Consider the following 43,351-nt stretch of genomic DNA (forward strand, 5'->3'; position numbering starts at 1 on the left):
AAATGGATTCTAAAAAACACCTTGCCAAATAGGAGCGTCAGGACGCAAAGAGGCTCCGCAGCGCGAAGCGCGATGCGGAGCCTCTTTGCATGTCCGAGGACGTTCCGGAGAGAAACCCCCGTCACGCCCCCGGATCCCCGGTGGGAGTTCTAGACCTTGTCGGCCTTAGTACATACCGCCGCCCTGCTGGCCAGCGGTGGCAGCAGCGATAGCGTCCTCAAGCTGAGTGTTTTTGGGGACATCGGAGACGGTAGCCTCGGTGATGAGGATCAGGCTGGCGACAGAAGCAGCGTTCTGCAGGGTGACGCGGCTGACCTTGACGGGGTCGAGGACGCCCATCTCGATCATGTCGCCCCACTCGCCGTTGGCAGAGTTGAGACCCTGGCCAGCAGGCAGCTCGGCAACCTTGTCGACCACGACAGCGCCCTCAAAGCCAGCGTTCTTGGCGATGGTGGCGACCGGAGCGGTCAGAGCCTTCTTGACGATGTCGACGCCGATCTTCTCCTCGGGGTCGTCGATCTCGACAGCATCGAGCGCAGGAGCAGCGTCCATGAAGGCGACGCCACCGCCGGCGACGATGCCCTCCTCGACAGCAGCGCGGGTAGCCTGCAGGGCATCCTCAACGCGGTGCTTGATCTCCTTGAGCTCGGACTCGGTAGCAGCGCCGACCTTGATGACGGCAACGCCACCGGAGAGCTTGGCCAGGCGCTCCTGGAGCTTCTCACGGTCGAAGTCAGAGGTGGTGTTCTCCATCTCGCCCTTAATCTGAGCGATACGGGCGTCAATGGCCTCCTTGGAGCCAGCGCCGCCGACGACAACGGTGTTGTCCTTGGAAATGGTGACGGACTTAGCGGTGCCGAGCATATCGGCGGTGATGTCAGCGACCTTCACGCCCAGCTCGTCCAGAGCAGCCTGACCACCGGTGAGGACGGCGATGTCCTCGAGGATGCGCTTGCGGCGATCGCCGTAGCCCGGGGCCTTGACGGCGCAGACGTTGAGAGCGCCACGGATCTTGTTGAGGACCAGGGTCGGCAGAGCCTCGCCGTCGATGTCCTCAGCGATGATGAGCAGGCCACGGCCGGCGCGCTGGACAGCCTCGAGAACAGGCATGATGTCCTGAACGCTGGAGATCTTCTGGTCGGTGATGAGGATGTACGGATCCTTCATCACGGCCTCCATGCGGTCGTTGTCCGTGACGAAGTAAGCGGAAACATAGCCCTTGTCGAACTGCATGCCCTCGACAGTGTCGATGGTGATGTCGAACGTCTGGGAATCCTCGACGGTGATGACGCCGTCCTTGCCCACGACCTCCATGGCCTCGGCGATCTTCTCGCCGACCTCGGGGTCACCAGCGGAGATGGTGCCGACAGAAGCGATCTGCTCCTTGGTCTCGACCGGCTTGGCCTGCTTCTTCATCTCGGCGACGGCGGCGTTGACGGCCTTGTCGATGCCGCGACGGATAGCCAGCGGGTTGGCGCCGGCGGCGACGTTGCGCAGACCGTCGTTGACGATAGCCTGAGCGAGCAGGGTTGCGGTGGTGGTGCCGTCACCCACGGTGTCGTTGGTCTTGGTGGCGACCTCCTTCACCAGCTGAGCGCCCATGTTCTCGATGTTGTCCTCGAGCTCAATCTCCTTAGCGACGGAAACGCCGTCGTTGGTGATGGTCGGGGCACCGAACGTGCGCTGCAGAGCGACGTAACGGCCCTTGGGGCCCATGGTGACGGTAACGGCGTCGGCCAGAGTGTTGACGCCCTTGGCGAGCTTGGCGCGGGCATCGGTGTTGAACGTAATGTTCTTTGCCATGGTAGGTAATCCTCCAAAAGAAATGTGACTCGCGTCGCCGCTTCCGAGTCCTATGCGGCGGGCGCGTTCAAAGACGAATCAGAGATTCTGACGAGACTAGGCCTCGACGACGGCGTAGATGTCGTCGGCGCGCATCAGCAGATACTTCTCGCCGTCGACCTTGACCTCGTTGCCGCCGAACTTACCGTAGATGACAACGTCGCCGACCTGAACGTCCATAGGGATGCGCTCACCCTTGTCGTTGACCTTACCGGCGCCAACGGCAACGATGGTGCCGCGCTGCGGCTTCTCCTGAGCGTTGCTGGCGATATACAGACCAGAAGCGGTCTTCTGCTCGGCCTCGTCGGGCTTGACCAGGACGCGATCTGCAAGCGGCTTCAAAGACGACATGCTTGTTTCCTCCTTTGTGGGCCGCGCGGTCATGCCGCGCGGGTTAACCCTTTTTGTTTGCGTACGCGTTGAATGGTACCCACGAATGGCGGGTTATACAACACGGAGTCAAAAAATCTTATTTTTTGGCACTTAGATTTTCTGAATGCCGGGGGATAACTTATGCTCGGCCCCAAGGCGGACCGGAAAGCATGAAGTTTGCTGCTCTACAGTCCTGCGCAAGACGGAAAGCACATTAAGTGCTTTCCTTTGCGTGCGGAACTCGCGACAAACTTCATGCCCTCCGGTCCGCCCCGGGAGGCAGGTTAACTAATTCGGGCCCGGCATTCAGAAAAGTCAGTACAGCAAAATGGCGATGCGGATGGTGCGAACAAGAAAGGGGCACGTTGCTGAAACGCGCCCCTTGTGGGTGGGGTATGGGGCTAGCGCTCGTAGATTAAGTTGCCTGCCAGGTAGGTGGCTTGGACTTTGGTGGCTTGGAGTTCTTGGGGGTCGATGGTGAGCAGGTTTTGGTCCAGGACTACCAGGTCGGCGTATTTGCCGGGTTCTAGGCTGCCGAGGTTTTGCTCGTCGCCCGCTGCATAGGCGCTGCCCAGGGTGTAGTTGCGCAGGGCTGTTGCTGCATCGATGCGCTCGCTCGGCAGCCAGCCGCCCTCGGGCCAGTGGCTTTTGGGGTCTTGGCGCGTGATAGCCGTGTAGAGCACGTTCATGCTGGTAACGGGCGTGATAGGGCTGTCAGTACCGAAGGCTTGGCGAATGCCGCGCTGCTTATAGGTTGCAAACGGCCACATGATGCGGCTGCGCTCCATGCCCAAATCGCGCTCGGGGCCGCCCGGGTCGAGCGTAATGTGACAGGGCTGACTCGAGGCAATCACGTTGAGCTTGCGCAGGCGGTCGATGTCCTCGGGCAGGAGGTTCTCCAGATGCTCGAGTGTGTTATGGCCGTGCTGGGGCAGGCCGTACAGGTCGGCGGCCTCCTCGAAGATATCCAGCGCGGCATGAATCGCACCGTCGCCGATGACGTGGATACGCACAGTGTGGCCGCGCTCCGCAGCCGCCAGAACCAGCTTACGCATGCGCTCGGCAGGAACTGTCAGACGGCCCTGGTCGCCCGGGAAGCGCGGATTGGTATAGGGCTCGGTGAGATATGCCGTGTGTTCGCTCGACACGCCGTCGAAGAACTGCTTAAAGCCTGGCGCCGAGAGCAGCGCATTGTTCGCGTAGCGGGTCTGAAGTTCTTCCAAGCGCGATTGGTCATCCAACAGCGTGGGGAACAGGTGGGCGCGAATGCCCAGCTTGCCAATCGCCTGAAGCTTGTCGTAGACGTCATCGCGAATAAAGTCGCAGCCCGGCATGGGCATGAGCGACATATCGCAGATTGAGGTAATGCCTTGCTCGGCCATACGCTTCATCTGGTCGGCGTATGCGCTCGCGATGCGGTCCTCGCCCAGCCACTCCAGGCAGCGCGGCAGCAGCTGCATGGCCGCAGCCTCGTGAGCGATACCCGTAAGCTCACCGTTTGAGTCTTTGTCGTAACTGCCACCCGCCGGAGGCTCGCTGTCGCGCGTAACGCCGAGCGCCTCGAGTGCGCGGCTGTTGAGCCACAGCGTGTGCCCGTCGCCCGAGTACATAACGCAGGGACGATCGGGAAATGCCGCATCGAGGGAGGCCTTGGTAGGGTGCTCGGGCGGATCCCAGCGGTAATCGCGCCAACCCTGGGTCACGACCCAGGCGTCATCTGGCAAGCCTTGGGAAAACTCGAGCGCATGCTGCACCAATGCTGCCTCGGACGTGCCCATATCCATGAGCATGTACGGCGAGGAGCCAACCGAAGTATGGAAGAAATGCAGGTGCGCATCGTGGAAACCGGGGCAGACAAACTGCTCGCCGTAATCGACCACCGGCGTGGCGGCAGGTGCGGCGTCAATCACGTCATCGGGCGCGCCGACTGCGACGATGCGATCACCCGCGATGGCGATCGCCAGCTCGCGGGCGGTATCGATGCCGTCTTGCGCGGTAAAGACGTTCTTGGAGCGGATAATCCGATCGATATGCTGCATGAGCATCCCCATCTCTGGCAGGTAATTCAACACCCCCGAGTGTACTCCCCCGCCCTTGCAACAAAACCCCAAGCGGCAAACGGCAACTTTACCAGCCCTAGCGGCAGGTGGCATACTGGAGAGAGCCTGTACGATTTTGCGATCGAGCCAGCAAGGAGCAAATCGACCATGACGAAGACCAAGGCACAGCAGATTATGGCGGCAACCGAGGTTCGCGCGGCAGACGACGTCACCGCGGCCATCCATGATATCGCCGCCGAGTTTGAACCCTACATCATCAAGCAGCGCCGGCACTTCCATAAGCACCCGGAGCTGAGCCTTGCCGAGGAGCGCACGACTTCCGACATCGCCAACCAGCTGGACGCCATGAATATCCCCTACGAGCGTCCCCTTAAGACGGGCCTTGTGGCGACCCTTCGCGGCACCGCGCCCGACGCCTATCGCGAGGACGGCACACCACGCCGCCGCATCCTGCTGCGCGCCGACATCGACGCCCTGCCCGTCACCGAGCAGACCGGCGAGGAGTTCGCCAGCGTCAACGAGGGCTGCATGCACGCCTGCGGCCACGACTGCCATATCGCCATGATGCTCGGCACGTTGCAGATTCTGCGCCACATGACCGATGACATCCACGGCGAGATTCGCATCGTTTTCCAGCCCAGCGAGGAAAACGGCCAGGGCGCCAAGCTCATGATCGGCACGGGCGTACTCGATGGCGTCGACGGTGCCTATGCCGCGCACATCTGGAGCGAGGTCGATGCCGGCACCGTGAGCTGCGAGCCCGGTCCGCGCATGGCAAACACCGACTGGTTCCGCATTGATGTCCGCGGCACCTCGTGCCATGGCGCCATGCCCCAGCGCGGCCACGACGCCGTTATGGTTGCCGCCGAAATCGTCAACGCCCTGCAGACCATCGTCTCGCGCGAGATTAGCCCCTACGAACCCGCCGTCATCACCGTCGGCGAACTGCACGGCGGCACCGCGCGCAACGTTATCGCCGGCACGGCATACCTCGCCGGCACAGTGCGCACCTATGGCGACAAGACGCATGAGGAAATGCCCGAGCTTATGCGCCGCATCGTGGAGCACACCGCAGCAGCACTAGGCGCCGAGGCCGAACTCACCGACTACACCATCGCCAACTACAAGGTCGAAAACGATGCCGCCTCGAGCGAGCGCTGCCGCCAAGCTGTGCTCAAGTGCCTGGGCCCCGCAGGCGAGGGCCATTACCGCGGCACGCTTTCGGGCGAGGATTTCTCGGAGTACCTGCGCCGTGTGCCGGGCGTGCTCGCCTTTGTTGGCACGCGCAACCCTCAGATCGGCGCCACCTATGCCCAGCACTCCTGCTTCTACAAGATCGACGAGAGCGTGCTCGCCAAGGGATCCATGGTAGCCGCCCAGTATGCCATCGACTTTTTGGCCGAGCCCACGCAAGAAGAGCTCGACGGCCCCACGATCGCCGCGGTTGCCGAGACCAATCCCGACCTGGCCGCCAAGCTGCGCTCTGCCAAGGCAACGGCCGCCGAGGCCCGCGACGCCATGCACGACGCCCGCACCGCCCGCCATGCTGCCATCAAGGGCATCCACGATGCGCGGGCTGCCGCTCGCCACGAGGAGAAGCGCGACGAGTAGCCGTCACGCCTACCCATAACAACCTGGCTAGAGCAAAGCGGGGGCGAACGTTATCTCAACGTTCGCCCCCGCTTATGTGTCGACCGCTTTTCTAGCGCGTCCTCCGTCACGACAGGTAAGAGCGAAGGATGGTGAGCCAGCGTGGGGTTTCGAGGTGGATGATATCGGTGGGAACTCCGGCGGGAGCGTGCCCACCAAAGAGCAGGCCCGCGTCTGCCGGGTTGATAAGGCGCACGATCCATACGGCAACGACCAGCACACACAGAACAATAACCGCAATGTCGATGCCACGCTTTAGCCTGCTCGATGCCACCTCCTCGCGCACGAACGCGAGCGCAAACGCAATCGGCACCACCCAAAACAGCGGATGGTAGGCAAAGGCCGCCGAAAAATCGAGGCGCAGCGCCGCCAGCCAGGCCCTCGTCATGCCACATCCCGGACAGGGAATGCCCGTCATCAGGCGAAACACGCAGCCGATATCGAGCAGGTAAAGTGCGAGCCAGGCGACAAAGAGCGCGCCGATGCAAGAAAGGGCGCGGCGAATGAGCTCCGCCGCGCCCTTATGTCCCTGAGAGCTGTTCACGCCGCTCTTGTCGTTAGGCACGAGCGCCAAGACGGGCGTTGTAAGCCGTTGCCATGGCATTGGTGTTCTTGATGATGATGTTCATGGCAAAGATGGGGCCAAGGCCGCACAGCAGCGCGCCGACAATCTGCCACATAAGAACGGTGGTGCCGTTCTCCTGGAACATCAGGCCATAGCGAGGGGCATTAGCCTGCAGGCGGTTACCAATCTTGTAGTACCAGTAGAGTCCGTAGAAGCCGCAGGTCACGAACGACAGCAAGATGAATGCTGCCAGACCCGGCGTGGAATCGCCGTCATCCTGGCACATGACATTGATGTCGCGGGCAAGGCAATAGAGGAAGTAATACGAATAGATGCCGCAGGTCACGATGGAAAGCAGGAGCCAACCGATCACGCCACGGTCGGTCTTAATCGGAGCATAGCCCATCGGGGCAGGCGCAGGCTGCTGAGCATACTGCTGCTGGCCGGCGTACTGCTGCTGCCCGGTGTACTGCTGCTGAGGCTGGGGCTGAACTGCCTGAACCGGAGTGGGCTGAATCTGCGTGGGCTGCGGAGCAGGCTGGGGCTGAGGTGCGGGCTGCGGAGCAGGCTGCGGAGTAGGAGCAGCGGAAGCGGCACCGATGGCAGAACCGCAGACAGGGCAGAATTTGGCATCATCCGAAATGGGAGAACCACAAGTGGGACAGAACATAAGCTTCTCCTTTTCCTAAGGCGTCGCACGCCTTCAAACCTTACACGTCTATGTTCTCAACAATAGCCGCGACGTTGTTGCGCAACATTGACCAATTTCCGAGAAATTTTGCTGCAACCGTTTTCCCAGGCATTTTCTTGCTTTCGCAGTAGAAAAAGGCACCCCGGGCTCAGTTGCCCAGGGCGCCTCGACCGACTATTCGGTTTGATTGTTTTCGGCAGCAGGATTATCGCCCGGCTCATCCGCCGGCGTGGCAACGGCATTCCAATCGGGTTCTGCAGGCGTCGCCTCGGGCGCGGGGGCCGGTGCCGGGGCAGACGTCGGCGCGGGCGACGTTGCAGGCGCAGGTGCGGGTGCCGGCTCAGGCACAGGCGCCGGCTCGGGTGCAGGCTCAGGCGCAGACTCGGGCGCGGGCTCGGGCTCGGGCGCAGGTGCCGGCGAAGCATCCGGAGCGCTGTAACCCGAAGGAGCGGACTTCTTCTCAAACGGCAACACAAAAGTCAGGACGTCATCCTTGTCCTCGTCGGCCCACTCGCTTGCATAACGCGCAACCCAATAGCCAACGGCACGATGCTTGAGCATGTTGCCAAAGACCGTGAGGAATACCGTGACAAACGCCGTCAGCACCAAGAACAATACGAGCGTAATGCCACCGCCGGTAACAAGCGCCTCAATAGCCGTAGGACGGTAGTAGTAGCTATACATACCGACAGAGGCAATGGTGCCAAAGACGAGCGTCAGGATCCATGTGATAACGTTGGCGACCAGACCCGTCAAAAACTCGGGAAGGAACGATGCGCAGAACAGCTTGGTCTTATTGTTCTTAAAGGCCGCCCAGACCTTATCGAGCGAAAACGCGCTCTCGACGCGACCGGTCACCGCAAAGTGCATCACGGCGATGTCGGCGAACATAGTAAAGAAGACACCCAGGACCGCCGTGGCAATCATAGCCAGAACAAACAGGCCCAGCGAGCCAAATAGAGCGGCCTCAAGCGCATAGGAGCCGAAATAAGAGTACGCACCCGCGGCACCAATTACCACGCTCTCCACCAGCGAAAGCGCTACACCAATAACGGGAATAGCCGCGATAACCTTGAGCACGCTCGAAATAACGCCCGAAAAGACGCCAAGGCCAAACGACGTGGAACGCATCAACGGACGATCCATGCCGTCATCGACCTTGAGCGACAGGTCGCGACCCCATTCGATGCCAAAGCCAGAACCGCACGCGCTTGCCACACAGGCAGCCAAAAAGCCGAAGGCAGCCGCGATACCGCCGATAACGGGAATGAAGAGCACGAGCACCGACACGACACAGATGAGCGCCGGCAAAAAGGCAACCTGGCACACGCGCTGCAGCACGCCCGGCGTCTTGGTCATGTCTTCAAACGCCTGAGCTACACAGCCCTTGGGCACGTTCACGTTAGGCTGAGGAACAAACTGCTGAGGCTGAGACTGCCCCTGAGGAGCAGAGGTTGCAGCACCGGTATTAGGAGCGCCACACGCGCCACAGAACTTGTCGTTATCGGCCATGGGGGCGCCACACTGCGAACAGAACATCGAAATCATCCCTTCGTATCTAGAGCGAATCACCTGGATCGCAAACGATGTCTTTGGCAACATTATCGCCCAATGTGGGGACAAATACTCCAAGATGGCCGATTTGCAACGTAGGCGGCCTTATTCAATGATTCGAAGGGTGCGTCCGCGCTAGTTCGTGCCGCGGAAGCCCTTGCCCACGATCTCGGAGCTATCGACGATGGTGATGAAGGCGTCGGGGTCAATCTCGCGGGTATAGCGGCGCAGCTGCACTGCCTCGCGACGGCTCAGCACGCTCATGATCACCGTGACGCACTTGCCCGAGAAGGCGCCGTAGCCACGGCTGATCGTTGCCGTGCGGTTGAGATGCTTGACGATAAACTCCTCGACTTTGCGCGGTTCGGCACAAATAATCGTACAGACCTTGCGCAGGTGGATGCTCTCGATGGCCTTGTCGACCACAAGCGTCTTGGCAAACAGACCGAGCACACAGTACAGACCGACACGCGGGCCATACAAAAAGGCCGCGATGGTCACGATGCCGATATCGACCAGCAACAGGGCACGGCCGATCTCAAGCGTCGTGCGACGCTTGAGGATCATGGCAAGAATGTCCGTGCCGCCCGTCGAGGCGCCAATGTCAAAGACAATGGCACTGCCCAGCGCCGGCAAGATGACGGCAAAACACAGGTCGAGCCACATATCGCCCGTCATCGAAACATCCGTCGGAATGAAGAGCTCAAACAGCGAGACGTAGGCCGAAAGCGCAAACGAGGCAAAGACACTCCAAAGGATTGCCTTGCGCTCCAAAAAGATAAAACCCAGGATGACCAGGATCGCGTTGATAATCCACATAAAGACGCCGACGGGCAGAGTCGGGAACAGCGTAGAAAGAATGACCGACACACCCGAGGTGCCACCGAAGGCAAAGTGATTGGGCGTTTTGAAAGCCACGATGGCAAAGGCCGTGAGGATCAGGCCCAGGTTGAGCTCGGCAAAAAAGCGCGGAAATCCTGGTTCCTGGCTGCGCTTGCGGCCGGCGCGCTCGCCTTGCTCAATAACATCGCGATCGACAACGCGCTCCATCGGCACCACGGGAGGACGATGCACCTCCTCGGCAGCACGCGATGCCGCCTCTACCGCAGCGGCCTCAATCGCCCATGCCTTGCTTTCTGTTTCGTGCTCGTCGGCCATTACGGCAACTCCTCGTTAACAATTTGGAAACAATGCGCCCATTAGGGTAACGCGGAACGCGGCAATTGCAACCCTTAGTTAGACGAGCGGCGTGCCCGCATCGGGGGCATACAAAGAACGGCCGGCCGCGCATGTGCCTGCGCGGTCGGCCGTTTGACGTTATCGCAGATAAAACCTGCCAAAATAAACATCCCTTTTTGGCAGGTTACTCGTGCTGGTTGGTGCGGTGTTCGTACTCCTCGGGGGTGATGACGTCCTCGATGCGTAGGTTGACGCCCGCCACCTCAAGGCCGGTCATCGCGGCGAGGCGCTCGGTCACGCGCGCCTTAACGTCGTCGAAAATCGCGGGCGCGTAGGCGCCGTACTCGATGATGACCGAGATGTTGACGACCACGCGGTTGTCGTCGGTGACCTCGACCGTCACGCCCTTGGTCAGGTTCTCGGCACCAAACTGCTCCTGAACAAAGTGCATGAGGTTACCTTTCATGCCCAGAACGTGCGGCACCTCGCGGGTGGCCATGGCGACGATCTTCTCAATCACGCCGTTGGAATAGGTCAGCGAGTCCTCGGACTCGTCCGCCTCCTCGTCATCCTCGTCCGCCTCGTCTTCGGACTCTGCCTCGACGAGCGCCTCGTCCTCGAGCGTTACGTCCTCCGCCTCGGCGGCGACGGCCTCGTTCGTCTCGAGCTCGGTATCGGCCACATCGACCTTCGTGTTAAAAGCCATGGTTCCTCCTTATGCCTGCCACGGATGCGACAGTCGAATACATATTAGCGGCCGCTAAACAGACGGCCGAAGAAGTTGACGATCCCGTTCTCGCCGTCGCGGATCTGACCAATTACGGCGCCGATCAGCACGAAGAATGCAATGACGAGCGTGTCCCACAGGCCCAACGTGAGCACCAACACGGCGAGGATAAAGCCGGCGACGGCGCCGAGCGTGGTGTTGGGATGACGCACAGCATAGCTCCAGATGGCAGCGCCCGTACCCTTGATGAGACCCATAGCCTCGTCAAAATCCGCGGCTGCCGCGTCTTGTAACTCGGTTGCCTCTGCTTTGGAATCAACAGGTTCGCTCGCCGACGTGGCGCTCTGGTCAATCGTCAGGCGCGGCGTACGAGCGGTCTTATCTTGATTGGTATCACTCACCGGAAACCTCCACGGTCTGGACGGTAGTCTTGGACGGCAAAAAACGGACACGCGCGGTCGTACCCGGCGTGCCGAGCATGGTGTCGCAAGCTTCCTCGATGCGCTGCTGCATCGCGGTAGCCAGAGATGCCACGTCCTTATCGTCAAGCGCGATAGCCTCGACCTTAAAACGGACGTGCGACTCGTCGGAGCCCTGGACGCGCGCCTCGATATACTCGACCATCACGCGGTCGTCGCGCTCAGCCGCAGCACGGGCGCACGAGGAGAGAGCCGCAAGGGTGACCTCGATATTGCGCTCCCCCGCCGGATGCACGCAGGACGGCTCGCGGCGAGCAAACATCAGGCGGAAGAAGACCGCCAGCACGCCAAGCGCCACGACACCGCCGCACACTGTAACGACAATGCGCGGCATGGGGTCACGCATCAGCAGCATAAAGCGGTAGGTATATGGCCCCCAAAACTGGCAGACCAACGTGCCCAGCGCCACGACGGCGGCGGCAAGATATACGATCGCTAGGGCTCGTTTGAGCACGCGCATGCGGCGCTCCCTTCAAATCTCGATCCACAGAATGCAAAACAATTCGCATCATTATAAAAGAGCCGGGTCCGGTGCTGTACGCACGCGGATCCGGCTCATCTATTCCACGAGGCTTGCATGCTCGTTTCATTATGCCCAGATATGCGCGGCTTAACCCGCGCGGGCGCTACTCCTCCTCGAGGGCAGCGATGACCTCGTCGGTCATATCCATGGTGCTGTAGACGTCCTGGACGTCGTCGAGCTCCTCGAGACGGTCGATGAGGCGCTGAACCTTCTTGGCGTCGGTACCGGAGACCTCGGTCGGGGTGGTCGGAACCATGGTGGTCTCGGAGCCCTTGACCTGGATGCCCTGCTCCTCGAGTGCCTTGGAGACAGCCATGACGTCGTTAGCAGCGGTCCAGACGATCCACTCCTCGCCGGCGTCCTCGTAGTCCTCGCCACCGGCCTCGGCGATTGCCATCATGAACTCATCCTCGTCACCGGCAGCACCGTTGGCGATCATGGTCTCCTTCTTGGCGTTCTCGTCCAGGATCTCCTTGGCGACGACGATCTGGCCCTTGCGCTCAAACTGGAAGGCGACGGAGCCGGAGGTGCCCAGGTTGCCACCAGCGTGGGAGAAGGCGGAACGGACATCGGCGGCAGTACGGTTGCGGTTGTCGGTCAGGCAGTCAACATAGACGGCGACACCGGCGGGACCATAGCCCTCGTACACGATGTTCTCGTAGACGGCGGCATCGGCACCCGAACCAAAGGCCTTGTCGATAGCGGACTTGATCTTGTCCTTGGGCATGGACTGAGCCTTGGCCTTAGCAACGGCAGCGGCGAGGCTGGCGTTGTTCTCGGGCAGCGGGTCACCGCCGAGACGGGCAGCAACGGTGATGTTGCGGCTCAGCTTGGAGAAGAGGGCGGAACGCTTGGCGTCCTGCGCGCCCTTACGATGCTTGGTTGTGGCCCACTTAGAGTGTCCGGACATACGTGTCTCCTATCGGTTTCGACCTAAAGCCCAGCGCAGATGCTCGGGCAATATAAACAAACGTCGTTATGATATACCTACTGGCCTGCGAGATAAACCCCAAAATGAAGGCGTCGTGATGATGCCATCCTTTGGTGCAAAGCGACCTGTCCCCTTTGCACCAAATTAGGACCAGAGGAGGTCGCTGCGAGTGATGGTGGCGCCGATGGCAAAGGGCATGCAGGCGATAACCGGATACAGGTAGCGCATGTAGGTCGAGCCGTTGCAGGGACCGATCAGGCACACGGCAAGCACGCCCAGCAGCGGCAACCAAATGGCCAGACCGCGCCATGAATGACGACGTAGCAGATAGACCACCACGGCGATCATGATCCACACATAGGTGGCCGAGCTCATGGTGAGCGAGATAAACGGGATGCGCTGCACCGCCACGCGATACAGGTTGATCAGGTGGTCGCACCAGCACACAACCTTGCTATCGACCGGATGGAAGTCAAAGTACTTGAGGTTATCGGGCTTCGCCATAATCTCGGCACTGCGCGCCGTGCTGTAGACCCACACATCGCGGGCACTCGGATAAAAGTAGCCGTAGTAGTTATTGATGAGCGCCGAGATATAGCACTCGGGATCCTTTTTGAACATCTGCGCCCAGACCTCAAAATAGGCCTTGATATCCTCCTGCGAGGCGTACTCGTTAAAGCAATTTTTGACGGCGTCCGACTTATCCGGGTTGTAGCGGCGGCCCAGATTGTCGTACTTGAGCACACGGTCGATCACGGCACGCTCATCGTCGGTCACCAAGCCGTCGCAAGGAGCCTCCACGATAGTGCCGTCCTCCTTAACCGTAGGGTTGACACCCGAGTTGAGGCCGTCGTGCTTTTGGACGAAACGAGCCGTCTGCTGGAACGGAATCGAGAGGATTTCGCGCTTGGAACTAGGCGTAATGTCGTGCGCCGGCATAAACACCTTGGTGAAGTACATATTAGAGGCAAGGCAGAGTCCAAGCACCGCGAGGACGCCAACCCAGCGGAAGCGCGGCGTGGCGCATGAGACCGCGGTGCCCGTCTGCTTAGCCGCACGACGGGCGACATGTACATCCCATGCGCAAAACGCCGCCGCAATCACGCAGGCCGCCAACGGAAAGACCAGACCGCCATTGCGCAAAAACGTGGAACCCATGGCAGCCAGCGCAAGCAACAGCCAGTCATGGCGCGCAAAGAGCACGGGCCTCTGTTCGCCCGCACGCTCGGCATTGGCATCGCGACGGGGCAGGCCGCAGGCCACGAGCTTCACGGTCTGCACCAACAGCACCAAAAACGCGTCGGCAAAGAGCACGTCTTTGGTGAGCAGGGCCGCGTAGTTGGAGAACATGGGCATAAACGCAAAGAACAGCAGGATCGCACCGCGAACCGGCAGGCTCACGCCCAGTTTGCGCAGCGACGAAATGGAATAGGCCATGCAGGCAGCCGTGATGACAAATTGAGCGCAGGTATAGATGATGAGGCCCGCGCCAGCGCTGTTGAACAGCGAAAGCCCCAGCTGAACGCACGAGCCGATAATGGCCGTGTGCACTACGGGATGATGCCCGTTGAGCAGCACGTTGGGGTTGAGTAGGCGCAGGTAGTCGCTCGTGCCGTTGGGATAGTTGAACCACTGGCGAATCTGCGCGCCCGTATCTCCCATAAAAAGGCCAGGCAGCGAAGCGATGAGCGTGGGCGCCCAGGCGATCATAAGCACCAGGAAGGGCCCGGCAAAGGGATGGACCGAGAGCACGGCGTGAGCCACGCGCCATATACGGCCAAAGTGCGCCTCGGAAAACGGGATGCGCCGAGAGCTCAGCCAATCTAGACACTCAAAAGCCAGATAGAAGGCCACGATCGCTAGGAGCATCCAGCCCGCGCCGCCAATCCAGGCGCAGATGATGCGGGCCTTGTCGCCAAGAACAATCTCGGCCGAGTCGGTGAGGTCGTAGCTGCGGCCGAACACCATGCAGATGGCGAAGAACAGCGACGGCAGAATGATCGACGGACGCCAGGTGTCGCCACGGCCAAAGAACACGTAGCGAAACGGCAAGGTGAGCAAGCAGGCAAGCGCAAGCAGCATGACCGCGTCGGTGTGGCCGGCAAACGAGAGAAGCACCTCGTAGCACACGTACAGCATGCCAGAGGCTTTGGGGTCAATCGCCAAGACTGCGTTGCTCGACACCGGGGCGGGATCGATGGAAAACGCCGTGGTCGCCAACAACGCGAGCAAAAAAGCGATGAGCGTCTGCTTGACGGGGTAGCGCTTAAACCAAACGATACGGGCGGCATCGCGCGCAGCCGTTGTGGAGAGTTCGGAATCCTTCACAGTCCAAAGAGCCTTTCTAGAAACCTGCCAAAAAGGGACAGGTTTATTTTGGCAGGTTTTATCTGGAAAACGTTACGGTTCTGTCATCGTTGCCCAGCAAACCACCACAAAGGTGCCTGTCCCCTTTGTGGTGGTTAGACGTCGAGGTAGATGCGCTGGGAGCGATTGCGGTGTCGGGCGAAGATGATGAGCACCAGGCCGGCAATCACGAGCGGCAAACTCAGCAGCTGGCCCATGGTGATAACGCCTCCCAGCAGATAGCCCAGCTGCGCATCGGGCACGCGCACAAACTCAATCAAAAAGCGAACGATGCCGTAGCCCATCACAAAGACGCCCATAAACGTACCCTGGGGCAGCAGCGGTTTTTTGCGACTGAGCACCTGCAGGATGCAAAAGAGCACAATGCCCTCTAGAAACGCCTCGTAGAGCTGGGAGGGATGGCGTGGCATATCGCCCGCGGTGCCGCCAAAGACCACACCCCAGGGCAGATCGGTCGGCTTACCCCACAGCTCGCCGTTGACAAAGTTGGCGCAACGTCCCAGGCACAGGGCCAGCGGAGCGCCAATGACGGCAAGATCGGCCAACGTCCACGCATCGAGCTTGTACATACGGCACACGAGCACGCCGCCGACGATGCCGCCCACCAGGCCGCCGTGGAAACTCATGCCGCCTTCGTTGGTGGCAAAGATCTCGAGCGGGTGCGCCCAGTAGTAGCCATCACCATAAAAGACGACGTAGAACAGGCGCGCACCGATAATGAGGCCAAAGACCACGCCGACCACGACACTCGTCAGGTCGTCAATCGTGATGTTAAAGCCCCAGCGACGCTGCGTGCGGTACATGACGACCGCCGTGAGCAGAGCGCCGACCACGTAGGCCAGGCCGTACCAGTAGATGGTGATGGGGCCCGCCGAGATCGCGACAGGATCAAGCATATGGTAGAAGTCGTTGAGCATGTCGACCCTCCTACTCCCTACATACAAATGCGGCCGCGGGCCTTGCGCTCGCAGCCGCATATTTGGGCGTAACGTCTATGCGGAGTATGCCGTCCGCGGCTTTCGCATCTTAGAACGGCGCGTACTCGTCGTACAGGTCGTCGGTCTCGCCGGAGGCATTAACCTGCTCAACACGAGTAACGCCGGGCACATGCTCCTTCAGGATGCGCTCAATACCCATGGACAGGGTCAGCGAGCTCATGGGGCAGCCGGCGCAAGCGCCCTGCAGCTCCAGTTTGACGACGCCCTCGTCGTCAACACCCACATACTCCATATCGCCGCCGTCGGCCTGCAGGTTGGGGCGAATCTCTTCAAGAACCTTCTTAAGCAGCTCTTCGTTAACAGCCACAGGGGCTCCTTTCTCACAATAACGCGGGCACGCCCGCGGACAGGGGCTATGTTACTACAGCCATGTACCCGCTCACGAGCCATCCATGCGCGCGGACACGACTTTCACGAGCAGTCAATTTGGGACGGGGATCTTTTAGCTGCCTGTTGTTACCAGCTGGCATTGTCACGCGCTACTGCTGAGCCTGCCCCTCGGTACCGATGTGAACATCGACGATAACCTGGCGGTAGCTAATACCGCAGGAGTCGAGAATGCGGCGGCTGATGCGGCCGTCGTCGGTGTCGGCGTACTTGTTGTCCAGGTAGACAACCTCGCCCACAGCCACCTGCGCCAAAATCTTGGCGCAGTCGTGGCACGGGAACAGCGTGACGTAGACCGTGGAACCCTCGAGGTCCTTGAGCGAGCCACGGTAGTTGAGCACGGCGTTGGCCTCGGCATGGACCACGTAGTTGTGCTTGTCCTGCAGCGGGTCGTCGCTCGTACCCCACGGGAAAAAGTCGTCGTTGAGCGCCGAGGGCGTACCGTTGTAGCCCACCGAAAGGATACGGTGGTTGGTGCTGGCGATGCACGCACCCACCTGCGTGTTGGGGTCCTTGCTGCGGCGCTGTGCGGCGATGGCCACGCTCATAAAGAACTCGTCCCAGCTAATGACGTCCAGGCGCTTGCCTGACGAAGTTTGATGAAGATCGTCCGACATGGCAGACACCTCCGTAATCGCAATAGTTTGGCCCATTGTAGCAGGTGAAAGGTAGGGGCGCTTATCCCACCAGCCCCTCGCCCTACGCGCGGCGGGGCTTTTGGTTGATGCGGTAGAGCTCGGCGAGACCCCGCAACGTCAGCGCGTCGTCTACCGTCAGGCTATGGCCGACCAGCGCCGCAAGTGCCTCGGCATCGTCGCCGGTAATGACGATGGGCACATCGCCCTCCCCCGCGGCCTTGGTCGCGCGCATCTCGGCAAGCACCATGTCGAGCATTCCGTCGATGCGGGCTACCTCGCCCAAAACCACACCCGAGCGCATGGCCTCACGCGTGTTGCGTCCGATGACGTGCGTTGGCGCCGAGGGCTCAACCTGGGGTAGGCGCGCTGCTGCCGCCGAAAGCGAACGGGCGCCGAGGGCCAGGCCTGGCGCGATAACGCCGCCCACAAAGGTACCGTGCGCGTCGATGACCTCGATATTGGTCGTCGTGCCCAGGTCGATCACGATGCACGGAGAGCCGTAGACGGCACGGGCCGCCACGGCGTCGGCGATGCGGTCGGGACCGATCTCGGCCGGGTCATCGTAGTGCACAGGCATGCCGGTCTTAAGTCCCGGCCCCACGGTGAGCACGCGCCCCGTGCAGGTGCGGGAAAGCGCCGTCTTCCAAGGGCGCTCGAGCGCCGGGACTACACAGCTCAGCACGGCCGCGGCGGGTGCAAGCATCCCGGGCACACCTGCATCGGCGGCGAGCGCGCCCATGACCTGCACAAGTCGCATGCGCGCTTCGTCGGCCGTAATGCTCGACGGCGTCGTGATCTCGCATGTCGCAAGCGGACATTCCTGCGCCGCGGCCGAATCCTCTGCAAACAGGCCAAAGCGAATGAACGTGTTGCCCACGTCGACCGTCAATATATATGCGCACCCATTAAGCATCGTCGGCGCTCCTTTCGTCTGCCCAGCAGTATATCGCCTACCTAAACCAGTCATCCCAAAATGGCTAGGTTGCGGCTATACTGATGCGCGGTCGTACGCGAGCTCACGCGGCGGCCCTTGGTAACCCGACTTCCCGCGCCGTATCCGTAGCGGCGCTTGCGGGGGAAGCGGATATACGCAAAGGAGTTCTATATGAGCAATCCCTCGAACCGCGCCTCGATGCGCGGTCAACTCACGCTGCGCGGCGTCGTCATCGGCGTCCTTGGTTGCGTGATCATCACGGCGAGCTCGGCCTACACGGCCCTCAAGATGGGCGCACTCCCCTGGCCGATCATTTTCGCTGCCGTCATCTCGCTGTTCTTCCTGAAGCTCATGGGCAACGCCAGCCTCAACGAGGCCAACGTCACCCACACCATCATGTCCGCTGGCGCCATGGTCGCCGGCGGCCTGGCGTTTACCATCCCGGGTGCCTGGATGCTGGGCTATGCCGACCAGATCAGCTGGCTCGACATGTTTATCGTGGCGCTCGCCGGCACTATCTTGGGCCTGCTGGCCACCGCGCTCATCCACCGTCACTTTATCGTGGACGCCGCGCTTGAGTTCCCCACCGGCAACGCCGCAGCTCAGACCCTGCGCGCCACCGAGGCCGGCGGCAAGACCGGCAAGCAGCTCTTTGGCTCTATGGCCATCGCAGGCATCTACAGCGTGCTGCGCGACGCCCTGGGCGTGGTGCCCAGCATGCTGTGCACGCTCAACATCCCCGGCGTGACCTTTGGCATCTACAACTCGCCCATGCTGCTCTCCGTCGGCTTCCTCGTGGGCTTCGCCCCGGTCGCCTTCTGGTTTGCCGGCGCGCTGCTAGGTAACTTTGGCATCATCGTGGGCGGCACCGCTGCCGGTCTATTCGACGTTGTGACTGCGCAGGGCATCGTCAAATCGCTCGGCATGGGCCTCATGATGGGCTTTGGCGTCGCCGTCGTCCTCAAGGACATCCTGCCGCAGGTCGCCGGCATCGCCCGCGGCCTCGCCGCCGACAGCTCCAGCGACACCGACGAGCAGTCGCTCATCTCGGGCTCGCTTAAGCTCGACGCCGGCATCATCGGCCTGGGTACTGCCGCCATCGCCGTGATCGTCGCCATCGCGCTCGACCTTGGCCCCGTCCCGGCCGTCATCGTCACGCTGTTCACCTTTGTCACCACCATCATGAGCGCGCAGAGCTGCGGCCAGACGGGCATCGACCCCATGGAGATCTTCGGCCTCATCGTCATGCTCATCGTGGCTGCCTTCGCACAGATCGCCCAGGTCAAGCTGTTCTTTATCGCCGGCATCGTGGCCGTGGCATGCGGCCTTGCGGGCGACGTCATGAACGACTTTAAGGCCGGCGCCGTGCTGGGCACCAATCCGCGTGCGCAGTGGATCGGCCAGGCCATCGGCGGCATCGTGGGCGCCCTGGTCGCCGCCGCCGTCATGGTCGCGCTCGTCACCGCCTATGGTCCGGATGCTTTCGGCCCCGACAAGAGCTTTGTGGCCGCGCAGGCAAGCGTCGTCGCCACCATGGTCTCGGGCATCCCGAGCGTGCCGTGGTTCGCAGGTGGCTTTATCGCCGGCATCGTCATGTACTGGCTCGGCATTCCGGCCATGATGATCGGCCTAGGCGTGTACCTGCCGTTCTACATGTCGCTCACGGCCTTCTTGGGCTCCTGCGTCAAGCTCGCCTACGACAAGTGGGCCGCACACCGCGACGCCGCTGCCGGTCTTTCGGACGAGGAGAAGGCCTCCAAGGATGCCGCCTTCCAGGAGCAGGGCCTGGTCGTCGCCAGCGGCCTGCTCGGCGGCGAGTCCATCGTCGGCGTTATCCTGGCGTTTGTCTCTGTTGGTCTGAGCCTGCTAGGGTAGGCCGAACAACAACGCACCAGCGCAGAGCGCGGGGTCGGAATCAAACCGGCCCCGCGCTTTTTTGTCTATTTGACTCTTATGATCCTCACGGCGTTTTAGCCATGTCGATTGTCCTGACTTCCAGGTCAACAAACCTTGTCTGACACCTCGCCTAACGCGGTGTAGAGTAAAGACGACAGACGCAAGAAGCGGCTCAGAAGCTAAACGAGGTAAGCATGGAACTCGACAAACAACAGATCAAGCGGCTGCGCGAGCGTCATCATCGTCGTCACGGTATACGCCCTGCACACAGCGAGGCCATGGAGAATGCCACCCGTTTCCTTAAGCAGGCGTTCAACATACGCGAGGGACGCGCGCCCCATCACGTGATTCGCAAGCGCTTTGTAAACGGGGCGCGCCTGACTGGCTCGCACTTATGCATCCTGATCATTGCCATGTTGATCGCGAGCATCGGCCTCGATATCGACTCGGACATTGCCATCGTGGGCGCCATGCTCATCTGTCCGCTCATGGGCTCGGTCCTTGCCATGGCATACGGCATCGCCACGCTCGACCGCGAGATTGCCGTCGAGGCGATTGCCGGCCTCGCGCTGCAGATGGTCTTTTGTCTAATCACGTCCACGCTGTACTTTAAGCTCTCGCCCCTTGGCACCACCACGGCCGCCATCATCGACAACTCGACACCGACTATGTGGGACCTTGCCGTCGCGCTCGCGGGCGGCTTTGCGGGCGGACTGGGCAACTCGCGCGACCAGGAACCCGCTACGCTCATCGCCGGCGTGGCCGTGGCGACCGCGCTCATGCCGCCCCTGTGCGCGGCGGGCTATGGCATCGCCATCGCAAGCGGGTCGCTGTTTCTCTCGGCCCTCTACGAGTTTGGCATCAACGTGGTCTTTATCGCACTGGCTGCCGAAGCCGTGCTGCTTCTTTTGCGCGTGCCGCTCAAGCGCGACCTCAACGGCGACGGCATTGTGACCGCCGAGGAAAATGCCGAGGTCGATGAGCTGTCACACAAGGTGCGCCGCCGCATCATCGTGGGCACGGTGATCTTTGCCATCCCCTGCATCGTTATGACGGCGGGGTCTATTGGCTCGGCGCAGGCCGGCGTGCAGGACGGTTACGGCGTCACCGAAACCACGCGCGAGCTTGCCGCGGTGCTGCCGGGCTTTAAGGATTACACCGTTGCCGTCGAGACCTCGGCCACCGAAGACGAGGAGGAGGGCCTTGTCGAGCGCGAGGTTGTCGCCCATGTGACGACAAGCGAGGCGCTTGGGGCACACGACCGCCGTGTAGCCCGCAAGCTCATCGACCTCAATGTGCCCGAGCTCGATCGCGTGGAGTTTGATGTGCAGTAATACGCGACGTGGGATGGATGCGCGCAGCCGCGAGTCACGACATGGCGCAGACGTGACGCGGGCCACGAGCAAATAGCGGGGCGCGGTCCATGGCCGCGCCCCGCTCGCTGATTTATTGCCGTGAATCAGCTGTCCGCATCGACATCGCCAGACTCCACTGTAAACGCCGGACCGGTACTCACCAGATAAAAACGGGTCACCCTGGTATCTCTAAATAGGTAGAGCAAGCCCTGATCGCGTCGGCGCGAAATATACGCCACGTGGACCGTACCGAATTCTTCGCCGTTTTCCTTCTTTAATATCAGGATGTTGGGGTCATCCGTACGCTTAAACTGCCCGTCTGTGCAGATTCCGTCTTGGTCGACCAGCTGCCATCGACAGTTGTCCTCCTCAAGAAAAGCCAGGGTTTCCCGACTTGTTTCGTCATCCCGATAGTAACCGTCAATGGCAAAGCCTTCGGAAGCACATTCCTGCATATAGGATGTTTCTCGACTTATAGCGAACTGCCCTATAGCGCCCAGGAGCACAGCTAGGCAAACCACTGCAAGGGTTATCGAGATAGTACGGCGGCCCATATTAACCAGCCCGATACTTGTTTAACGGAGCACGAAACATACTTGGTACCTCCGATATCATGGCGAATGTCACCTACGGCCTGTCGGCAATCATATGTTTCCAACATCAAACCATATGGCAACCACTCGCGAGAGGAGTATCGGCGAACGGTGCATTTTTGCGTTCTATTGGGCAAACGTCAACGCGCGCTACAGCTCTTGCTCGACCTATTCAGATCTTGTCGCATACTACCGTAGATCCTCAACGCTTCCGCCCCCAAGAGATCATTTTTAGTACGTAAAGAAGCCCTCGCCCGAGCTTTCGCCCAGCTTACCTTCGTCGAGCATCTGCCTGAGGACGGAGGCCATGGCCTTAAAGTTGTAGGGCATCATCATCTTTTTGAGCAGCGGGCTCACCAAGCCCGGGACCTTTTGGTACTGCATGACGATGTTGTAGGCCGTCTGGATACCCACCGTGTCGAATACACGGAACGGGCCCTTGGGAGCGCCGGTGCCGCGCGTCCACGCGAGGTCGATGCTCTTGGGGTCACTCACACCCGAGACATACAGGTCAAGGCCCGAAAGCAGCCACGGCACCAACATGGAATTGAGCAGGTAGCCGTTCTTTTCCTTGTTGACGGGCAGGGCAATCATGCGGATGTCGTTGGCAAAGTCGACGAGCTCGTCGAAGTAGCGCTTGTCGGTTTGGTCCTGTGCCATGACCTCGGTCATGTTGTTCTTCCAGATGGAGTTGGCAAAGTGCAGCGACAGGTACTTCTCGGGACGGCCGGTGTACTTGGCAAAGGTGCTCGGCAGCAGCGTGGATGAGTTGGTCACGATGACGGTCTTTTGCGGCAGAACCGGGGCGAGCTTCTTGTAGAAGTCGATCTTTGCCTGGGTGTCCTCGGCCATAGACTCGATGACCAGGTCGGCGTCGGCCACGGCCTTGGCAAGATCGAGCTCCAGCTTGAGTGTGGAGTAGGCACGCTCGACGGCGGCGAGCGCCGCTTCCTTGTCGAAGGGCTGGGTGCCATCGGCGATACCGGCGCACCACTCGCCCGTACCGTCCGCCATGCCCTCGATTGCCGCGATGTACTCCTTGCGCACGTGATCGATCTTGGGCTGGGTGCGGCCGATGCTGCCCTCGCTGCGCAGCCAAATCGTTACATCAAAGCCACAGTAGGCAGCCTGAAAGGCAATCTGGCTTCCCAACACGCCGCCGCCGGCAACACAAACGGTCTTGTAGCTCATGGGACGATCCTCTCTTACGTAATTCCATAGATGTGTATTTATTCAACCGTAAGGATGACGCACGCTGGGGGTGGGTTCTATAAACGGGCGGTATTTCGCGGCAAACGGCTACATATGTTCATTATCTCAGGGTTCCGAGGGCAGTTTTTGGTGCCACCGAGACGTCGTTTTCGGAAGTATGCGGCAAATTCCGGAACTCTTGAGCACATCCTGGTTTTTCGCCAATAAAACCGCAGGTACAGAGCTTGGACATATCCGGTGTGCTCGGCTTATTCAGATTTTGCCGCATACTTTCGAAATCTAAGTTCGCAAAGGGTGATAGTTGGGGCGTTTACGCAACAGATGTCCAGTAAAAACGGGTGGTAGCCGGTACGGCTACCACCCGTTTGTCTCATATCTAGCGCATAGTAGGCCAACTACTTCTTAATGCCGCGTCCCAGGCGCTCAGCGACCGACGCCACGGCGCTCTCGTCGACCGAGCCGCAGCTCACGCAGCCATCGTGGGCACGCATCTGGCCGGTAACCTCGTCCATCGCGAGCGGTGCCACCTTCTCGAGCTTAAAGCCCTTGCCGGCACGCATGTTCTCCTTGGCCACGCTGATCATGAGCTTAATACGGTTGAGCTGGTTGACCTCGGACGCACCAGGATCATAGTCCACCGCAACGATGTTGCTCTCGGGATGCTGGCGGCGCAGCTCCTTGATCACGGCCTTGCCCACCACGTGATTGGGCAGGCACGCGAAGGGCTGCGTGCAGATGATGTTGGGCGCGCCATGGTCGATCAGGTCGAGCATCTCGGCCGTGAGGAGCCACCCCTCGCCCATGTTGTTGCACACCGAAAGCACCGTGCGGGCCTTGTCGGCCATGGTACCGATGCGCTCGGGTGCCTCAAAGCGGCGGGACTTTTCGAGCATCTCCTCCACCGGCGTGCGCATCCAGTCCACGAGCTTGATGAGCGCCTGCATACCAGCTCGCGTGGTAGCAGAGCTTCCCAGCTCGTCCTTCTGCAGCTCGGCGTTGCTCATGGAGTACAGGAAGAAGTCGAGCAGACCCGGCACCACGGCCTCGCAGCCCTCGCGCTCGATAACGTCGACCACGTGGTTGTTGGCTGTGGGGTGGAACTTGACCAGAATCTCGCCGACCACGCCCACGCGCGGCTTGGTGCCCTCGCCCACGAGCGGCATGGTGTCGAACGCGCGGATGGCCTCGCGGCACAGCTTGGTGTAGTTGTGGCGGTTGAACTTGGGCGCCAACTTGCGAGCGCGCGCCATGTACTCCTCGTAGAGTGCGTTCGCCGCACCGGGCGTGGCCTCGTACGGACGGCAGCGGTAGAGCATCTGCATCATCACGTCGCCAAAGAGCACCGCGTAGACTGCCTGCTTAAGCAGCGCCGGCGTAATCTTAAAGCCGGGGTTGTCCTCGCCCAGCGCCACGGCCGAAAGCGAGATCACCGGGATCTCGGGGTGGCCGCTCTCACGCAGGGCCTTGCGGATGAGTGCGATGTAGTTGGTGGCACGGCAGCCGCCGCCGGTCTGGCTGATGACCACGGCCGTCTTGGACAGGTCGTACCGACCGCTCTCGATGGCCTCCATAATCTGGCCGGTCACCAAAATGGACGGATAGCAAATGTCATTGTTCACATAGCGCAGGCCGGCCTCGACGGCGTCGTGGTCGGTCGAGGGCAGCAGCTCCAAGTTGTAGCCGGCACCACGGAACACCTCTTTGACCAGGTCAAAGTGGATCGGCGCCATCTGCGGGCACAGGATGGTGTAGCCCTCCTCGCGCATCTGCTCGGTAAAGGGCACCTTGGGCCATGCGGTCGAGGCGCTCTCGCGCTGCGCCTCAAACGTGTACTTGTGGCTCGCGAACGCGGGGGCATCCGTGGAGGGTGCCACCGGCGCGGCGTCGCCCTGCTCGTAGGCCTCGCCCGCTGCCGTGGCCTCGGCCAAGCGCTCGGCCTCCTGGTCCTTGAGCGCGGCCATGAGCGAGCGAATGCGGATGCGCGCGGCGCCCAGGTTGGACACCTCGTCGATCTTGAGCACGGTGTAGATCTTGCCGCTGGCCTCAAGGATTTCCTGCACCTGGTCGGTGGTCAGGGCGTCCAAGCCGCAGCCGAAGGAGTTGAGCTGGATCAGGTCCAGGTCGTTGCGCATCGTCACAAAGCGGGCGACGGCGTACAGGCGGCTGTGATACATCCACTGGTCGACGACGCGAATCGGACGCTCGGGCTTTACCAGATGCGCGAGCGAATCCTCGGTAAAGACCGCAAAGCCAAAGCTCGAGATAAGCTCGGGCAGGGCATGGTTGATCTCGGGGTCGTTATGGTAGGGGCGGCCGGCGAGCACAATGCCATGGCCACCGTGGTCCTCGACCCACTTAAGGGCCTCCTCGCCCATGGTCTGGATGTCCTCGTGAAAACGTGCATCGGCCTCAAAGGCAGCGTTGACGGCGGCATCGACCTCGGAGCGCGTGATCTTGGGTCCACGCACGCGACCGCGACCGGCCTCAGCATCGGCCACACGGTCGACGGCAAGTACCTGGTACAGACGGCGCTTGAGCTCGGTCTTGTCGTGATAGGGCACAAACGGGTACAGGAACTCGATGTTCTGCTCGCGGATCTCGTCGATGTTGAGTGCCAACGCCGTGGGGTAGCTCATGACGATGGGGCAGTTGTAACAGTTGCCAGCCGTCGGATCCTCCTTGCGCTCCCAGCGCACGCACGGCATCCAGATAAAGTCGACGTCACGGTCGATGAGGTTCATCACGTGGCCGTGGCTCATCTTGGCCGGATAGCACACGCTCTCGGACGGCATGGACTCGATGCCCGCCTGGTAGGTCTTCTTGCTCGACTGGTCGGACAACTGCACGCTAAAGCCCAAGCGCGTAAAGAACGCGTGCCAGAAGGGGTAGTTCTCGTACATGTTGAGCGCGCGCGGGATGCCGACGGTGCCGCGCGGGGCCTCGTCGGGGCTCAGCACCTCGCGATTAAAGAGCAGCTCGTTTTTCTTTTTGAAGAGGTTGGGGGCCTCGGTCTTTTGCTTTTTGTGGCCGGCGCCCTTCTCGCAGCGGTTGCCGGTAATGAAGCGCCTGCCGCCGCCAAAATCGTTGACGGTAAGCTGGCAGTTGTTGGAGCAACGTCCGCAGCGGACGTGCTTTTGCGTCACGGTGAGGTGCGCGATGTCCTCGGCAGAAAGAATGGTCGAGGTGCCGTCGGCGCCGGCGCGATCGCGGGCGAGCAGGGCCGCACCGTAGGCGCCCATGCAGCCGGCGATGTCGGGACGCACGGCATGAACGCCGGTGAGCTGCTCAAACGCACGCAGCGTGGCATCGGACATAAAGGTGCCGCCCTGGACGATCACCTGACTGCCGATCTCCTTGGGGTCGCGCAGCTTAATAACCTTGAACAGGGCATTCTTAATGACGGAATAGGACAGACCAGCCGCGATGTCGCCCACCGTGGCGCCTTCCTTTTGCGCCTGCTTAACACGCGAGTTCATGAAGACCGTGCAGCGGCTGCCCAGGTCGACGGGGGCCTTGGCATGGATGGCGGCATCGGCAAACGCGCGCACGTCCATGTTCATAGACACGGCGAAACTCTCGATAAAGCTGCCGCAGCCCGACGAGCAGGCCTCGTTGAGCATGATGTGCTCAATCACGCCGTCCTTGACGCGCAAGCACTTCATGTCCTGGCCGCCGATGTCCAGGATAAACTCGACGCCGGGCAGGAATGCCTTGGCGCCGCGCAGGTGCGCGACGGTCTCGATCTCGCCGGAGTCAGCCTTGAGGGCCTCGATGAGCAGCGCCTCGCCGTAGCCCGTGGCGGTCACGTGGCCGATGGTGCAGTCGGCGGGGATGTGGTTGTAGAAATCGGCCATGATGACCTTGGCCGTGCCCAGGATGTCACCGTTGTTGTTGCCATACCAGGTGTGCAGCAGCTGGCCGTCCTCGCCTACGAGCGCGGCCTTCATGGTCGTGGAACCGGCGTCGATGCCGATGAACACGCGGCCGGTATAGCCTTCGAGCTTGCCCTTGGGGACGACCTCGGTGTCGTGGCGACCCTTGAACTCGGCAAAGTCCTCGTCGGTGGCAAAGAGCGGATCCAGACGCTCGACCTCGGCACCCTGTGTGTCACCCAGGGCATCAATGGCCTCGATGAGCTGCGGGAACGTGCTGAGCTTGTTGGACTCGTGCGCCATGGCGGCGCCGCTCGCCACAAACAGGTGAGCGTTTTGGGGCACGATACGGTGCTCCTCGTCCAGGTTGAGCGTGAGGTAGAAGCGGTGGCGCAGCTCGGAGAGATACTGCAGCGGGCCGCCCAGGAAGGCGACGTTGCCGCGGATGGGACGGCCGCACGCCAGGCCCGAGATGGTCTGGGTCACGACGGCCTGGAAGATGGAGGCGGCCACGTCCTCGGGGCGGGCGCCCTCGTTGAGGAGCGGCTGCACGTCGGTCTTGGCAAAGACGCCGCAGCGACTGGCGATGGGATAGATGGTGGTGGCGTTGGCCGCGAGCTCGTTGAGGCCGCTCGCGTCGGTGTGCAGCAGGGTTGCCATCTGGTCGATGAACGCGCCCGTGCCGCCGGCGCAGGTGCCGTTCATGCGCTGCTCGATGCCGTTATCAAAGTAGATGATCTTGGCGTCCTCGCCGCCCAGCTCGATGGCGACATCGGTGGCCGGGATGAGGGTCTCGACGGCGCGCTTGCTGGCGATGACCTCCTGGACAAACTCCAGGTCGAGCCACTGGGACAGCAGCAGGCCGCCCGAACCGGTGATGGCGCAGGTCATTTGGGCAGCCGGCAGCACGGTCGCAGCACCCTCGAACAGGTCGCGGGCGCAGGCACGGACGTCGGTGTGGTGGCGCTGGTACTTGGCGTAGACGATCTGGTTGTCGTCGTTGAGCACGGCGAGCTTAACGGTGGTGGAGCCCACGTCGATGCCCAAGTGCAGGTTGCCACGAGCGTTCTCGGGGTTGAAGATCGCGCCTTCGGGGGCGTGGGCGGCGGTGGCGGTTACGGACTCGGCAACGTTGGGCGTGGCTGCGTCAGCGGTGAGCGTCTCCCCTGCCGCGTTCTTGGCATCGGCAACTGCCTCGGCAACTTTCTCGACAGCCGCGGTCGCGGCCTTCTGCGCGGCGTCCATCACGGTGGGCGCGGCCTCGCGTGCGGCAGCGACCACACGATCCTTAATGCCCTCGACGAGCTTGCTCATTGTCTCTCCTCTTAGTTGTTGGACTCGACGGTTGCGGCGGTGTCGGCCGCGTCCTCGAGCTGCAAGTTCAATAGCTTCATGCCGTATTCCGGCACGTTGATATCGATGGGTTGGCCATACAGGTCACCAGGGCGCACAAAAGCGAGCACCGTCATAATGCGTGCCATGGCCTCGGGCGATTCGGTGAGCCCACGCTCAAACCAGCGCTGAATCAGGCCGACCTCGGCACTCACGACGTAGGTGACGTAGTAGTCAAAGAACGTGCCCAGCGCCAAGCCCAAAATGCCCGTCTGCGCACGCGGCACCACAGCCTCACGCGCGGTGTCGATGATCCTTTTAATGAAGGCCTGGTCGCCGCCCGGACCCAGCAGCGCACCAATTAAGTCGCGGTTGGCCGCAAGATAACGCAGCAGCTCAACCGAACCGGGCGCCGGCTCGAGCTCATCGATGTTGTGATAGAGATCAGGCAGCTGAGCTGCGGTGATGAGCTCAATGCGCTCACGGATCTCAGCCAGCAAGCCGTCCTCGATTTGATTGATAAAGTCGGGGATATCGCGGTAGTGCGAATAGAACGTGCGGCGCGTAAGGCCAGCGCGCTCGGTGAGCGACGCGACATTAATGCGCGAAAGGTCGCCGCTTTCGGCAAGCTCGCTGGCAAGTGCCTGGCGAAGGGCACGCTGCGAGCGAAGGGACCGGCGGTCGCATTTCTCGAGCTGGGACAAGCGTCCTCCTTGTTACTCAGCCTGTGCGCTATTGCACAGTGCGAGTATTATTGCACACCGTGTGCATCAACACGTAAAGGCAATATTTAGAATGTGACGAGGGGCAGTCCCTTTGTCACATTATTATTCGATGATGGTGCGGGAGTTCTGCTTGCGCATGGTGGCGAGCATGTGTTTGGGGACGGCGTGGACCATGCAGTTGCCGATGGTCGCGCTCGCGGCGGCCTTAGCTGCATCGCTTGCGTTTTTGGTCGCGTAGCTGTGGCGGAAGCGTTTGAGCATGGCGATGTCGTTGCCGCCGTCGCCGTAGACCGCGACCTCATCCTCGGCAATCCCGTAGTAGCCCGCCAGCCAAGCCACGCTCTCGCCCTTGTTGCACGCCACGTCCGTGATCTCGAACATCACGGGGTCGAACGGCGCGTTGACCACGCGGTCCGAGCGCTCGGCCAGATACGCCTTAAGGTCGCGCTCCAGCTCGGGCGAGGTCACGCGACAGTTGATCTTGCACACATCGTGGCGCAGGATGTCACCGATCGACTGGCCGAAATACTGTTCCTCGTGATACCCGCCACGTGCACGCATACCGCGCATCACAATACGCTTGATGGGGCTGTCCTTTTTAAAGCCCGCCTGATGCATCTCGAACGAACCGCTCGAGTACATGCCATCGGGCGTGGAACAATCAAAGCAAATGTCCGGGAACGCCTTGAGCAGTTCCTCAGTGACCTGCGGGTCGACGGTCCAGGTTTTGAGCACCTCGCCATGACTGTCGCGCACGATGGATCCGTTGGAGCAGCAGGCGTCAAGCGCCAGGCCTGTAAAGCCATGCTCGCCGATTGGCAACGTCGAGCGTCCGGTCGCGGGAACCACATGCAAGCCGGCCTCGGTCAGCTCGCGAATGGCACGGCGGATAGTCCCGTCCGCCTCGTGCAGGGCGTTAAGCAGCGTTCCGTCTAAGTCACTCGCGAACATCTTGATCATGGGCGTGCCTCTCTTTCGTCTGCACGTTATTTTAGACGAAAGAGAGGCACGCCTATGCAAGGGTGTTCCAACGCGCCAGGGCATTCGCTTCCGCAAAACCACAGTGCCCCAGCGCGTTAAGACAATCGCCGCAATCGATTTTTCAGCCGATAAAACAGAGCCGTCGTCAACGTCAGCACCGCCAACATGGCTGCGAATACAATCGCCGGTGTCCATCGATCATATGCAACCCCGTACGTCAATTGGCCGATAGGCGTTGCGCAGGAAAGGACCATGTAAACGACCGAAAGCACTTTTCCGCAGAGCTCAGTCGGCGCTACCCGCTGAACAAACGCGATGATTTCAACCGACGTAATGCTCGCCCACACCATGACCCATGCCGAACCAACCGCAAACACGGTGAACACGCATACATCTACGCCGAACAGCAGCGTAACAATAATCGGCGCGACTCCAAAACAGATCATCGCAACATATCGGCATATGCCATTGAAAGAAAAACGATGCGGCCAAATGCCGACCAAGCCACTGCCGGTAAGACCACCCAGGCCCAGAGCAACCTCAACTATCCCAACGCAGGACGATTGCATGCCGAGATGCTTTGTAACAATAATGGGAGCGCCAATCGTTAGCCCAACCAACGCAAGGTTCAAAACTGCCGCAAGCAAAATCACAGCGACCAATGATGCATTTTGCAACAGATACCGAATCGACTCCCGAAAATCGTTTCGGCATGTCGTGCGAGTCGCGCCGTCTCCCATCGTTTCAGATGAGGCATTTTGCTTGAGTACGCCACCAAACAACAGAGCTGAAATCGCAAACGTTACCGACGCGATTGTGCAAAGAGCATCGATGCCAAAGCACCCATAGACTGCCGTCCCGACCACAGGACCCAAGATATTGCTCACCATGGTCACCTGCGAAACCAATGCAGTGGCCCGCTCAACCTTCTTTTCACCCGCCATGCGCACCGTCTCAATTTGGAGCATTGGCTTTAGCAGCGATTGAACACCATATTGAACACAAAGTATCGCTACTACGACGACCGCAAGAGGCAACGAGCGCTTCATGGGGATAGACAGCAGTGATGCAGTCATCAGAGCAATGCCGAGGGCCACGAGGACCTCGCGATGTCTTCCCCTATCCGCCAAGATTCCGCCAGCCGGAGTTGCAAGTACGCCGGGTATGAACGCTATCGCCGCGACGACGCCATATAACGTTGACGATCCACTGCGATCGAACAAGTAAAGTGGATACGCAAAGCACAGCGCCGACAGCATCGAATACGTGCACAGCTGCGCAACCAGAAGTTCCGCGAGCCTGATTGACCGCACTGTTTTTGATTTCAACGAGACACCGACGTCTCTCAGCCCAGCCATAAGCCCACCCCCTATACATACCATTAGTATGTATTTAATGACTTGAAAAGGGCAGCCGTGGCTACCCTCACAAATCAATTACATACCGTTGGTATCTATATTACCACCCGGCGCAGTCCCATACGTCCCAAATCTGCGCCGTTGTCTGGAGCACTTCCTCGCCCAAATCGAGTCCCACCGCAGAGGCCATCTGCGCCAAACATTGAGCGCGAGCGAGCATTCGATCCTTGGGTTCAAGCGGACGAAACAGTGGCAGCAACCAGAGATTCGCCAGCAACGATACGGCCTCTGCCGCTTCGCGCGGGCATTCGCACGCAATGGATCCGTCGGCGATGCCCTCCTCGATCACTGGCAAGAGACAGCCATCGGCCGACTCGTCAAATGAGCCCTGGTACTGCATCGCCAGTAGGCGCGAGCTTTTTACCGGATCTGCTGCAGGACGCATACGTGCCCATAGCTCAATTTGTGGAACAACGGACTCGGGAGCGTACAGTCGCTTGAGCTTTTGGGCTCCGGTCATATTACCGACGCCAAGCATCGAGCGGCGGCGCTCAACAATCGGAGTCATCGCCCGATCAAACGCGGCGTTGAAAATCTCTTCTTTGCTCTTGAAGTGATGATAGACAGCGCCCTTGGTCATGCCATCGAGACGGTCAACAATATCTTGAATGCTCGTCCCCTCATAACCCTGTGCGCAGAATAGCTCCAGTGCCGCGTCGAGAATCTTCGCGACCGTCTCCTCGGGATATTTATTGCGACCCATAATCCGCCCATCCGCAACGCAAGTCTTGTGCCTCATTGCAGCATTTTAACGTTGCGGATGGTAGGCGGTCGATCCTACACCGCGGCGGGACCGTGTTCGCCGGTGCGAATGCGGATAACTTCCTCGACCGGCTCGACCCAAATCTTGCCGTCTCCGACGGCACCGGTGCGAGCAGCGTTGCAGATGATCTCGACAATGCCGTCGACATGTTCATCGGCGCAGATGAGGGTGAACTGCACCTTGGGGATCGTGTTGACGAGCAGCTCGTTGCCGCGCACGTATTCCTTCCAGCCATGCTGCGCGCCGCATCCCTGCACCTGGTTGATAGTCATGCCGCGAACATCAGCAGCAAACAGCGCGTCTTTAAGAACCTCAAGCTTCTCGGCACGAACGATCGCCGTAATTTTCTTCATAGTGAATTCCTCTCAATAATCAACGTATCCCTTTACATGAGACGCGGGTTTCCCAGGTGCCGTAAACCAACCTCAGAGATCAAAAAAGTTCAACTGACTGGTCTTAGCAGGTTTCCCAAGTGCCGCAGATTGCCGTGAAAGAGGAGCGAAGCGTACTTAAGTACGTGAGCGACGATTGAACGGCAAGGTGCGGTGCTTGGGGAAGCTGCTAATCGAGTCCGGAGAATGAGGGGTATGCGCTCTCGCCGTGCTGACTCGCATCCAGGCCCAGCGCCTCGTCTGCCTCGTCCACGCGCAGGCTGCCATGGAACAGCGCCTTGACCACCGCGGCGATTGCCAAGTCGAGCACCAACACAATAGCGACCGTCACCACAATACCCAGGACCTGCGAGATGAGCAGTGACATGTCGCCCGTGTAGAACAGGCCACCCTTACCGGTCCACGAAAGCTCCGGCACGCAGAACAGGCCCGTGACCACGCCGCCCAAGATACCGCCGATACCGTGGCAACCGAACGCGTCGAGCGCATCGTCGTAGCCAAACTTGGTCTTGAGATGACTGATAGCCAAGTAGCAGACGGGCGAGACGATCAGGCCCATGACCAGCGCCGCCCACGGCTCGACAAAGCCCGCGCCCGGCGTGACCACCACGAGGCCCGCGACCAGACCGGTGCTGGCGCCCACCAGCGTGGGGCGACCGGTGCGCACGCGCTCGACGACAAGCCACGAGACCATACCCGCCGCGCTGGCCGTCACGGTGTTAAGGATGGCAAGCGCCGCCACGGCGTCGGCCTTAAACTCACTGCCGCCGTTAAAGCCAAACCAGCCAAACCAAAGCAGGCCGGCGCCCAGCGCCACAAACGGCACGTTATGCGGACGGTAGCTCACCATGCCAAAGCCGCGACGACGGCCGAGCATCAGGCAGAGAATCAGGCCCGTGAGACCAGACGAAATGTGCACCACGTCGCCGCCGGCAAAGTCGAGCGCGCCGATGATGTCACCGATAAAGGAGCCCTCGCCGCCCCAGACCATGTGGGCGAGCGGCGCATAGACCACGAGCAGCCAAATGCCCAGGAAAGCCGTCATGGCGCCAAACTTAACGCGGCCGGCCAGGCTGCCCGTGACGATGGCGGCGGTGATCATGGCAAACGCCATCTGGAAGGCGATGTTGATGATCTGGGGGTAGACGGCGCCGTCCGCGGCGTTGCCCTCGGCCGCCTGCAGCACCTGGTTGAGCACCGGCAGGCACAGAAGCTGGTCAAGGCCTCCAGTAAACGGACTCGAGCCGTCGCCGCCGTAGGCCAGCGACCAGCCGGCAACAATCCACAGCACACCGACCAGGCCAATGGCGCCAAAGCACATGAGCATGGTGTTGATGACATTTTTGCGCCTGGACAGGCCGCCATAGAAAAACGCCAGACCCGGTGTCATTAAAAACACGAGCATGGTGCAGATGAGCATAAACGTTGTCGATCCCGTATCGTACATTCGCTCCCCCTTGGTCGCATGGACGTTGTCGGCGCCCATAATGCGGCCGAGGGGCAACTGGTGTAGACCAGATACGGCGTTGTTAAACGCTGCGTTGTCGAATGGAAACGGTGCCGCAATCTTGGAAACGGCGCGGCAACGGGCGCGAAACGAACGGGAAATACGCAAGCAAGGGAGCCGTGAGCGCGCCCGTCCCAGCTAGCGCCGGAACAGCTCGCGGGCTCGGTCGCGAAGGTCGGTGGCTCGGATGACGCCCTCGTAGCGGTTGATGCGCAAGCGCGGGAAGGCATTAAAGAAGCGCAGGTCGCGACGGCTGAGCGACACGCTCGGCACCGGACGGCTCATGCGCTTGCCGGCAAGGCGACGACTGAGTGACGGACGCGGCATGCTCGGCGCGGCATCGGCCACGCGGCGGGCAGCGAGTGCCAGGCCGCGAGCACCATCCGCGATAAACGTCGGCATCGAAGCCTTCTCGCGCAGGGCATCGAGCGCGGCGTCACCCAGCTCGGCCAGCCACGCGTTAACGGCACGGCTGCGGATGTGCGTCTGTGTCACCGAGTCAATCGTCGATTCGGGAATGCGCTCGAGCATTGAGTCCGAGGCATCGGCAAGCGACTCGTTGATGCGGTCGGCAAGGTCGGCGCGCACGCGCTCCAGCTGATCGGACAGACGCCGCCAGCTCGCCAACGAGCACACCGCGTCAACCATCATCGCGACCGCGACGATAAAGGCGGACAACCGCACAATCAGCACCGGCAGATGGCCAAGCAGCCCCAGCAATGCCGGCTCCACTAAGCGGCAAATACACAGCGCACCCAGGCCAAACGCGCAGGCCCAGTACAGACAGATGCGTCCGTGCAGGTTAAACGGCAGATGCGAATAGTCCCAAAAGCGAGCGCCCGTTGTTTTTTCCAACAGCACGCCCACGCTGTACTCAATCACGCTGCATACGAGCGCTGCAGCGACAAACTGGCTCGACGCGTCAGGAATTCCGCGCAACAGCAGCCAGCAGGCAATGCCGCCCGCGCCATAGATGGGGCAACACGGTCCCAGCAAAAAGCCACTGTTGGCAAATCGTCCGTGGTTGAGCATGGCGCAGACTGTCGACTCCCACACCCAGCCGCAAAAACCGTAGAAGGCAAACGAGAGCACCAGCGCCGAGAGCGGACAGGCGGCAAGCGTCGCGCCGTCAAATGCCATGTCGATCGCAGTCCCCACCGTCTACCCTCTCCTCTTTTCGCTCGAATCTTTGCTCACGCCATCGTCTGTCTCGTCCTTGCGCGGCAGACGGCCGGCGATCGTCTCGCGCAGAGCGCACCATTTATCTGCCAGGCATACAATCCATGCCTCACGACACGTCGGCGGCACCGGTACCAGCGGAAACATATGGCGCGCGATGATGTTCCGTTCGCGCGACGTCAGCTCAAAATCTTCCTCCGCACGCGCCAGGGCAAAAAACGGGTGGCGAAAGCCATGCAGCCGATGGCTTGGGTCGGGATCGTGCCAGTCATAGAGAAAGTAATCGTGCAGCAGGGCCCCGCGCAGCAGCGAGGCGCGGTCGACCGAAATACCAACACGGTCAAGACGCTCGGCAAAGGACAGGCTCGCCCGCGCCACCGAGGTCACATGTGTATAGACCGTCACATCGCCATGCTGGATAAACTCGCGCGTCTGGTCCAGACGGCCCGCCTGTGCCAGTTGACGGGCAGCATGGTCTACTTCGCGCGCGATTTTCTCGGCACGAACGGTATCGGACATGCTGCCTCCCTCCAGCGGCCCACGGCGACAAGCCACGGCCCGTGCACAATCGATAAAAACATCATGGAACACATCAGTATGGCATCGGACAAAACGTTTTGCCCCACCAGTTGGCGAATTACCGCGCCGCCGTCACATATCAAACGCCAAAATGTGCGAGACTGTCTTGTGCAATTGTGCCGGCCGAGGGAGTGCCGGCGCACGATTCGCATGGAGTAACCCACAACGATGCTGCTTACGCAAACGACAACGCCCGAGGACGTCAAGGCTCTTAATCGCGCCGAGCTCCCGCAGCTCTGCGACGAGATTCGCCACGCCATCCTCGAAAGCTCCGCCGCTGTCGGCGGACACGTTGCCCCCAACCTGGGCGTCGTTGAGCTCACGGTCGCGCTCCACCGCGTGTTTAACTCCCCCACCGACAAAATTGTCTTTGACGTGTCGCACCAGACCTACGCACACAAAGCGCTGACCGGGCGCGCGTACACTTATATCGACCCGGCACGCTATGGCGAGGCTTCTGGCTTTGCCAATCCCGACGAGTCCGAGCACGACCTGTTCGCCATGGGCCACACCTCCACATCGGTGAGCCTGGGCTGCGGCTTGGCACACGCCCGCGATCTGGCGGGCGACATCTACAACGTCATTACCATCATTGGCGACGGCTCGCTTTCGGGCGGTCTGGCGTTTGAGGGCTTTAACAATGCCGCCGATCTCGACAGCAACCTGATCATCATCGTCAACGATAACGACCAGTCCATTGCCGAGAACCATGGCGGCCTGTATCGCAATCTGGCCGAGCTACGCGCCAGCAACGGCACCTGTGAGCGCAACGTTTTCCGCGCGATGGGGCTCGACTACTGCTATCTGGACACCGGCAACGATGTGTTGGCCCTGGTCGACACGCTGCAGGAGCTGCGCGATATCGATCATCCCATCGTGCTGCACGTCTCCACCGCAAAGGGCAAGGGCTTTGAGCCAGCCCAGAGCGACCCCGAGCGCTGGCATCATGTGGGTCCGTTTGACATGGCGACTGGGCGCAAGCTCTGCCCGGGCCATCCGAGCGAGCCTGCGCCGCGCACCTATGCCGACATTACGGGCGAGGCGCTCAGCGCCGCCATCGAGCACGATCCGCAGGTCGTGGGCATCACGGCCGCCACGCCCTACATCATGGGCTTTACACCCGAGCTTCGCGCCGCCGCCGGCAAACAGTTCGTCGATGTGGGCATTGCCGAGGAGCACGCCGTGACCTTTGCCACCGCGCTTGCGCGCTCGGGTGCCAAGCCAGTCTTTGGTGTGTACGGCACGTTTTTGCAGCGCGCCTACGACGAGCTGTGGCACGACCTGTGCCTCAACGATGTCCCCGCAACCATCCTGGTGTTTGGCGCATCGATCTTTGGCACCACATCCGAGACGCATCTTTCGTTCTTTGATATTTCTATGCTGGGCGCTCTCCCCAATATGCGTTACCTGGCGCCTTCCTGCATGGAGGAATACCTATCCATGCTGAGCTGGTCGCTCGACCACCGCGAGCATCCCGTGGCGATTCGCGTGCCGGGCATTGGCTTGGTAAGCCGCCCCGATCTTGCGCCTGCCGAGGACGCCGATTACGGCGCCGTTCGTTACAACGTGGTGTGCCAGGGTCGCGACGTGGCCGTGCTCGCGCTTGGCGATTTCTTTGAGCTGGGCGAGCGCGTGGCAAACCGTCTGACTGCCGAGTACGGCATCGAGGCCACGCTCGTCAACCCGCGCTATGCAACCGAGCTCGACCGCGAGTTCCTCGACAGCCTTGCCGCCAAGCATCGCGTTGTCGTCACCCTCGAAGACGGCATCTTGGACGGCGGCTGGGGCGAGCGCGTCGCGTGCTACTTGGCCTGCACGCCCGTGCGCACGCGCACCTTTGGCATCGCCAAGGGCTTCCCCGACCGCTACGACCCCAACGAGTTGCTCGCTCAGAACGGCATGACGGCCGAGAACATGGCCGCCGAAGCCGTTAGGCTACTTAACGAGTAAAAAACCTCCGCAAGGGAAGCACCCCTGCGGAGGTTTTTATTTTCGCGGCGCGATTATCTCAATCTGTAACATCTAGGGCCCGAATTCCCGTCTAACTGTTACAGATCTAGACAAACCGTCTTTGCCCCTGACCTTTGTCTCAATCTGTAACAGAAAGGGAGCTTTTGTCCGCCTAACTGTTACAGATCGAGACATTCGAATCCCCCTAAGGAGATGATCTCGATCTGTAACAGTTACTCGGCAAAAATGGCTGCAGATGTTACAGATCGAGACAAAACAGCAAGGCATGCCGCTGCATCGGCCAGAACCACCACAAAGGTGCCTGTCCCTTTTTGGTAGGTTGAATAACCCATAAGGTAAGTATGTTTCTGAGTTATTTCGTGTTGACCCATTTGAGCGCGATAGGGTATAACTCTACTCAACCGCTAGGGATTTTATTGAGAAAGGTGTTCTACCATGAGCAAGAACCTCTCCCAGCAGGTCGTTCTCGACCGCCGCGGCTTCGTCGCCGCCACCTTCGCAACCGTCGCCGGCCTTGGTCTTGCCGGCTGCTCCGACACCAGCGCCGAGGCCGACAAGGGTTCCGCCGCCGGCTCTTCCAAGAGCTCCGAAGATGCCGAGGCTTCCACCACGCTCGACGCTAAGGCATTCGACAAGCTCGTCGACAACGGCCCCAAGGCCGATGACGATGCCATCGCCGCCAGCACCTGGGCCACGGCCGTCAAGGACGCCGGTGTCTTTAAGATCGGTGGCGTTCAGACCTCCACGCTCTTCTCCCTCCTCAACGAGAAAGACGGTCAGACCCGCGGCTTCGACGCCGGCATCGCACAGCTCCTGTCCAACTACATTCTGGGCGAGAACAAGGTCGAGATCACCCAGGTGACCTCGGACACGCGCGAGTCCGTCCTGCAGAACGGCCAGGTCGACGCCGTCTTTGCCACCTACACCATCACTGACGATCGCAAGAAGCTCGTCTCCTTTGCCGGTCCCTACTACTACACCCAGCAGGCCATCCTGGTGCTCGCCGACAACGACGACATCAAGAGCGTCGACGACCTGGCCGACAAGAACGTCGCCGTCCAGTCCGGCTCCAACGGCCCTGCCATCCTGGAGGAGCTCGCTCCCAAGGCCAGCCAGCAGGAGTTCAAGACCGACGAGGAGGCCCGCCAGGCACTCCAGCAGGGTCGCGTTGACGCCTACGTCATCGACAACAACATGCAGCAGAGCGCCCTAGTCCGCGAGCCCGGTAAGTATAAGATCGCCGGCAAGCCCTTCGGCAGCAAGGAGCCCTATGGCATCGGCCTGCCGCTCGATTCCGACGGCGTCGCCTTCGTTAACGACTTCCTTAAGAAGATTGAGGACGACGGCACCTGGACCGAGCTGTGGCAGATCTGCATCGGTGACCGCACGGGTGACACCAATGTTCCCGAGCTGCCCGAGATCGGCGCCTAGGCAACGCGCCTAGTAACGGCCGCAACGAAACCATACGGAAACGCACGGTGCGCTTTATTGCGCTAAACTGTTTCTTCACTGAGTTGTCGGGGCTTCCGTACACACGGGAGCCCCTTTCCTTATCGGCGGGAGGTCCGCATGAGTCTCTCCGAGCTCTGGTCGCTCTATGGCCAGAACTACATTGACGCGCTGCTAGCAACCTGGGGCATGACGCTTGAGTCGTTTGCCATCGCCATGGTGCTGGCCGTCGCCGTCACCGTGATGCGCGTGTCGCCGCTCAAGCCGCTGCGCGTCTTTGGCGACCTGTATGTCCAGGTCTTCCGTAACATCCCCGGCATCGCGCTGCTCATTATCGTCGTCTATGCGCTGCCCCCGCTCAAGGTCGTCCTGCCCTACCGCACCTGCGTCATCGTCGCCACAGTGCTCTTGGGTTCTGCCTTTGGCTCCGAGAACTTTATGAGCGGCATCAACACCGTCGGCGTCGGCCAGGTGGAAGCCGCCCGCTCGCTGGGCATGAGCTTCAATCGCATCCTTGCCAAGATCGTGATCCCGCAGGCACTGCGCTCGAGCGTGCTGCCCATGACCAACCTCTTTATCGCCGTCATGCTCACCACCGCGCTCGGCAGTCAGGTGCCGCTTAAACCGCAGGAGCTCACCGGCGTGGTGAGCTATATCAACACGCGCTCGCTCGGCGGCGTCGCCGCGTTCTTTATCTCGGCGCTCGGCTACCTGGGCACGGCGTTTGTGGTGAGTCACATTGGCAACTACATCGATAAGAAGGTGAGGATCCTCCGATGAGCAAGCACTCCTCCCCCGCGCTCACCATGCGCGATGCGCTCTACGAGGCTCCCGGCCCCAAGATGCGCGCCAAAATTCGCATCGGCACCGTTATCTCGCTTGTTGCCGTCGCCGCGCTCGCTGCCCTCGTGCTGCAGCGCTTTTATGTGACCGGTCAGCTTTCGGTCCACTATTGGTATTTCTTTACGCACCTCACCACCTGGAAGTTCCTGCTTGCCGGCTTTGAGGGCACCGTTAAAGTCGCACTCACCGCCGGCGCCATCGCGTTGGTGCTCGGCCTTGCCCTTATGCTCGGTCGCACCAGCGACATTAAGCCGCTGCAGCTGGTCTGCCGCGTGCTCACCGATTTCTTCCGCGGCGTGCCGAGCCTTCTGTTCATCTACTTCTTCTTTTTGGTGCTGCCCCAGTACAAGATTGCGCTGCCGTCGTTTTGGATGCTCACGCTTCCCGTTGCGCTCGCCGCAGCCGGCGTACTTGCCGAGATCTTCCGTGCCGGTGTCAACGCCGTACCGCGCGGCCAGGTCGAGGCTGCCCAGGCACTCGGTCTCTCCAAAGCTAAAATCACCTTTAAAATCGTCCTGCCGCAAGCTATTCGTTTTATCATTCCGTCGTTGATTTCGCAGCTTGTGGTCGTCGTCAAAGACACCACCGTCGCCTACGTGGTGAGCTACCCCGACCTCATGCAAAATGCCCGCGTGCTCATTACCAACTACGATGCCCTCGTGTCGGTCTACCTGGTGATCGCGGTCATCTATATCCTCATCAACGTCGCGATCAACATGGCCGCCGTCTACGTCTCGCACAAGACCGGCGCGACCATCATCCGCTAACGATTTATCACTTCGAGTCATAAGGAGCCGAGCACCATGGCACAGAGCACTTCTTCCACCGGCAATCAGCCGCTGATCGAGCTCAGGCACGTTGATAAGCACTATGGCGACCTGCACGTCCTCAACGACATCAATCTCTCGGTCGACCGCGGCGAGGTCGTCGTGGTGATTGGTCCCTCGGGCTCGGGCAAGTCGACCATGTGCCGAACCATCAACCGCCTGGAAACCATCGACTCGGGCGAGATCCTCATCGAGGGCGAGCCTCTGCCGCAGGAAGGCAAGGACCTTGCCCGCATGCGCGCCGAGCTGGGCATGGTGTTTCAGCAGTTCAACCTGTTCGCACATATGACCGTACTGCAAAACGTCATGCTGGGACCGGTCGATGTGCTGGGCGTCTCCAAGGACGAGGCCCGCGAGCGCGCCATGGACCTGCTGGGCCGCGTGGGTGTTGCCGAGCAGGCCGATAAGGTGCCTGCACAGCTCTCGGGCGGCCAGCAGCAGCGCGTCGCCATCGCCCGTTCGCTCGCCATGCAGCCCAAGGCCATGCTCTTCGACGAGCCCACGAGCGCCCTTGACCCCGAGATGATCAATGAGGTGCTCGAGGTCATGGTTCGCCTGGCCCAGCAGGGTATGACGATGATCGTCATCACCCACGAGATGAACTTTGCCCGCCGCGTGGCCGACCGCGTCGTGTTTATGGCCGACGGCCAAATCGTGGAAACCGGCACGCCCGACGAGTTCTTCGACCACCCCAAGACCCAGCGCGCCCAGGACTTCCTCAACTCCATCAAGGGCCACTAACCCAATTGCCACGCGGGCAAATTCATCAACAGCGTTTGCCCCGCGCCGCCCCTGCGCCATGTCCACCCGGATTCGAAAGCCACGCCCATGATTGGAACCCGCACTTCATCGTCCTTTACCCCGCACGTCGACGTCGATCCCGCCGACCGCCCGCTTATCCTGGTGGCACCGCGCTGGGAAGAAGCGAAGCCCTTTTTGAGCGAAATGCTCTCCCCCAACGAGGAGATCGCGAGCGTCTTTGTCGACGCCATTCTTGCCGCCGGCGGCCTGCCGCTGCAGATGTCCATTACCGAGGACATCGAGGTCATCCGTCATTACGTGGAAATCGCCGACGGTATCGCCATTCCTGGCGGCCCGGACGTCAACCCCAAGCGCTGGGGCGATGAGCGCCCTTACGACCCCACGCTATGCTGCGAGATTCGCGATCGCTTTGAGTTCAAGCTCGTCAACGAGGTGCTCCGCGCCAAAAAGCCGCTCTTTACCACCTGCCGTGGCACGCAGCTGCTCAACGTCGCCACCGGCGGCACCCTGTGCATGGACGTGCCGAGCCTGGGTGCGCGCGAGGGCCGCACGCAGTGGCGCCATACCCACGTGCTCAACGACCCCGTGCACCCGGTCGAAGTCGTGCCGGGTTCGCTGCTGGAGCGCGCACTTGGCGGACGCAGGCTCATCCAGACCAACTCCGCACATCATTGCTGCGTCGACCGCCTGGGCAAGAGCACGCGCCTGGTCGCCAAGGCAACCGATGGCGTACCCGAGTGCATCGAGGTCGAGGGACAGCCGTTCTGTCTGGGCGTGCAATGGCACCCCGAGTACACCTGGCAAACGCTCGAGACCGACTTTAACCTGTGGAAGTCGTTTGTCGAGGCAGCGGCCAAGGTAAAGCAGGCCCGCTAGCTCGCGAACCACTCAGGTTAAAGCCTCCTAAGCCGGGGGGGGCGGACACCAGCTACGGTGCCCGCCCCCCTGTATTTGATATGCTCGGTATGATTATCCCTCACAAACAATCAGAGAAATCTCGACCGCAATCGGTCGACAGTAAAGCAAATGATAAAAACGCTTGCTACGTTTATGAGGCAGTCAATTAAAATCGAGATGCATTGACCATTCCCCAACGGGGTCACGCCGCAAATCCACATGAGCATCGAGGCTGGAAGCGGAAGCATGGAATTGGCCCCGATCTGTATGTAGATCGCTACGACGTTGACAAGCAACAGCATGCCAATCGGACCGAAGCCGGACCCAAAATAGGAAACAACGATTACGCAAGAAACCACGTATGCAAGGCAGGCAGCGGCAGCAAGAACAAGTCGATAGCAAAATACATGCAGGTTGAAATACTGCTGAGCATCCGAAACGATTGCGCAGTTAAGACAGTACAAAACGACACTCGACAGGACAAACGCGCCCAAAAGGGCAAAAGAAGATAGCACCACTCGCGCAACGATAGCGCACACACGCTTCCCTCCCCGAGCCTCCGACAACCCCCACGGTTCCTCGACAAAGCCCGAACTGACAAAGCGCGGCACAATGCAAGCCGCGATGAACGGAAAGAACAATGCATGGGCCAACGGGGCTACGTTGAACAGCAGACCGCGAAAAACCTCTGCATTGCCAAATAGAAGGACATCCTCCGCCGATAGCCGAAGCGTCGGGTCTGGGAAAAAACCCAAGAAACTGTTCTCACGGAGGCTACAGAACCACATCGGGAAAGAATTAAGCTGCAATATCACCATGTACGCATAAATTACCAGGATTAAGGCGTACGCCCATTTGCTCCCTTGATTATCAACTTTATCCGAACACCTCCCACATTCAT

The 43,351-nt window shown here is 60.7% G+C and carries 37 protein-coding genes; 9 read left to right on the forward strand and 28 right to left on the reverse strand.

The features are described 5' to 3' along the window. Positions 1–165 precede the first annotated feature (165 nt). The 3 genes from groL to DW899_RS08610 form a co-directional block, all read right to left on the reverse strand. Positions 166–1,803 (reverse strand): chaperonin GroEL, encoded by a 1,638-nt coding sequence (groL, locus tag DW899_RS08600; protein ID WP_006234938.1) that lies wholly within the window; start codon positions 1,801–1,803, stop codon positions 166–168. Positions 1,804–1,899: 96 nt separating this feature from the next. Next, positions 1,900–2,193, reverse strand: coding sequence for a co-chaperone GroES (gene groES / locus DW899_RS08605; RefSeq protein WP_040358989.1), 294 nt, complete (start codon positions 2,191–2,193; stop codon positions 1,900–1,902). 422 nt (positions 2,194–2,615) lie between these two features. After that, positions 2,616–4,253, reverse strand: a complete 1,638-nt coding sequence (locus DW899_RS08610) for an amidohydrolase (protein WP_233539950.1) — start codon at positions 4,251–4,253, stop codon at positions 2,616–2,618. 168 nt (positions 4,254–4,421) lie between these two features. On the opposite strand from DW899_RS08610, the gene DW899_RS08615 reads away from it, so the two are divergent. Further along, positions 4,422–5,885 (forward strand): M20 family metallopeptidase, encoded by a 1,464-nt coding sequence (locus DW899_RS08615; protein ID WP_117800675.1) that lies wholly within the window; start codon positions 4,422–4,424, stop codon positions 5,883–5,885. A gap of 106 nt (positions 5,886–5,991) precedes the next feature. Here DW899_RS08615 and DW899_RS08620 read toward each other — a convergent pair whose 3' ends face one another. From DW899_RS08620 to DW899_RS08680, 13 genes are all read right to left on the reverse strand, one after another. Further along, the gene (locus DW899_RS08620) at positions 5,992–6,468 is read right to left on the reverse strand and encodes a DUF2752 domain-containing protein (protein WP_199570305.1); all 477 of its coding nucleotides are present in this window, start codon (positions 6,466–6,468) and stop codon (positions 5,992–5,994) included. A gap of 13 nt (positions 6,469–6,481) precedes the next feature. Next, complete coding sequence (locus DW899_RS08625; protein WP_117800679.1) at positions 6,482–7,159, reverse strand: DUF4234 domain-containing protein; 678 nt, start codon at positions 7,157–7,159, stop codon at positions 6,482–6,484. 195 nt (positions 7,160–7,354) lie between these two features. Further along, positions 7,355–8,719, reverse strand: coding sequence for a zinc-ribbon domain-containing protein (locus tag DW899_RS08630; protein ID WP_158566603.1), 1,365 nt, complete (start codon positions 8,717–8,719; stop codon positions 7,355–7,357). Between the two features lie 150 nt (positions 8,720–8,869). After that, on the reverse strand, positions 8,870–9,892 hold the full coding sequence (locus DW899_RS08635; protein ID WP_117800682.1) for a YitT family protein: 1,023 nt from the start codon (positions 9,890–9,892) through the stop codon (positions 8,870–8,872). Positions 9,893–10,097: 205 nt separating this feature from the next. Further along, complete coding sequence (locus DW899_RS08640; protein ID WP_117800684.1) at positions 10,098–10,619, reverse strand: Asp23/Gls24 family envelope stress response protein; 522 nt, start codon at positions 10,617–10,619, stop codon at positions 10,098–10,100. Positions 10,620–10,663: 44 nt separating this feature from the next. Then, a complete protein-coding gene (locus tag DW899_RS10795) occupies positions 10,664–11,041 on the reverse strand; it encodes a DUF2273 domain-containing protein (protein ID WP_231500738.1) in 378 nt (125 codons plus the stop codon). After that, positions 11,034–11,579: a hypothetical protein gene (locus DW899_RS08650; RefSeq protein ID WP_117800686.1), complete on the reverse strand. Its 546-nt coding sequence runs from the start codon at positions 11,577–11,579 to the stop codon at positions 11,034–11,036. Before DW899_RS08650 ends, DW899_RS10795 begins: the two co-directional genes overlap by 8 nt. 166 nt (positions 11,580–11,745) lie before the next feature. Beyond that, a complete protein-coding gene (locus DW899_RS08655; RefSeq protein ID WP_055309449.1) occupies positions 11,746–12,552 on the reverse strand; it encodes a YebC/PmpR family DNA-binding transcriptional regulator in 807 nt (268 codons plus the stop codon). Positions 12,553–12,717: 165 nt separating this feature from the next. Beyond that, positions 12,718–14,901, reverse strand: coding sequence for a DUF6020 family protein (locus DW899_RS08660; RefSeq protein WP_233539951.1), 2,184 nt, complete (start codon positions 14,899–14,901; stop codon positions 12,718–12,720). A 134-nt stretch (positions 14,902–15,035) separates the two neighbouring features. Beyond that, complete coding sequence (lgt, locus tag DW899_RS08665) at positions 15,036–15,857, reverse strand: prolipoprotein diacylglyceryl transferase (protein WP_117800688.1); 822 nt, start codon at positions 15,855–15,857, stop codon at positions 15,036–15,038. 109 nt (positions 15,858–15,966) lie between these two features. Continuing rightward, the gene (locus tag DW899_RS08670) at positions 15,967–16,245 is read right to left on the reverse strand and encodes a NifU family protein (RefSeq protein WP_099432127.1); all 279 of its coding nucleotides are present in this window, start codon (positions 16,243–16,245) and stop codon (positions 15,967–15,969) included. A gap of 172 nt (positions 16,246–16,417) precedes the next feature. Further along, entirely contained in the window at positions 16,418–16,942 is a 525-nt protein-coding gene (locus DW899_RS08675; protein WP_117800690.1) for a dCMP deaminase family protein, read from the reverse strand. A gap of 82 nt (positions 16,943–17,024) precedes the next feature. Continuing rightward, positions 17,025–17,876, reverse strand: a complete 852-nt coding sequence (locus DW899_RS08680; protein WP_117800692.1) for a type III pantothenate kinase — start codon at positions 17,874–17,876, stop codon at positions 17,025–17,027. Positions 17,877–18,068: 192 nt separating this feature from the next. On the opposite strand from DW899_RS08680, the gene DW899_RS08685 reads away from it, so the two are divergent. Together DW899_RS08685 and DW899_RS08690 are read left to right on the forward strand one after the other, a co-directional pair. Next, positions 18,069–19,772, forward strand: coding sequence for an OPT/YSL family transporter (locus DW899_RS08685; RefSeq protein WP_117800694.1), 1,704 nt, complete (start codon positions 18,069–18,071; stop codon positions 19,770–19,772). A 215-nt stretch (positions 19,773–19,987) separates the two neighbouring features. After that, positions 19,988–21,127 (forward strand): DUF389 domain-containing protein, encoded by a 1,140-nt coding sequence (locus DW899_RS08690; RefSeq protein ID WP_117800696.1) that lies wholly within the window; start codon positions 19,988–19,990, stop codon positions 21,125–21,127. A 125-nt stretch (positions 21,128–21,252) separates the two neighbouring features. On the opposite strand, the gene DW899_RS08695 is transcribed toward DW899_RS08690, so the two are convergent. The 11 genes from DW899_RS08695 to DW899_RS08745 all read right to left on the reverse strand — a co-directional run bounded on the left by DW899_RS08695 (position 21,253) and on the right by DW899_RS08745 (position 35,641). After that, the gene (locus tag DW899_RS08695) at positions 21,253–21,603 is read right to left on the reverse strand and encodes a hypothetical protein (protein WP_117778602.1); all 351 of its coding nucleotides are present in this window, start codon (positions 21,601–21,603) and stop codon (positions 21,253–21,255) included. Positions 21,604–21,972: 369 nt separating this feature from the next. After that, on the reverse strand, positions 21,973–22,932 hold the full coding sequence (locus DW899_RS08700) for a 3-hydroxyacyl-CoA dehydrogenase (RefSeq protein WP_117800698.1): 960 nt from the start codon (positions 22,930–22,932) through the stop codon (positions 21,973–21,975). Positions 22,933–23,348: 416 nt separating this feature from the next. Continuing rightward, on the reverse strand, positions 23,349–28,139 hold the full coding sequence (locus DW899_RS08705) for a 2-hydroxyacyl-CoA dehydratase (RefSeq protein ID WP_117800700.1): 4,791 nt from the start codon (positions 28,137–28,139) through the stop codon (positions 23,349–23,351). A gap of 11 nt (positions 28,140–28,150) precedes the next feature. Beyond that, on the reverse strand, positions 28,151–28,861 hold the full coding sequence (locus tag DW899_RS08710) for a TetR/AcrR family transcriptional regulator (protein WP_117785895.1): 711 nt from the start codon (positions 28,859–28,861) through the stop codon (positions 28,151–28,153). A 123-nt stretch (positions 28,862–28,984) separates the two neighbouring features. Beyond that, complete coding sequence (locus DW899_RS08715) at positions 28,985–29,842, reverse strand: HAD-IIB family hydrolase (protein WP_117800702.1); 858 nt, start codon at positions 29,840–29,842, stop codon at positions 28,985–28,987. Between the two features lie 116 nt (positions 29,843–29,958). Then, entirely contained in the window at positions 29,959–31,221 is a 1,263-nt protein-coding gene (locus DW899_RS08720) for an MFS transporter (RefSeq protein ID WP_158566604.1), read from the reverse strand. Between the two features lie 100 nt (positions 31,222–31,321). After that, positions 31,322–31,984 (reverse strand): TetR/AcrR family transcriptional regulator, encoded by a 663-nt coding sequence (locus DW899_RS08725; RefSeq protein ID WP_158551295.1) that lies wholly within the window; start codon positions 31,982–31,984, stop codon positions 31,322–31,324. Between the two features lie 74 nt (positions 31,985–32,058). Beyond that, a complete protein-coding gene (locus DW899_RS08730; protein ID WP_117734256.1) occupies positions 32,059–32,397 on the reverse strand; it encodes a P-II family nitrogen regulator in 339 nt (112 codons plus the stop codon). 208 nt (positions 32,398–32,605) lie between these two features. Next, positions 32,606–33,883, reverse strand: coding sequence for an ammonium transporter (locus DW899_RS08735; protein WP_117800706.1), 1,278 nt, complete (start codon positions 33,881–33,883; stop codon positions 32,606–32,608). A gap of 198 nt (positions 33,884–34,081) precedes the next feature. Continuing rightward, positions 34,082–35,101, reverse strand: a complete 1,020-nt coding sequence (locus tag DW899_RS08740; protein ID WP_233539952.1) for a putative ABC transporter permease — start codon at positions 35,099–35,101, stop codon at positions 34,082–34,084. 3 nt (positions 35,102–35,104) lie between these two features. Next, entirely contained in the window at positions 35,105–35,641 is a 537-nt protein-coding gene (locus DW899_RS08745) for an HD domain-containing protein (RefSeq protein ID WP_117800710.1), read from the reverse strand. Positions 35,642–35,869: 228 nt separating this feature from the next. Between DW899_RS08745 and DW899_RS08750 the strand changes: the two genes are divergently transcribed. From DW899_RS08750 to DW899_RS08775, 6 genes are all read left to right on the forward strand, one after another. After that, positions 35,870–37,651, forward strand: coding sequence for a 1-deoxy-D-xylulose-5-phosphate synthase (locus DW899_RS08750; protein ID WP_117800711.1), 1,782 nt, complete (start codon positions 35,870–35,872; stop codon positions 37,649–37,651). A gap of 456 nt (positions 37,652–38,107) precedes the next feature. Next, the gene (locus DW899_RS08755) at positions 38,108–39,103 is read left to right on the forward strand and encodes a glutamate ABC transporter substrate-binding protein (protein WP_117785902.1); all 996 of its coding nucleotides are present in this window, start codon (positions 38,108–38,110) and stop codon (positions 39,101–39,103) included. A 138-nt stretch (positions 39,104–39,241) separates the two neighbouring features. Then, the gene (locus DW899_RS08760; RefSeq protein ID WP_006234894.1) at positions 39,242–39,901 is read left to right on the forward strand and encodes an amino acid ABC transporter permease; all 660 of its coding nucleotides are present in this window, start codon (positions 39,242–39,244) and stop codon (positions 39,899–39,901) included. After that, positions 39,898–40,731: an amino acid ABC transporter permease gene (locus tag DW899_RS08765; protein ID WP_117800713.1), complete on the forward strand. Its 834-nt coding sequence runs from the start codon at positions 39,898–39,900 to the stop codon at positions 40,729–40,731. Before DW899_RS08760 ends, DW899_RS08765 begins: the two co-directional genes overlap by 4 nt. Before the next feature lie 36 nt (positions 40,732–40,767). Beyond that, positions 40,768–41,532 carry an amino acid ABC transporter ATP-binding protein gene (locus DW899_RS08770; RefSeq protein ID WP_117798267.1) on the forward strand — a complete coding sequence of 255 codons (765 nt, stop codon included), beginning with the start codon at positions 40,768–40,770 and terminating at the stop codon, positions 41,530–41,532. Between the two features lie 87 nt (positions 41,533–41,619). Next, positions 41,620–42,429 carry a gamma-glutamyl-gamma-aminobutyrate hydrolase family protein gene (locus tag DW899_RS08775; protein WP_117800715.1) on the forward strand — a complete coding sequence of 270 codons (810 nt, stop codon included), beginning with the start codon at positions 41,620–41,622 and terminating at the stop codon, positions 42,427–42,429. Between the two features lie 110 nt (positions 42,430–42,539). On the opposite strand, the gene DW899_RS10800 is transcribed toward DW899_RS08775, so the two are convergent. Then, positions 42,540–43,351 (reverse strand): hypothetical protein (locus DW899_RS10800; protein ID WP_233539953.1); only part of this gene is annotated, 812 nt, incomplete at its 5' end.

The sequence above is a fragment of the Collinsella sp. AM41-2BH genome (assembly GCF_003468085.1).
Classification (GTDB): Bacteria; Actinomycetota; Coriobacteriia; order Coriobacteriales; family Coriobacteriaceae; genus Collinsella.

Excerpts from the sequence above, each read along its gene's own strand:
- groL (WP_006234938.1), bottom strand. The coding sequence starts at position 1,803 with ATGGCAAAGAACATTACGTTCAACACCGATGCCCGCGCCAAGCTCGCC.
- groES (WP_040358989.1), bottom strand. The coding sequence starts at position 2,193 with ATGTCGTCTTTGAAGCCGCTTGCAGATCGCGTCCTGGTCAAGCCCGAC.
- DW899_RS08610 (WP_233539950.1), bottom strand. The coding sequence starts at position 4,253 with ATGCAGCATATCGATCGGATTATCCGCTCCAAGAACGTCTTTACCGCG.
- DW899_RS08615 (WP_117800675.1), top strand. The coding sequence starts at position 4,422 with ATGACGAAGACCAAGGCACAGCAGATTATGGCGGCAACCGAGGTTCGC.
- DW899_RS08625 (WP_117800679.1), bottom strand. The coding sequence starts at position 7,159 with ATGTTCTGTCCCACTTGTGGTTCTCCCATTTCGGATGATGCCAAATTC.
- DW899_RS08630 (WP_158566603.1), bottom strand. The coding sequence starts at position 8,719 with ATGTTCTGTTCGCAGTGTGGCGCCCCCATGGCCGATAACGACAAGTTC.
- DW899_RS08635 (WP_117800682.1), bottom strand. The coding sequence starts at position 9,892 with ATGGCCGACGAGCACGAAACAGAAAGCAAGGCATGGGCGATTGAGGCC.
- DW899_RS08640 (WP_117800684.1), bottom strand. The coding sequence starts at position 10,619 with ATGGCTTTTAACACGAAGGTCGATGTGGCCGATACCGAGCTCGAGACG.
- DW899_RS08650 (WP_117800686.1), bottom strand. The coding sequence starts at position 11,579 with ATGCGCGTGCTCAAACGAGCCCTAGCGATCGTATATCTTGCCGCCGCC.
- DW899_RS08655 (WP_055309449.1), bottom strand. The coding sequence starts at position 12,552 with ATGTCCGGACACTCTAAGTGGGCCACAACCAAGCATCGTAAGGGCGCG.
- lgt (WP_117800688.1), bottom strand. The coding sequence starts at position 15,857 with ATGCTCAACGACTTCTACCATATGCTTGATCCTGTCGCGATCTCGGCG.
- DW899_RS08675 (WP_117800690.1), bottom strand. The coding sequence starts at position 16,942 with ATGTCGGACGATCTTCATCAAACTTCGTCAGGCAAGCGCCTGGACGTC.
- DW899_RS08680 (WP_117800692.1), bottom strand. The coding sequence starts at position 17,876 with ATGCTTAATGGGTGCGCATATATATTGACGGTCGACGTGGGCAACACG.
- DW899_RS08685 (WP_117800694.1), top strand. The coding sequence starts at position 18,069 with ATGAGCAATCCCTCGAACCGCGCCTCGATGCGCGGTCAACTCACGCTG.
- DW899_RS08690 (WP_117800696.1), top strand. The coding sequence starts at position 19,988 with ATGGAACTCGACAAACAACAGATCAAGCGGCTGCGCGAGCGTCATCAT.
- DW899_RS08695 (WP_117778602.1), bottom strand. The coding sequence starts at position 21,603 with ATGCAGGAATGTGCTTCCGAAGGCTTTGCCATTGACGGTTACTATCGG.
- DW899_RS08700 (WP_117800698.1), bottom strand. The coding sequence starts at position 22,932 with ATGAGCTACAAGACCGTTTGTGTTGCCGGCGGCGGCGTGTTGGGAAGC.
- DW899_RS08705 (WP_117800700.1), bottom strand. The coding sequence starts at position 28,139 with ATGAGCAAGCTCGTCGAGGGCATTAAGGATCGTGTGGTCGCTGCCGCA.
- DW899_RS08715 (WP_117800702.1), bottom strand. The coding sequence starts at position 29,842 with ATGATCAAGATGTTCGCGAGTGACTTAGACGGAACGCTGCTTAACGCC.
- DW899_RS08720 (WP_158566604.1), bottom strand. The coding sequence starts at position 31,221 with ATGGCTGGGCTGAGAGACGTCGGTGTCTCGTTGAAATCAAAAACAGTG.
- DW899_RS08725 (WP_158551295.1), bottom strand. The coding sequence starts at position 31,984 with ATGGGTCGCAATAAATATCCCGAGGAGACGGTCGCGAAGATTCTCGAC.
- DW899_RS08730 (WP_117734256.1), bottom strand. The coding sequence starts at position 32,397 with ATGAAGAAAATTACGGCGATCGTTCGTGCCGAGAAGCTTGAGGTTCTT.
- DW899_RS08735 (WP_117800706.1), bottom strand. The coding sequence starts at position 33,883 with ATGTACGATACGGGATCGACAACGTTTATGCTCATCTGCACCATGCTC.
- DW899_RS08745 (WP_117800710.1), bottom strand. The coding sequence starts at position 35,641 with ATGTCCGATACCGTTCGTGCCGAGAAAATCGCGCGCGAAGTAGACCAT.
- DW899_RS08750 (WP_117800711.1), top strand. The coding sequence starts at position 35,870 with ATGCTGCTTACGCAAACGACAACGCCCGAGGACGTCAAGGCTCTTAAT.
- DW899_RS08755 (WP_117785902.1), top strand. The coding sequence starts at position 38,108 with ATGAGCAAGAACCTCTCCCAGCAGGTCGTTCTCGACCGCCGCGGCTTC.
- DW899_RS08760 (WP_006234894.1), top strand. The coding sequence starts at position 39,242 with ATGAGTCTCTCCGAGCTCTGGTCGCTCTATGGCCAGAACTACATTGAC.
- DW899_RS08765 (WP_117800713.1), top strand. The coding sequence starts at position 39,898 with ATGAGCAAGCACTCCTCCCCCGCGCTCACCATGCGCGATGCGCTCTAC.
- DW899_RS08770 (WP_117798267.1), top strand. The coding sequence starts at position 40,768 with ATGGCACAGAGCACTTCTTCCACCGGCAATCAGCCGCTGATCGAGCTC.
- DW899_RS08775 (WP_117800715.1), top strand. The coding sequence starts at position 41,620 with ATGATTGGAACCCGCACTTCATCGTCCTTTACCCCGCACGTCGACGTC.